This is a genomic window from Caulobacter sp. GW821-FHT10C03, assembly GCF_059415485.1.
This window is the reverse complement of record NZ_JBWKNI010000007.1, coordinates 207,830-265,500: the sequence shown is the minus strand read 5'-3', so window position 1 is coordinate 265,500 and position 57,671 is coordinate 207,830. Positions and strand designations below refer to the sequence as shown.

The window sequence follows — 57,671 nt, the reverse complement described above, 5'->3', positions numbered from 1 at the left end:
GGTGGTCGGCGACCTGCCGATGTTCGCGCCCGACATCTTCGAAGACACGATGGCGCGTATCGCCAAGGCCTCCGGCGCGCCGCCGGAGAACATCCTGCTGGCCGTCACCCACACCCACGACACGGTGCGGATGGACAACAATCCCGTCGGCATCATCCTGCCGGGATCCGAGAAGATCACCCGCATGACCACCGACGCCATCGTCGCGTCGGTGAAGCAGGCGATCGCCAACCGCCAGCCGGCGCGGGCCGGCTACGCCAACGGCGTTTTCAGGCTGGCCGGGCGCAATGAAGGCGGCCCAGGCGCCGAGGGGGCGGCCGAAAGCGGCCGGACCCAGAGCACGGACGCTTCGATCGGCGTGTTCAAGGTCGAAACCCTGCAAGGCGAGCCCATCGCCCTGATGGTCAGCAACGGCCCGGGACCCGGCGTGCCGGGGCTGGGCGGCGGCAAGCGCTCGAAGGTCAGCGCCGACATGGTCGGCATGGTCGAGCGCTACGTCGAGCAGCGCTTCGGCGACAAGGTCGTGGCGATGTACACGGTCGGCGCGCCGATGGGGATCGCCATGAACCCCGGGCGCAAGGGGGCGGGGCTGTCGCCGCCCGAGCCGAACGCGGTCAAGGGCGCGGTGGCGACCGTGCTGGGCGAGGAGGTCGTGGCGACCGCGCTCAGGATCAAGACCTCGGACAAGCTGACGATCTCCGGCTCGCTCGAAGTCCTGATGTGTCCGGGCAAGTCGACGTTCCCGCTCAACAATCCGGGCGCCTGCTCCGATGCGCCGGACTCGAAGCTGCCCCGATGCGTGTTCACCGACACCGACATCGCGCCCGTGCCGCTGCGGTTCGGAACCATTCAGCTCGGCGACTTCACGATCGTCCACAGCGACGCGAACGTGATGCCGCCGCTGTGGGTCAGGGTGAAGCAGGGAGCGCCCCGGCCCGCCAGCACCATGCTCGTGTCGCTGGGCTACGGGCCTGTCCACTACGTCGTGCCCGACGAGGACTATCCCTCCAACAGCTATCCGGTGACGGCGAGCATGGCCAAGCGCGGCTGCGCGGCGGGCGGCTTCGTCGACGGCGCGCTCAAGATGGTCAACGCCTCCAGGGCCAGCGGCGGATGACGACCCCGGAGCGACCTTCAACCCAATCGAGATCGACCATGACAGATGTCCAACCCGGCAAGTTCCATCCCCAGGCCGCGCTGAAGGGCTACGCGCTCAACCGCATGTGCTTCACGCTCAATTCGGCGGAAAGCCGCGCCGCCTTCATCGCCGATCCGGACGGCTACTGCGCGCGGTTCGGCCTCAACGACGAGGAAGTCGCGGCGGTGCGGTCGCGGGACAAGAAGCGGTTGTTCGCGGCGGGAGGGAACATGTACTTCCTGGCCAAGCTCGACAGGGTTCCCAAGCCGCAGGGAGCCCGCTGATGGGCGTCGTCATTGGAGGACTGGGCACCAGCCACGTGCCGATGATCGGCCGGGCGATCGCGGCCAACAAGCAGGCCGAGGTGCCGTTCGCGCCGTTCTTCGCCAGCTTCGGCAGGGTCCATGCGTGGCTGGACGAGGCCAGGCCCGACGTCGTGATCGTCTTCTACAACGATCATGGCCTCAACTTCTTCCTCGACAACATGCCGACCTTCGCGATCGGGGTGGCGCACGACTATCGCAACGCCGACGAGGGGTGGGGCCCTCCCGAGCCGAGGACCTTCCGCGGCGACGCGGAACTCGCCTGGCACATCGTCGGATCGCTGATGGCCGACGAGTTCGATGTCGCCACCTGCCAGGAGATGATCTTCGATCACGCCGGCATCACCGCCCTGGACCTGCTTTTTCCGGCCGACGGCGCGGGGCACGGCGACATCCCCGTCGCCACGATCCCGATCATGATCAACGGCGTCCTGCCGCCGCTGCCGACGCCCGCCCGCTGCTACAAGCTGGGGCAGGCGATCGGTCGGGCCATTCGCTCCTTCCCCGGCGATCGCCGGGTCCTTCTGGTCGGCAGCGGCGGGCTGAGCCACGAGCTCGGCGTCAGCGGCAAGATCAACCAGGACTTCGACCGGCTGACCCTCGAGAAGATCGAGCACGACCCGCAAGCCCTGACCCAATTCACCAATGACGAGATCGTCGATCTGGCCGGCGCCCAGGGGCTGGAGCTGATGACCTGGCTGGCCATGCGCGGCGCGGCCGCGGGCGGCGACATCGTCACCAGCCTCTATCACGCCCCGATCTCGCATACCGGCGGCGCGATGATGCTGATCGACACACGCGAAGGCGAACGCTGATGACCGAGGCCGTTTCCCTGAGCGCGCCGACCGAAAAGGCGCCGCCGCGCGCCAAGCACTGGGGCATCCTGCTGCTGCTCTCGGTCGGCGTGCTGATCGCCTATGCCGACCGGTCGAGCATTTCCGCGGCGCTGGCCAACAAGGACTTCGTCCGTCACTTCGGCATGACGTCCGTCGGCCGGGGCTGGGTCGGGGCTGCGTTCTTCTGGGCCTATGCGGCCGCCCTGATGCCCCTGGGCTGGGTGGTCGACCGCTATGGCGCGAAGATCCCCTACGCCATCTGCTTCGCGCTCTGGTGTCTGGCCACGGCGGCGACCGGCGCCATGCCGGCCTTGCTGGGCATCGTGATCATGCGCTCGCTGGTCGGGGCGGCCGAGGGGGTCGTGATGCCGGCCAGCTACCGCTGGATCCGCCACAACGTGCCTGAGCGCCACACCGGCGCGGCGCTGGGCGTGTTCTCGTTCGGCAACAAGGTCGGAACGGCCATCGGCGCGCCGATGGGCGCCTGGCTGATCACGGCCTCGGACTGGCGGCTGATGTTCGTCATCACCGGGGCGTGCGGCCTCGTGTGGCTCGTTCCCTGGATGATGCGCGTGCAGAACGACTTCCCGCGCAAGGACCAGCGCGCCGAGGCCCGGCGGCGGGCCGCCTCGGTGCCGTTCGGGCGCATCATCACCTCGCCGGTGGTCTGGGGCGGGATCATCGTCAACTTCTGCTACAGCTACTTCGTCTTCTTCTGCATGACCTGGATGCCGTCCTACCTGGTCGAGCAGCGCGGGTTGTCGCTGACCAATTCGGGGCTCTACACCTTCTTCAGCTTCGCCGGCATCGCGATCGTCGCCGTCGTCGCGGGCTGGGCGGCCGACCGCATCATCGACCGGGGCGGAGACCCGGTGGTGACGCGCAAGGTGTTCATCGTCGCCGGCTTCATCGGCGCGACGACAGTCTTGTTCGGCGCCTACGCCCACAGCCTGGGCGCGGCCCTGTTCTGGAACATCTTCTCGCTGTCGTGTCTTGGCCTCGCCAGCGCCAACAACCTCGCGCTCACCAAGGTCACGCTTATTCCACGGCCGGCCATCGGCATGATCGTCGGCGTCCAGCACGTCGCCGCGGGACTGTCCGGCGGCGCGGCGGCGGCCATCTCCGGCTGGCTGCTTCACGTCAGCGGCGGCTATCAGCTGCCGATGCTGGTGATCGTGGTGTTCCTGGTGCTGGGGGCTACGACGTCGGTCGTGCTGCTGCGCCCCAAATGGTCGCCGAAAGTGACGGACGGGGAGGCGTGATCCGTCCGCCGCCAAACGCTTTTGACGCGCCGATCCCAGGTTTCGGAAAATTTCCGGGCGGCGTTCGGGGGGAACTCGCCGCCTGACGCATCTAACCCTCAAACAAACGGGCAAGCGCCCAAGAACGAGGGGAAACGATGAAGCGCTATCCGAGCATTTTCTGTGGGGTCTCGCTGGCGGTCATGCTGGCGGCGACCGGCGCGGCGGCGCAGGAGCGGACGTTCGACGTGCCGGCCGGACCGGCGTCCGACGCCATCCCGCTGTTCGCGCGTCAGGCGGGCGTCCAGATCATCGCCCCCGCCGGCCGCCTGAAGGGCGTCTCGACCCCGGCGGTGAAGGGCCGCCAGGACGCCCGCGCGGCGCTGAAGACCTTCCTGGCCGCCACCAATCTCGAGATCGCCGCCGACAACGGCTCGGTGATCATCCTGCGGGAAGCCGCCCGGCCCGCCGCCGCTCCGGCCCAGCAGACCTCCGCCACCGGTGACGCGGTCGAAGGCGGCGCCGAGCTGGCCGAGGTGATCGTCACCGCCGCCCGCCAGACCCAGAACATGCAGAAGGTCTCGGCCGCCGTGCAGGTGGTGGGCGGCGACGAACTGCGCCGTCAGGCGGCGAGCAACGTCTCGCAGGCCTTCGCCTCGACGCCCAGCGTCCAGGTCACGGCCCAGCCCGGCGGCTTCTCGATCGACATCCGGGGGCAGGGCGGCGACATGCCGTCGGGCACCACCCAGGGCTCGGTCGCCCTGGAGTTCGACGGGGTCTACAGCATCCTGTCGCAGTCCTCGATCGTCGGCTTCTTCGACGTCGACCGTGTGGAGGTGCTGCCGGGGCCGCAGAGCACCCGCTACGGACCCAACGCCGACGGCGGCGTGGTCAATGTCATCACCAAGGATCCGATCCTGAACGACGCCTCGGGGGCGGCCTCGCTGAGCGTCGGCAACTACGGCCTGGTGCGCGGCGAGGCGGCCCAGAACCTGGCGCTCGGCGACAAGGCCGCCCTGCGGATCTCGGCGGCCGCCATCCATCGCGACGCCTATCTCAAGCCGATCGGCGCCAACGCCGTGGGTCAGTCGGTGCGCCTGAAGTTCCTGGCCGAGCCGACCGACGACCTGACCCTGAAGCTCGCCTACCAGTACGACCACATCGGCGGCACGGGTCCCGGCGTCGAGCCCTATGTGATGTCCAAGGTCGCGCCCTACAGCGGCGACAGCATCAACGACGCCTCCAATCCCTGGGACATGGGCGACAGTTCGACCAACACCACCTCGTCGGACAACAAGGCCGACATCAAGCAGCAGACCCTGACGGCCAATCTGGACTACCGGATCTCCGACTGGGGCGTGTTCGACGTCACCTCGTCCTACACCAAGGTGACCGGCAAGGAGACCGACTGCTACGCCGGCGGTCCGCCCTGGATCACGGGCGGCGACCACACCTGCTACCAGTACTACCAGTTCGCGCCGTTCCATCAGTTCTCGACCGAGGCCCGTTTGCACAACGCGCCGGGGGCCGAGATCCTGTGGAACCTGGGCTACTACCACTTCGACTACCGGCGCGGGACCTACAACAACACCTCGGGCAACGTGCCCTCCGGCATCGTCGGCGGGACCATCGCGGCCACCACCACCAACGCCCTGTTCGGCGAGCTGACCTATCCGGTGAGCGAACGCCTGCGCGTCATCGTCGGCGGCCGCCAGAGCTACGACACCCGTGAGCTGAAGCCGGCCGGGATCGCCACCAACTATTCCCGCGACCTGCACCATTTCGACTATCGGCTGGGCGGCGAGTTCGACGTCTCGCCGACCTCCATGGCCTATCTGACCGTCTCGACCGGCTACCGTCCCGGCGGCCTGACCGGCTACGACACCACCACGACCAAGCCCTACACCTACGAGAGCGAGGTCAACACGGCCTTCGAGCTGGGCTCGAAGAACCGCTTCCTCGACAACCGCCTGCAGGTCAACGCCGACCTCTTCTACTACAAGCAGGACGGCTATCAGAACATCGACACCTACCACGGCTTCGTGCCGTCGACCGGCGGTTCGGCCTGCACGCCCAACGACGCGCGACCGTCCTGCACCGTGCCGACCTTCAACCTCGACGCTCATGCCATTGGCTTGGAGACCCAGGTGCGGTTCAACCTGACGCGGGTCGACACCGTGGGCCTGAACGCCACCTGGCTGAAGGCCAAGTTCGACAAGAGCCAGGGGACCTGCGCGACCGTCGGGGCGCCGACCACGGCCGGTTGCTGGATCGGCTACAACGACCAGGGCACCGACGCCCTGCTGTTCTTCGACGTGGCCGGCGCGGTGCAGCCGCACTCGCCGAACTTCGCCGGTACCCTGACCTATCGCCACAGCTTCGAATTCGCCTCGGGCGCTTCGCTGGCCGTGGGCGGCGAGGTCTTCTACAGCGGCGGCTATTGGGTCCACCCGGTGCAGGACGCCTCGAAGTACGGCTGGCAGCCGGCCTATACGCAGGGCGGGCTGAACGCCAGCTACACCCCGGCCGACGGCCCGTGGAGCCTCAGCGCCTATGTGCGCAACATCAGCAACTACGCCGTCAAGCAGTCGACCCTGCCGGTGACCACGATCGGTGATCCGCGGACCTTCGGCCTGACGCTGAGCACCCGCTGGTGATCGACGACGCCCGGCCGTTCACGCGGCCGGGCGACACATGAAGGCGCTGAACGGAGACGACAGATGGGTGCGAAGACCGGGATGGCCATGGGGGCCGTGATGGCGCTGACGCTGGCGATCGCCGCCGTCGCGTCGCCGGCGATGGCGCAACTGCGGGCCGGCGCCGGCAAGGCCGAGATCGTGCTGGGGGCGGACCTGCTGCCGATGCAGGGCTTCTCGGCGCAGCGCGACCCGCTGGAGGCCCGGGTTCTGGTGGTCGAGGCCGGCGGCCGTCGCGCCGCATTGGCCGTGATCGACCTGACCTCGATCTTCGCCGACGAGGTCGCGGCGATGCAGGGCGTGGTGGCCGATGCGACCGGCGTCGCGCCGACGAACGTCCTGATCGTCGCCAGCCACACCTTTTCGGCGCCGCACATCATGCCCGTCGGTCGGCCGTTCCCCGGGCTGGAGTCCGAGGCCGAGCAGCGCAAGAACGCCCTGTTCAAGGCCGCGGTCGAGGACGCCCTGAAGCAGGCGGCCCTGGCGGCTAGCCACCTCAAGCCCGCCAGGCTGGGCGCGGGCCGGGGCGTCAGCGACATCAACATCAACCGCGACCAGCACACGCCGGAGGGGTTCTGGCTGGGCGTCGACAGCGCCGGCGCGTCCGACAAGACCCTTTCCGTGGTGCGGATCGAGGACGAGGCCCGCCATCCCATCGCGCTGCTGGCCAACTACGCCGTACAGCCGTCGGTCATGGACCAGGCGATCGTCTCCGGCGGCGGCAAGGCCGTCACCAGCGACCTGGCCGGTGCGGCCATGCGACGTGTCGAGGCGCTGTACGGGGAGGGGACGGTCGGCTTCTTTCTGATCGGCGCCGCCGGCGATCAAGCCCCGATCCTCAAGGCCGTCCGCGCGGTTCCCGACAAGGACGGCCGGCTCAAGACCGTCGATATCGGCGAGCGCGGCTATCTGCTGGTCGATCTTCTGGGCGAGCGCCTGGCGCAGGACGTGGTGCGCACCAGCGAGCGCATGGCGCCGCCCGCCGACGTGGCGCTTGTCGACGTCGCCGGCGGCGCGGTCGATCTCACCGCCCAGGCGCGGCCCAAGGCGCTGGCGGACCTCAAGCCCAGCAAGGCCTACGCCTTCACGCCGGCGGGCGCCACGAGCGCGCCGTTCACCGTCCTGCGTCTGGGTCCGGTGGTCATCGCCGGGGTCCAGGTCGAGCTTTCCAGCGAGACGGGGCGGCAGATCCGGTCCCAGTCGCCGTTCGCCGACACGCTGGTGACGACCATGGTCAATGGCGCGGCCAAATACATGCCCGATGCGGCCGCCTATGACAAAATCACCTACGAGGCCATGAATTCGTCCTTCGCGCGCGGCTCGGCCGAAACGCTCGCGGCCGAGGTCGTCGGCCGGTTGCGGGAGCTCGGCGCGGGCCAGTCCAGCAAGTGATCACGGGACCTCCCGCTGGTCCGGGAGCCCACCAAAGTTCTCCCGCCGGACGGCGCGAGGATCGAGAATGAGAAGGGTTTGAGGAATGGGACGCATGAAAGGCCTGTCGCGGCGCAATTTGGTATCGATGGGCGCGGCCCTGGTGTCGGCTGGCGGGCTGGGCGTGCGCAAAAGCCGCGCCCAGGCCGACGGCTTCACGGCAGCGACCTCGGCGGCGAGCGGTCCTGGCAAGCGCAAGAGCGCCGGCCCAGGTCTGCAGGCCATTCAGGCGCTGTGCGAGATCACCGGCGGTGGTCAGAAGGTCTACGGGATCGCGGTCGAGTACGACGTGGCGATCGACCCCGCGAGCCTGGCCCTGGACACCTACGGCGCGGCGGTCTTTCCGGCGGCCAAGGGCTTCTTCGCGGGCATGCCCCAGTCGGTCGACAAGAACGCCACGACGGCGCAGGCCGCGGCGCGAAACCCCGTGGCCGTCTACACCAACGCCGCGCCGGCCCTGCGTTCCGATCGCGCCAGCGTGGCCGGTCCCTATGTCATCGTGGAGTTCGCGCGCGACCCCGACCTCAGCCTCCCGACGGGCGACAGTGACAAGGCGGCCCTGACGCAGGACAAGGATGTCAGGACGGCGGCCGGCGCCGTCTATCCCGCCAGCAAGACCGTCTGGAGCAATGCCGGGGCTCGCGGCAACAGCGTCGTCATTCGCGGCGTCGACGCCTGGGAGCAGAACCACTGGTGGTGGGACGACACGCGCTCGGCCTGGCTGGAATACAGCATCTACCTGCCCAAGTCGTTCCTGGAGAAGGGCGGCGAGAACAAGGCCTATCCGCTGGTCCTGGCCGTCACCCACTCGGGAACCAGCTATGACGGAACCTGCGCCCAGACCCTGACCGAACAGTGCATCGCCAGCATCTGGAGCCTGCCCGAGGAGCAGGCGCGGAACGAATGCGTGGTCATCACGCCGCGCTACGAGCGCACGACGATGAACGACTATTGGGAGCATACCGCCGACGTCGAGAACACCTACAGGCTGGTGCAGTCGCTGCTGAGCAACAGCTGGAACTTCGGTAATCCCAACCTCGACGACCGCAGGGACAAGGTGCTGAAGATCGATCCCAAGCGGGTCTACTGCACCGGCTGGTCCATGGGGGCCATGACCTCCCTGTGGCTGATGGCCAAGCATCCCCAGACCTTCGCGGCGGGCCTGATCATCGCCGGCCAGCAGCGGCCCGGCGACGTCGTCGCCCTGGCCAAGCAGAACGTGCTGATCATCACCGGGACGGAGGACGGCAAGGCCACGCCCTGGAACGAGCAGTGCGTTCCGATCTGGGAGCACGCGGGAGGCAAGGTGACCCGGCCGGCCGAACGCCTGGACCCCGCCCTGATCTTCCCGGTCGAGAAGCAGCAGGCGCTGACCTCCCAGATCGACGGTTATCTGGGCAAGGGCGGCAACATCACCTTCCTGACGTTCGAGGGCGTCGACCACATGGCTTCGGCGCGCAAGTTCTTCCACATCCAGGCGGCTCGCGACTGGTTGTTCAGGCAGAGGAAAACCTAGAGGCGGTCGAGCCGCCGACGTCCTGTTCTACCTCCCGAATTTGCCCGGCGCTTGCGCCGGGTTTTCTTTGTTCGGAAGTACAGGATGCGCTATCGGCAAATAGAAATGCGAACCTGGTGATAGGTTTTGCGCGCGCCATAAATCATCGATCGCTGCTCGTGTTACCGTCCTGAAAAGATCGTGCTTCGGGAGATCAGGGTGTGAACGAGCAAGTTTCCTTCGAGCGCTATTCGCGGGTGGCCGTGTTTCTGCATTGGGCGATGGCAGCGCTCATCCTGGTCAATCTGATCCTTGCGGTCGTTTCGGCCAATTCCGAGGGTGATACGCACCGGTTCGTGCTGAACCTGCACAAGTCGATCGGCTTCAGCGTGCTGCTGCTCAGCCTGGCCCGGCTGACCTGGCGGCTCTATCGCCCGCCGCCGCCGATGCTCGCGGGCAAGGCGGCCTGGGAGCGTCCCGTCGCGGGGATCGTGCACACGGCCTTCTACTTCATGATGGTGCTGATCCCGTTCCTGGGCTGGTGGGTCAGCTCGGCCGCGCCCAAGCGCCATGCGATCAATGTCCTGGGCTGGGAGGCGCCGTTCCTGCCGGTCATGCAGGGCAAGGCCTTCGCCGGCGCGGCGATGGCCGGCCACAAGGTGCTGGGCTTCACCATGGCCGCGCTGCTGGTGCTGCACATCGGCGCGGCGCTCAAGCACCACTTCATCGATCGCGACAAGGTCCTGAGCCGCATGACCTTTCCGCCCCTTCGGCCGCGCGTCTGACGCCTGAAAGCCGCTTCGCGACCGCGCCGGAATCAATGCACGCCGTCGTCGATTGAATGATCGCCGCGGCCTGGCTTTGGTCATGCTGGCGGTCACGATGCGGCCTCGCGCCGCGTCGTCGGGCCGCCGTTTCGGCGTCGGCCCCAACGACTTGGGAGGACGGCGCCCGTGAAGAGGCCCGCAGAAGACCTGGCGCCTGAAGCCCGCGCCTATTTCGACCCGGAGCGCGCGCTCTGGCTGTCGCGCAACATCCTGCCTCACGAACCGGCGCTGCGCCGATGGCTGCTCAAGCGTCGCCAGCCGCCGGCCGACATCGACGATCTGATCCAGGAGAGCTACGCCAAGATCTCCGGGCTCAAGTCGGTGGCCCACATCGATCACCCGAAGGCCTATTTCTTCCAGACCGCCCAGTCGCTGATCCTGCGCCAGGCCCGGCGGGCCAAGGTCATTCCCATCGGCGCGATGGAAAGCCTGGATATTCCGAGCCTTACCGACGAACTCTCGCCCGAGCGCCAGGTCGCCGGCCGGGAAGAGTTGCGCCTGATCAACGAGGCGCTGGAGACCTTTCCGAGCAAGCGCCGCGAGGCCTTCCGCATGCGCAAGGTCGAGGGGCTGTCGCAGAAGGAAGTCGCCGCGCGGCTAGGGCTGACGGAGAAAGCGGTGGAGAAGCACGTGGCCCGTGCGGCCGCCCTGCTGATAAATCTTTACAGCCGTGGCGGGAAAATCGGTTCTCGCGCATCTATCATGGAGACCATCCGCTCCCGGTTCAGGCGTGACCAGACGAGACACTAGCCAGGAAATCGACGAGGCCGCCGCCGCCTGGGTGGCGCGCCTCGATCGTGGCCCTTTGACCGACGACGAGCGCGGGGCGCTCGACGCCTGGCTGGACGGTGATGTCCGCCGCCAGGGCGCCTTCGCGCGCGCCAACGCCGTCATGGCCCGTCTGGACTCCGCCTATCCCACGCTCGAGGCCGCCTACAGCCTGCGCGGCTCGGCCATGTTGCGTCGGCGCCTGATCGGCGGCGGGCTGGCGGCCGGGTTCGCCGGCGTCGTCCTGGTCGGCGCGCGGTCCTGGAGCGCGCCTCTGGTCCTGAAGTCGTCCAAGGGCGAGGTGCGGCGCGTGCCGCTTCCCGACGGCTCGAACGTGACCCTCAACACCGCCTCGCTGGTCAAGGTGCGCTACACGTCCAGGAGCCGCGACGTTCAGCTGCTGTCGGGCGAGGCCCTGTTCAATGTCGCGCCGGACCCGCAGCGGCCCTTCCTGGTCCGGGCCGGAGAGGTGAGCCTCGCCGGGCAGTCGGGCAGCTTCGTGGTGCGCAAGGACGAGCAGGGGCCCGTCCGCGTCCTTGTCCAGGGCGGACATGTCGAGATGACCTGCAAGGGCGCGCCCGCGCCGCGCCTGGTCGCCGCCAATACGGCGGCCGTCGTGCCCAGCGGCGATCTTGGCGGTCGCGAGGCGCCGCACCCCGTCAGGCTGGACGCCGACGAGGTCTCCCGCCGTCTCAGCTGGCAGGACGGCCTGCTATCCTTCAACGGCGAAACCCTGGCCCAGGCGGCCAGCGAGTTCGCGCGCTATTCCTCGACGCGGATCATCATCGACGATCCGGCCTTGGCGGCCGAAACCCTGACCGGCCTCTATGCTTCAAGCGACCCGGGCGGCTTCGCCCGCGACGTCGCGGTGTCGTTCGGCGCGCGCACGGTCAGCACGGCGGACGGCGTCCACATCCTCCGTTAGTGTTGCGGGCTTGAAAAAATATTGCGGCAGGGGAGGGGGAAATCCTCTCTCGGCGCATCTTTTCCCAAAACAACGGGCGATAGCCCACGCAGGGGGAAACGATGACCACCACTTCACGCATGTTCTGCGGCGCGTCCTTGGCGGTACTGCTTTGCGCGACCAGCGCCATGGCCCAGGACCGCACCTTCGACGTTCCGGCCGGTCCCGCGGCCAACGCCATTCCCATCTTCGCCCGCCAGGCCGGTCTTCAGATCGTCGCGCCGGCCGGCCGCCTGAAGGGGATCTCGACCCCGGCCGTGAAGGGCCGTCAGGACGCCCGCGCCGCCCTCAAGGCCCTGCTGGCCGGCGCCAACCTGGAGATCGCCAGCGACAACGGCTCGACGATCATCCTGCGCGAGGCCGGGAGCGCCGCCGGCCCCCAGGCCGACCGGGCGGCCGAGTCCGCCCAGGCCGCCGGATCCACGATTGAAGAGGCTTCGGCCGTCACCGAGGTGGTGGTCACCGGTTCGCGCGTGATCCGCAACGGCAATAACAGCCCGACCCCGATCACCGTCGTTCCGGCCGAGGACATCCAGCGCGTCCAGCCGACCACGATCGCCGACGGCCTGAACCAGCTGCCGGTCTTCTCCAGCCCGCGTAACCAGTACGGCAACCCCAACGCCGGCGTCGGCGGCGGGGCGGGCGGTAATGCGGCCGCCAACCAGCTGAACCTGCGCAACCTCGGCTCGGTGCGCAATCTGATCCTGCTCGACGGCCACCGCGTGCCGCCGACCTCGGTCAACGGCATCGTCGACGTCGACATGATCCCGCAGATGCTGTTGCAGCGGGTCGACACGGTCACCGGCGGCGTCTCGGCCGTCTATGGCTCGGACGCGGTAACCGGCGTCGTCAACTTCGTCACCGACACCAAGTTCAACGGCCTGAAGCTGGCCGCCCAGGCGGGCGTCTCCAAATACGGCGACGACGAACAGCAGAGCTTCGGCGTCGCCTACGGCCGCAAGATCCTCGACGACCGCGGTCATTTCGAAGCCAGCTACGAGTACCGCAACGACGAGGGCGTGCTGCGACGCTCGGACCGTCCCTGGTTCCGCCAGCAGAGCATCAGCGGCGCCGGCACGACGGCCGCGCCCTACCAGCTTTACAGCGACGTGCGCCTGCTGAACTTCCCGTTCGGCGGCAAGATCACCAACGGCGTCCTGGCCAACCAGTATTTCGCCACCGACGGCGTGCTCAGCCCCTTTGTCAACGGAACCGCGATCACGGGGTCCAGCTGCTGCCAGGTGGGCGGGGCGGGAGGCTACTATGACTCCTCGCTGAAGGCGCCGCTGCGCAGCCATCAGGCCTATGCGCGCTTCGACTACGACCTGACCGACGACGTCCACGCCTATGCGGCCGTCAGCTTCAACGACAAGCGCAACGAACAGTATCTGACCCCGCCGCTGCTCAGCAACGTCACCATGAGCAGCACGAACGCCTTCCTGGCCTCGGCCTACCAGACCCAACTGGCGACCGCAGGCCAGTCGACCTTCACCTTCAACCGCATGTTCGCCCAGGCGCCGCGGCTGAACCCGGTCGCCGAGGAGCGCCAGACGACGGTCAACATCGGGCTGGACGGCAAGCTCGGCGACTACAGCTGGGGCCTGAACTACACCCACGGCGGCGCGCGCCTGAAGACGACGCTCAACAACAACCCCAACAACCAGCGCCTGGCCGCGGCCCTCGACGCGGTGATCAGCCCCACGACCGGCCAGCCGGTCTGCTACGCCTCGCTGACCAACAGCGCCTACGCCAACTGCGCGCCGCTGAACGTCTTCGGTCCCACATCGGCCAGCCAGGCGGCGATGGACTACATCATGGGCAGCACGCACATGGTCGCCGACACGGGCCTGGACGCCTTCTCGGCCGAGATCGGCGGCGCGCCGTTCTCGACCTGGGCGGGGCCGGTGAACATGGCCCTGTCGGCCGAGTGGCGGCGGCTGGAATACCAGTCGTCCAGCGACGCCCTGCCCACCGACCGGGCCAACTGCGCGGGCCTGCGCTACAACTGCACGAGCTCGACGGTGCTCTACCAGAACACCTTCGCCGCCCGCTCGCCGGTCAGCGACGAGGTCAAGGAGGTCGCCGCCGAGATCGACGTGCCGCTGCTCGACGGCTTCGTCCTCGCCAAGTCGCTGAACCTCAACGGCGCGGCCCGCTTCACCAGCTACGCCAGCAGCGGGAACTACTGGACCTGGAAGCTGGGTCTGGACTGGCACCTGACCGACGACCTGCGGGTGCGGGCCACCCGCTCGCGCGACATCCGCGCGCCGACCCTCGACGACCTCTACGCCCCGGCCTCGGTCAACGTCCTGACCAACAAGGACGAACTGACCGGCCTGACCCCGGGCCTGACCGCCGGCACCTCGCCGGTGCCGGGTCTCTCGGCCGGCAACCCCGACCTGAAGGCCGAGATCGGCCACACCAGCACGGTCGGCGTCGTCTGGCAGGCCCTGCCGCGCCTCAGCTTCGCGCTGGACGCCTATTGGATCCGGATCAGCGACGCGATCACCAATATCCAGGGCTTCAACCCGACCATCCAGAAGGCCTGCTACGACAGCGGCGGCTCCTCGCCCTACTGCGCCCTGCAGGCCCGCCCGCTGGGCTACACCAACACCACGGCGGCCAACCTGGTCACCCAGTGGATCTCGACGGTGATCAACATCGCCGAGATCGAGAGCAAGGGCGTCGACTTCGAGGCCAACTACGGGACCGAACTCTTCGGTCGCTCGCTGTCGCTGCGGGGCCTGGCCAGCTACCAGCCGCATATCTACTACCGCACGCCCGCCCTGGTGACGATCGACGCCGCCGGCAGCGCCTTCGGCACCAACGGCCTGCAGGCCAGCCCCAAGCTGCGCCTGACCGGCTTCCTGCGCTACGCCATCACCGACACCCTGACCATCGACGTCATGGAGCGGTGGCGCAGCGAGCTGAAGCACAGCGCCGATCCCACCCAGGTCTGGACCGACAACCACGTCGACGCCTTCGCCACCACCAACGTCAACCTGCTGTTCCGACCCAAGGACGCGTTCGGCGACGCCGAATACTTCCTCAACGTCCAGAACCTGTTCAACGCCACCCCGCCGGCCACCGCCTTCTTCGGCGCGGCCACCATCCCGGGACAGTTCGGCGGCTTCGCCATCGGCGATGATCCGACCGGCCGCTACGTCACGGTCGGCGCGCGGATGAAGTTCTAGCGTCCCCCCCTGGGTGTTCCTTCATCCCCAGGGATCCTGCGCCGAGGCGGCGGCCTTCTTCTCCACGCCGCCGTCTCGGTTCTTTTCGGCCTCACCCCGCCCGGGCGCGGCCGAATAGTGTGAGAACGACATGATGCACGGCTTTCGCGGCGTCGCGGCTTTGATGGCCCTCCTGCTTCTGGCCCCGGTCGCGGCCGGGGCGCAGACAGCGCCCGCGCCCTCGATCGGTCACGCGCCGACCCTGCTGACGGCGGCTGTCCCAACGCCGACGGGCGCGCGCCTGATCGTTTCTTCGCCGGCCTTCGCCGATGGCGGCGACCTGCCGATCGACAACACCCAGTACGGCGCCAACCGCTTTCCGGGACTGGCCTGGTCGGCGGGGCCGGCCGGAACGCGGTCCTATGTCGTGGTCCTGCAGGGGCAGGGCGGCAAGGCGACCTCCATCCATCTGACCTTGTTCAACATCCCCGCCGATACGACGAGCCTAGCCCCCGGCCTGACGGATCCGCCGTCGGGCGCGATCTACGGCGTCAACGTCCATGGCGCGAACCAGCCCTATGTCGGTCCCCACACCCACGGCGCGGCCAAGGTGGCCTATCCCTTCCAGGTGTTCGCCCTGGACCGGACGCTGCCGGCCGATCCGAACCTGAGCTTTGAGGCGCTGACCGACGCCATGAGGGGCCACGTGCTGGCCAGCGGAACCCTGACCGCGATGTCGGCCCGCCCGCCTGGGGCCGGTGAGGAGACCGCGCGCTCGCCCCTACGGATCGAGACTGGCCTGCTGGCCGGCGTGCCTGGCCGCGATCCGGCGATCACCGTCTACAAGGGCGTGCCCTATGCCGCCGCGCCCGTGGGGCCGCTGCGCTTTCGTCCACCGGCCGCGCCGGCGGCCTGGGAGGGCGTTCGCCAGGCCGACCGCTTCGGCGCGCTCTGTCCTCAGCCGCAAGGCGGCGGGCCGCCGCCGGCCGGCCCGATGGACGAGGACTGCCTGACCGCCAATGTCTGGACCGCCGCAGCGGCCGGCGAGAAGCGGCCGGTGCTGGTGTGGATCTATGGCGGCGGCTTCCTGACCGGAACGGGCGCCAGCCCCGAGTTCGATGGCGAGGGGCTGGCCCGCAAGGGCGTCGTCGTCGTCACCTTCAACTACCGGCTGGGCGCGCTGGGCTTCCTGGCCACGCCCGCGCTCAGCGCCGAGGCCGAGCACGGCGTCTCGGGCAACTACGGCCTGCTCGACGACATCGCGCTGCTCAAGTGGGTCAGGCGCAACATCGCCGCCTTCGGCGGCGATCCCGACCAGGTGACCATCGCCGGCCAGTCGGCGGGCGCCGGTTCGGTCGGCTTCCTCAGCATGTCGCCCCTGGCCAAGGGGCTCTTCAAGCGCGCCATCGCCCAGAGCCATTCGCGCTATCCCCGCGACCCCGATCTGCGTTTCCTGTCGGTGTCCTATCGCTCCCGTCCCGCGGCCGAGCAGGCCGGACAGGCCTACGCCCAGGCCCATGGCGCGACCACCGTCGAGGCCCTTCGCGCCGTGCCCTGGCGCGAGCTGATCGAGGGCAGCGACGCGGTCGAGGCCGCCGTCGAGACCGGCTCGACAGGCAAGCCGCCGCTGTTCCGGCCGGTGCTCGACGGCTGGGTGATCCCGTCCACCTACGAGGCCGCTCTGGCCAAGGGCGCGTTCAACGACGTGGTCGTGGTGACCGGCAACAATCGCGACGAGACCGGCGCGGTCCCGGTCACGGCCTTCACGTCCCTGCGCGCCCGGTCGGGGCCGCCCAGGGCCGGGGCGCCGCAGGTCAGCGTCACCCTGGCGGCCTACGTCCAGGCCGCGCGCGCCAAGTACGGGGCGATGGCCGATGCGTTCCTTCGGCTCTACCCGGCGACCACCGACGACGAGGCGGCCCTGGCCAGCAACGCCGCCGCCTACGACAACAACCGGGTCTCCACCTATCTCTGGGCGGCCGAGCGCGCCAAGGGGACCTCGCGGCCGATCTTCACCTACTGGTGGACCCACGCGCCGCCCGGCGCCGGCCACGACCTGCGCGGCGCCTATCACGGATCGGAGATCAACTACGCCTTCGGCAATCTCGACGCCAACGACCGTCCCTGGACGGCCGAGGACCGGGCCATCGCCGAGCGGATGTCGTCCTATTGGGCCAACATCATCAAGACCGGTGATCCGAACGGGGAGGGACTTCCGACCTGGGCGCCGTTCGACGTCAAGGCCGGCTCGGTGATGATGCTCGGCGACCAGTGGGGCGCGACGCCCGTCGCGGCGAGCCCGGAGAAACTCGATTTCTGGCGGCGCTTCTACGCGACCCAGGCCGCGTGGTGAGCACGACCATGCGCCTGGCCGCGCGGGCTCTTTCGGCGGCGATGCTTCTCGTGGCGAGCGGAGCTATCGCCGCGCCACGGAACCAGATCCCCTATATCGACGCTCATTCGCACCTGCTGACGGTGATTTCGCCGGACGAGGAGATCGCCCTGTTCCGAAAGGCGGGGCTGGCGGGCGTGGTGATCATGTATCCCGACATTGAGGCGCTGCAGCGCGTCGCGGCCCGCAATCGCGGCTATGTGATCCCGTCGGCCAGCGTGGCGCGCACCGCCGAGGCCGCCGGCCTGCGTCTTGGCCCCGACACGGCGACCGTCCTTGGGCGGTTGCAAGGGCAGGGCGCGATCTGCGGGTTCGGCGAGCTGCCCACCCGCTTCGCGCCCAATCCCTATCCCAGCGACGCGGCCTCGCTCACCGCCCCCGAGCGTCGGGCGATCTACGCCCTGGCCGCCGCGCGAGGCGTTCCTGTGTCGGCCCATGTCAGTCTGGAGTCGCCCGAGACCATCGCCGCCGTCGAGACCATGGCCACGGCCTATCCCGCCATGCCGCTGATCCTCGCCCACGCCGGATGGGGCGCCGACGCCGATCTGATCGGACGGCTGATGGCGGCGCACCCCAATCTCTACGCCGACCTTTCGATCCGGCTCGATCCGGCGCGCGCCGACAATCCCAATCTGGCGCTCTCGATCCTGACGCCGGAAGGCGCGCTCAAGCCCGCGTGGCGGGCCGTGATCGAGCGCTTTCCCGGCCGCTTCCTGTTCGCCATGGACATCACCGAAACCCAGCGCCACGGCCGTATGTCCGAACTGCTGGCCGCCGGCCGCACGGCCTTGGCGCCGCTCGCCCCGGAGGTCGAAGCCGCCGTGGCCCACGGCAATATCCAGCGCCTGATGCGCGGGTGTCCGGCGGACTGACACGCACGTCCATCATACGGAGATTTTCATGTTGAACGGGTTCTCGCTGGCCGGTCCGCTGGCCGTGGTCTCCCTGCTGGTCTCGACGGCGGGGCATGCGCAGCCCGTCGAACATCCGATCGGCCGCGCCGGCGCCCTGGTGAGCTATTCGGACGCCGACGTCACCCTGCGGGACAAGGAAGGCAAGGACGTCGTGGTGGCGATGACCCCGGGGTGGACGGTGGTCACCGCGCGCAAGGTCGCGCCGGATACGATCAAGGCCGGCGATTTCGTCGCCACCATCAACACCGACCTCGGACCCGACGCGGGCCGGGCGACGGAGCTGCGCCTGTTCGAACCCGGCTACCGCCCTGAACTGGGCACCCACGCCATGCCGCAGCCGGCGACGTCCATCACCCACGGGACGGTGAAGGTCGTCCGCAAGACCGAGGCCGGGCTGGAGCTGGAGGTCGGTTATCCTGGCGGCGCCCGCCGCATCGAGGTGCCGGCGGCGATCCAGCCGATCGCCTACGAGGTCCACGACCGCCTGTTTGCTCAGCCCGGAATGCAGGCGACGGCGGTCACCCGACGAGACGCCGACGGCGTATGGCGCGCGGGCCGCATCATGCTCCAGCCTTAGGGGGGGCGAAAGCGCCGGGCGTCCCTGGAAATTTTGATCGTCACGCCGGCTTCCGGCCACTCGACTGTTCCGCGACCGGCGAAACCTTCGCGACCCTTTATCCTGCATTCGCACTCGCCGCCCAATCACAGCAGGCGGGAGGATCCATAGGCGTAGTCCGCACGGATTTTGTCGAAGTGAGGATTCCACTCGCACACACCAAAATGCCCCTGCACAGCCTCCTCAATCGCTGCCGGCGACGACACGCTGCGGTATCTCAGCATCTCGGCTTCAGACAGGGATGCCGGCCGGCTCATCGAGCGATCCCGGGCTTCGATATGTACGATGCCTGATTGCCGCACCTTGAAGGCCGGTTGCGGCAGGCCCGAAAGGTTTTCCTGCACGTTCCCAATAATCGGCCATTCCCCGTGGAATAGCTTGGCGTCCAGGGTCAAAGCCAGAAGAGCTGGCTCTAGGCCAATGACGCTGCGAGGTTCCACTTGCCGCGTTTCGAACTTCTGGCCAAATATCGCCACGTACAATTCCTCGTTCCATGCGCTGACAAGCTGGCCGAGCGCCCAGCTCTTACCGTCCAGAGGAACGAGGAATACGTCGCCGATATTCACTTGAATGCCCATAATTTCTCGCTCTTACTTTGGCTCAGGAAGTCCGAAGAGATGCGATCGACGAGGTCCGGCGCCTTTAACAGCGCGAGGGCCTCATCCCGGTCGCCTTCCGACAGGATCGCTCTCTCGACCTTCTGCAAGGCGTGCACGATCTCGCTGTCCTTTAGGGCTTCGACCTTCAGCAGCACCCTGGCGAGGTCGTGCTTGATCGGCTCTTCGGCCTCGCCGATCTCGATGCCTGCCTGCCTGCCTGCCTGCCTGCCTGCCTGCCTGCCTGCCTGCCTGCCTGCCTGCCTGCTTGACGAAGCTGGCGCGCGCCTTCGCGCGGTACAGGTCGAGGGTGTCCACGTGGAACCGCTCGCCGCGCTGGACCAGCAGATTGATCTTCAGCGACTCCGGGTTCAACGGCTTCTTCCAGCCACGGATGCGATAGCGGCGATCGCCAAACAGCATGACGATCTCGTGCTCGGACGGTTGACCTAACGGTTCAGCACGGTCTTCCAGCGGGCTGCCGACATCGTCATCTGACCCGGCCGTGGTCGGCGCCGCCGTCCGTCCTTGCCCCAGCCACGTCGCCTTCCGGATCAGTCGGCCGAGGATTTCGGCGGCCAGGCCAACCTTCAGGGCGTAGGTGTTGGCGCCCATGCCCTTCGGGAACTCGATGCGGTAGCAGGCGAAGCCCTCGGCCATCAGCCGCTCGGCCACCGCATCCGCCGACGACTGGCCCTCGTCATCGCGGGCGAAGGCGATCAGCACGCGCTTGATCCGAGCCGCGTGGAAGGCGGACACGATGTCATCGGTCAGACCGTCTGGCCCGAAGGCGGCAGTGACGTTGCGAAAGCCAGCGCACCAGAAGGTCATGGCGTCGAGCAACGACCCCGCCAAAACAACTTCGCCCTGGCCACCGGCCAGGGCTTCTCTGTTCCAGACGCCGCGCATCGGGCCGGACAGGAAGAGGTCGGTTGGCGTTCCCGGCCGCAGATCGTCCCTGATCTTCCGGCCGTGAACCTGCACGACCTCGCCCTGCTCGCCGAAGATCGGGACGATCAAGCTGCCGTTGAAGTGCTCGTGGCCGGAGGAGCGGTAGAGGCCAATCCGTTCCAGTTGCCCCCGGATCGCGGCGCCCGCCTTGCGGGTCTTCTCGGGCAGTCGCAGGCCGAGCGTGCGGTTGGCGTAGCCGAGCCGGAAGCGGTCGATCAGTTCGCCGTGGACCAGACCCTTGGCCTGAAGGAACTCGATGCCTTCCGGCGTCTGCTTGAGAGCGTCGGTGTAGAAGTCGAGCACACGCTCAAGCAGAGAACGGTCGTCGATCTCCGACGCGAAAGATGGATGCAACGCTTAGCCCCGATATATTCCCAAGATGCGCTTTGCGAAATCGCACAGTATCGGCGAATTTTCACAAAATCACTTCTGATATAGCGAGAATTCACGGGCATATCCATCAGATCAATCGCACCGACCGAACATCCGACTCTCAGTCCACGCACCCAGGTTCTCTAATGACATAGCGGCACGATACCAATCGCGCAGCCTTACGTAGAAATCTTTTCCTTAAGCAGTTGAAGCGTGTGAAAGCTACTAACCTCATCACCCAATTCAAGCTCACCCTTGGCTTTCTCAACGAGTTCCCGCAATGCGTGCGTCGACGCTGCCCCACCAAGCTCGACTTCAAGCAATGACAATGCCGAAGACACCTCCTCAAAAGCCCTCCCCATATCCATGCCTCGCTCAGGCGGAAAGTGATCAGGGCCATAAACTATAACAAACGCCAAGAATTCATTTAACTGGCTTTTAGTTCTACACCAATCAGACATCGAAACCTCACGGGAAAATACTGTTCGAGCCGCCGAGTGAGCCGGGGCGAACAATTGTTACATTGGAGCCACCACTAAAAGCTTTGAAATCCACAACTTGAGGGGTGCTAAAGGTTTTCACCCCAAGAGTGGCATCGAAAATATGGCTGCCGACCTGAAGGTCCGGAATACGATATTTCACACCAGCGGGATCATACAGCCTTCGATTGATCTGAACTAACCGCCCAGCCCCCTCCGGCAGCCCTTCTTGCTGTGCCCAGTACCTCAATCCATCCCGGGCGGCCTCGTCCACCAATGTGCCCTTGTAGGTGTTCATAGGTACCCCACTCGGCGGCTTTAGCCTCCCCGTCGCAACCAAAGTATCAACGCGCGCGGATGCGTCATCCACAAGGGTTTGATACTTAACAAAAGCTGCATCTGACAGCTCTGCACTCGTTCGATAGCCAGACTTCCCAATCAACGGACCAACGAACTCGTCACCGCTGGTGGCGAGCTTGGGCTCGAAGGCCGCCAACTCGTCAACCGCAGTCATCCCTCGCCCAACGGCCGCGGGCCGGGCACCACCCGCCGGGCCACCAACCAAGAATCCGCCAATCGTGAGCGCGCTGTCGCCAGCGAACGTGGTCGGCAACCTCATGTCATAGTCGAGGCCACCAATCGAGCCGTGAGGTGCGCTCGCCGTGGCTTGATTGAGCGTGCTGCCGATGGTGGCGTCAAACGTGCCGGTCCATGGACTGGCGACCAGAGCAACCGCTCCGCCTCCAAGCTTCAGCAGTGACGAGCCGGTGTGGATGAGCGAATCGACTCCGCCCCCATCGATCATGGGACCGCGAGACGGCTGGAAGGCGTCCGCGATTTGCCTTTGAGCATCAATCCTTCGGTTGCTCATATAGGTGATGTAGCGACCGGTGTAGGTGGACTGGGCCTCCGGGTCCCGTCGCGTATTCGCGGTGACGATGACTTCTGAAACCATGTCACCGACATTTGACAGGTCGGCCTTCAACGATTGTGTTGATTGCTTCGTGTAGTCGATCGCGTCGCGAATTTTACCGACCCAGGTCGAGGGATGGGTCAGGGTCTCCCAAGTGGACTTCAACGATCCCTTGATGTTGCTCCACGACCACCAATGCGACTTGGCCGTTGGCGCGCCGCTATACTCGTTCCCCAACGCCGCGACTTCGTAGCTTCCGGGGTTTCCGGCAGCGTATCGTTCATTTGCACGGTCCATACCGCGCAGCATGGCGTCCAGCCTTGCTGACCGTTCATCCGTTCCTTGGCTCGACAGTTGTGATGAGAGTTTGGCGCCGATCGCGTTCCCAATCGTGCTGCCGATCACGTCGGGCAAGGCGGCGATGACGTTGTCGCCGAAGTCGGTGCCGTCGATCAGCGAGCGGGTCGCGGCCCCCGCCACGGCGCCGGCGGCGCCGGATATGGCGCTGTTGAGCAGGCCGTCGGACGTCCAGGCCTTGCCTTGCGGCATCCAGGAGGCGTTGCTGAGGCTGGCCGACACCCCGCCGACCACGGCGCCGACGGCGACGCCGGTCCAGTCGAAGCGGCTCTGCAGGCCGGTGGCGGTCGCGACGCCCTGGGTGATGACGTTGGTCGCCGCGCCTCGCGCCGCGCCCTGCAGCAGCGGGCTGGAAATGCCGTCGAACAGGTTGAAGGCCTTGAAGCCGCCGCCGACCGCGCCGCTGATCGCGGCGAGCGCCACGCCCTTCCAGTTGAACTTGTCCTGGATGCCGGTGGCCACACCGAAGGCCTGGCTGGCGATGCTGCCCGCCGCGGCGGCGATGGCGCTGCCGGCGATGGTGGCTGCTGCCGTAATGCTCGCGGTGCCGGCCGTCACTGCTGCGGCCGTAACTGTCGCGCTGCTTGCGGCCGCCGTTACATTCGCGACTGCGGCTATTGCATACGGGGCGACAATCGCGGTGACCGCCACGGCGATGACCACCATGATGATCGCGCCGACCCCGCCGCAGCCCTTGACCTTGCCCTGCGGCTTGACCTGGGCGAGCGCCGTCGGGCTGGTGTCGCCGATCGCCTTGTTGGGGTCGTAGACCCGGAAGGTGTCGGCGTTGTGCTTGGCGTTGAGAATGTTGGCCGGGACCACCAGGGTCTGGCCTGCCGCCACGCTGTCGTTGACCGACAACCCGTTGGCCTCGGCCAGCTTCCACCACAGCGAAGCGTCGCCCCACAGGCTTTCGGCGATCGAGGCCAGGGTGTCGCCCGCGCGCACGGTGACGCTGGTGTCTGCCCGGCCGCCGTTGTTGGTGTCGGGATTGATCGGGACGTAGTTCTGCGAGAAGTCGCCGGACTTAACCGCCGCGCCGGTGCGGAACGGCGAGGTCTTGGCCGAGGCGCGCAGGGCCACGGTCTCGGCCCAGTTGAGATCGGAGGCGCCGTCGTTGCCGTACTCCCCGATCCGGTGGTCCTCCATGAAGTAGCTGTAGGTATAGGGATCGGCCAGGGCGCTGTTGCCGTCGGCCTCGCGGCGCGACAGAACCATGCCCCCGGCGTCCATCACGTAGCTCACCGTGCGCGTCCGGCCGTCGTTGATGGTGACCGACTGCAGCTTCCCGGCGGGGTCGTAGACGAAGAAGGAGTGGTTGCTAGCGGCGTTGTTGATATTGGCCTGGTAGTAGATTTGGCTCTGCCGCGCGGTGTCCCACCAGTCGTACGAGGTGGTGGTGCGGGAGGTGACGCCGGCCGCGGTCGTCGTGGTGGAGATGACGACGCCCTGGTAGACGCCCCATGCGTCCACATAGCTGTTGACGCTCTCGGCCGAGGTGGTCGTGGTCTGACTGCCGCTGGTCACCTGGCGCCAGGTGGCCTCCCCGACGACGTTCGAGGCCAGATCGTAGGTCAGCGTCTGTTCGTAGGTCTTGAAGTAGTTGGTGTATTCGATGTGCTTGGTCAGCCGGCCCATGGCGTCGCGGGTGTCTTCCCACGTCATCACCGTCTGGTCGGGCTCGGTCTCGCCGATGTCGCCGACCACTTCCTTCCCGGACATCGCCGAGAGCAGGTAGCCGTCGGCCGTATAGGTGTAGTTCTCGACGTTGTAGATTACGTAGGTGCGCGTATTGCCCGGCGCGCTGGCGTCCGGGATCGTCTGGGTGGTCGTACGGGTCGCTTCCACCCGCTGGCCGGCGGCGTCGTAGAGCACATCCGTGCCCTGCATGCCGCGGACGATGCTGCTGACTCCGTTGACGGTCTGCAGCACGCCCTTGTCGGTGACCACGCGGTCCATGGAGTCGTAGCGGAACCACTGGTCCTGGGCGAGATAGGTGGCCGAGCCGGAGACGCCGTAGGTGGCGACGATGTTCCGCACGTTGCCGGACTTGTCGTACTTCCAGGCGACATTGACCGGCCAGGTCCCGTTCTCGCCGCCGTCGGTGTACGAGATCATCCGGCCCAGGGCGTCATAGGTGGCGCGGGCCGAGCGATAGACGACCAGGGTGTTGTACTCGACCGGGATCAGGTTTTCCTCGGGCTCCTGGTATTCGGTCTGCCAGGGCGGCGGAGTGCTCTCGGCGGGGACGTAGGTCACGCCCTGGTGGCGGATCGAATAGTCCTCGGCCACGCGGTTGCCGGTCAGGTCGTAGGCATAGGTGGTCGTGCCGGTCATCAGGTCGTCGCCCGACTGCACCACCTCCAGGATCTGTCCCACCAGCCCCGAGTTCAGGTAGCTGATGATCTTGGTCTCGATCAGTTCGTTGCCGAGGGGGCTGTAGGTCTTCTGCTCGATCGAGCGACCCGCCTGGTCGTAGGTCTGGACCGAAGAGCGGCCGCCCAGGTCGACGTGGGAGAGCCGCCGCCCGAAGACGTCGATGCTGTCGGTGCTGGTCCGGCCGCTGACCGTGGTGGTGGTCTGGACCCAGCCGCCGGCGACGTAGCCGGCGCTGGCGAGGCCGGCGTCGAAAGCGTAGCTGTAGGTCGTGGCGTGGCCGGCGAAGTCGGTCTGGCTGATGACGCGGCCCTGCAGGTCGTAGGTCGTGACCTCCGATACGCCGGCGCCGAGCTGGCTGTTCCAGTGCTTCAGGCGCTGGCCCAGCCCGTCATAGGAATAGTATTCGGTCAGTTGCACGCCATCGGCGCGCATGGGCAGGCCCATGGCCAAGACGCGGCCCATCTTGTCGTAGTCGCGCACGATGGTCTTGTTCAGCGCGTTGATCTCGACGCGCAGGTCGCCGAACACGTCGTAGTTCCGGCGAACGAGGCCGCCGTCGGCGTGCATCTCGATGACGCTCAAGGCCTCGACGCCGTCATAGCCGGTGCCCTGGGCCAGCTGGCGCAGGGTGCGGTTCCCGTTGGCGTCCTCGGTCGCGACTAGGCGGCCGAGCCGGTCGTACCAGTAGCGCTCCGTCGGCCGGGCCTGGGCGGTGACGCCCGCCTCGTTGGTCCAGGAGATGCTGGGCGACTCCCGCTTCGTCAGCTTGCCCAGGGTGTTGTAGGTGTAGTCGGTGGCGTAGTTGCGGGAGTCGATTTCCTGCACCACCTCGCCGAAGGCGTTGTAGACGCGCCGTTCGATCAGGGCGGAAAGCTGGGTCGGGCTCGAGCCGCTGGTCTGGCGATAGGGCCTGCGGGTGGCCGCGACCTGGCCGCGCCGGTCGAACACGGTGACCGTCACAACGACGTCGGACGAGGCGCTCATGCCGGTGAAGGCGCTCTGGCCGATATCGGCGATGGCGGCTTCGAGGCTGGCGTAGGCGGCGAGGTTCTTGGCGCCGGAGGACTCGATCGTCAGCGTCGCGCCGCCGGCCCCGTCGTACATGTAGAGCCGCACCACGCCGTCGGCGCCCCGCGACCGCCACAGGCGGCCGCCGGCGTCGTACTCATATGTTTCCTGATAGGTCGCCGAGGCGGTTCCCGCGGTCAGGCCCTTGCCGGTGACCTCGCCATAGGCGTTGTAGCGAAGGTGGGTCTTGTCGCCGCGAACGATCACGTTGCCGTTGAACGAAGCGGAGGACTGGGTCTTCAGCCGGCCCAGCGCGTCATAGTCATAGAGCGTGCCTTCGATGGAAGTGGTCCCGTCCGCCTTGGCGCGCACGTAGTTTTCGCGGACGGTGCGCCCGGCGATATCCTGGGCGAAATAGCGGATGAAGCCCGAGGCGTCGGTCGTGGCGGCCAGCATGCCGCCCTTGCCGTAGTGGTACTTGGTGATCCGATCCCGGGTCGCGTCGACCTCGGTCCGTCCCTCGCTGGTGCGCACCAGGTTATTGAGGCCGTCGTACTGATTGGATAGCCGGTGGCGGGTCGCCGCGCCGTCGTAGTCGGTGGTCGCTGGGCCGAGGGTCTGGGTCAGCCGTCCCATGAGGTCATAGCTGTAGTCGGTCCGCTGCAGGTCGCTCTGGATCTTGGCGGTGACCTGGCCCAGGCCGTTGTAGGCGTAGGTGATGGTGGCCCCGGCGACGCCTTCGGCGAGAGACCCGCCGACGATGGCGCCGTTCTGCACGTTGAAGACCGACTGACCGTAGGCCACGTTGAGGCGGGTCTGGGTCAGGCGGCGGCCGTTGCGATCGTAGGTGAAGCTCGTCTGGCGATCGTCGGCGCCGACCGCGACGCCGGCCTTGAGCTGGGCCAGGGTCGTGCCCACGCCCGCCTGGATCGACAGTTTGGCCGCGAAGCGGGTCTCCAGCAGGACGTTGCCGGCCGCATCGCTGTCGTAGACGGTCAGGTAGGTGTCGTTGTCGACCGTCGCGATCTTGCGCCCGACCTTGTCGTAGTAGCTGAACGACCAGCCGCGCTCGTCGAACTGGGCCACGACGTTGCCCATGGCGTCGTACTGGGTGCGCGCCGTGATCGTGGTGATCTGGGTGGCGAACGTCTCGCCCTGCTGCGAGCCGGTGCGCAGGTTCGCCACGCTGGTGGCGACCAGCCGATTGTTGCGGTCGTATTCGTAGGTGGTCACCCGATAGGAGGCGGGGTTGACCGGCGGGGGACGGGCTCCGCCCGGCTGGGTCGGCAGCGTCAGGGCCTCGCCGTAGATCTTGACCTGTACTGCGTTGCTGGCCGCGTCGTAGGTCCACTCGGTCAGCGTGCCCAGGGCGTCGATCTGGCCGATCTTGCGATCGAGGGCGTCGAAATAATACAGCGTGCGCGCGCCGGCAGGATCGACGCTTTCGATGATGTTGCCGCGCTTGTCGTAGATGATCTTTTGCTTGGGAACGACCGTGGAGAGGGTGATGAGGTCCGCGTTCAGGACGTCCACGGCCTCGCCGATCTGCTCCACCACCCGGTCGAGCTTGTCATAGACGAAACGGGTGATGCGCTGCTCGGCCAGGCCCGACGCCTCGATCTTGCGTTCGAGGTTGCCGCGCGCATCGTATTCGAAGCGGTTGACGATGTTGGTCGCTCTCAGCCCGCCCTCGACGTCGTAGACCGTGACGGGCAGGGTCTCGCTCAGCTTCAGGCCGCGCTTGTCGAACGTGTTGACGACAATGCCGCCCAGCTTGTTGGTGACCTTGACCCGATCGCCGAAGGCGTTGAGTTCGTAGACCTCGCTGAAGTTCTCGGCGTCGGTGATCGAGATCACCCGATCCAGCTTGTCGCGGCCGATAACGGTTACCGCATCGGCGGCGTTGGCGGTCAGGGTCGGGCGCGTGGTGGTCGAGCCGAGGTTCGTGGCCTTCGTCGCATACTGCTTGATGCTCTTGACCTCGCCGGTGACCGTATAGCCGGTCTCGGTGGCGTAGCCTTCGGGATCGATCTGCAGGACCAGTTGGTTGGCGCTGTCATAGTAGAAATAGCCGACCGAGCCGCGGGCGTCGGTCACCTTTACCCGGTTGCCGAAGGCGTCGTACTCGTAGCTCGTGACGGCGTTCGCGCCCGCGTCGAGGGGGACGGTCTCGCTCTTGAGCTGGCCGGCGGCGTCGTAGGCGTAGGTGGTGGTGAAGTTGCGGCCGTTGGTGTGCGTCAGAACTCGCCCGACGCCGTCGTAGCCGTAGCTGGTGGTCGAGGCCTCGGCGAACCCGTAACCGAGGGTCTCGCTCGTCAGCCGGCCGGCGGCGTCATAGACCCGATGGGTGGTGGTCGCGTCGGCGGTTCCGTAGGCCACCGTGCTGTCGGTGACCCGGCCCATGGCGTCGAGCACTCGGTGGGTGACGACGCCGAGCGGGTCGGTGACGTCGGTCAGCCGTCCGGCCGCGTCATAGGTGTAGCGGGTGGTCTTCGCGGAGGCCGGCAGGGCGCCGATCAGGGCCGCCAGGCTGGCCTTGGTGGAGCTGTCGCTCACCGCATAGCGGTCGGCGTAGCGGATCACCTGGGTGACTTGCCCGGCCGCGTTGTACTGGGTTTCTGTGACGTAGCCTTCCGCGTCGACCTGGTAGACGGGGCGTCCGGCGCCGTCATAGAGGGTGCGGCCGATCCGGTCGTCGTCGATCTGGGCGCCCGCCAAGCCTGCAGACCAGGCGGTGATGGCCGCAAGGCTGACATCGGCGGTGTCGGTGTAGAGCGTCTCGTAGAGACGGCTCTTCACCACGTTGCCGGCCCGGTCGTAGGTGTAGGCGGTGACACGCCCCCCCTCGTCGATGCTGAAGGCCAAGCGGTTGGCGGAGTCGTAGATCGAACGGGTGATCCACTTGTCCTGCGCCAGATTGTTCTGGGCGTTGATCTGCGCTTCGACATAGGCGACCGAGTAGCTGGCCGCCGCTGCGATCGTCAGTGAGGAGCGCACGGTGCGGACGAGGTTACCGGCGGCGTCGTAGGCGTACTTCGTGCGGTGCAAGGTCGAGTCTATGACGAAGACCAGGCGGCCGTCGCGGTCGTAGACGTAATTGGTCGTCTGGTCGTTTGAGCCGGACGAAACCAGAGCGCTGGCGGCGGCCGCCGTGAGGGTCTGGGACAGTCCGACTAATGTCGCCGTCGGGACCTGGGCCGCATAGACCAGTTCGGTTACGATCCGGCCTTCGCCGTCATAGGTGGTGCTGGTCACGGTCCCCGTAGGGCCTACCGTCCAGATCACCCGGTTCTCGCCGTCATAGACGTAGCGGGTGACGCCGCCGGCCGCATCGGTCACGGCCACCGCGTTGCCGTTCTTGTCGTAGGCGTACTGGGTGGTGAGGTTCTGGCTGGCGGGATTGACCTGGGTCTTGGTCAGTCGGTCGGCGTTGTCATAGGTGTATTGGGTGACCCGCGCGGCGCCCGTGCCGGCGGCCTCGGTGACGGTGAGAACGCGACCCTTCTTGTCGTAGGCGTACTCCGTGCGCAGGGCCAGGCCGCCGGCGTCGGTCACGATCGCCGTCTGTCGGCCGGCCAGGTCGTAGGTGATCGTCGTGACCCGCAGCGTGGGGTCGGTGACCTTCACCTGCTGTCCCTTGGCGTCGTATTCGTAGCGGGTGACGAGGTTCAGGCCGTCGGCGTCCTCGGTGCGGGTCAGCACGCGGTCGGCGGCGTCGTAGGTGTAGGTGGTCTTCGAGCCGTTCGGATTGGTCACCCGGATGAGATGGCCGGCGGCGTCGTAGTCGGTCTTGACCTGGTTGGCGAGGTCGTCGGTGACGACGATCAGGTCGCCGTCGGCGTTGTACTGGTAGTAGGTCGAGCGATTGGCGCCGTCGGTGACCTGGATGGTCTGGTCCAAGGCGTTGGTGATGGTGGAGACCACGATCCCTTCGGGCGTGGTCATCGTCATCTGACGGTTGAAGGCCGTATAGGCGAAGGACGTGACGGCGCCGGTCCGATCGGTCCAGGTCAGGACATTGCCGCGCCCGTCATAGGTATAGCTGGTCGTCAGTCCGGCGGTGTCCGTCGCGGTCACCACCCGGCCCGCGCGGTCATAGTCGGTCTTGGTCCACCTGTTGTTCGGGTCGGTGACCTGAGTGACCCGCCCGAAGGCGTCGAGGGCGAAGATGGTGATCAACTGCAGGCGGTCGGCGCCGACGTCCCGACGTGCGGTGACGAGCAGGCCGCGCCGGTCATAGGAGCGGTTGTCGACCACCACGGTCGAGCCCTCGGTGGGCGTGCGGACGGCGGTCAGCTGGCCGAAGGAGTTGTAGTCGTAGGTGGTCGTCACGCCCAAGGCGTTGGTCGTCTGGCTGACCGCGCCGTTGAGGTTGTAGTCGGTGTGGGTCTTGCTATCGAGGCTGGCGTTGGCGATCGCGGCGACCGCCGAGGTGAGGGCAGGGGTGATCAGCCCCCCCGTCAGCGTGGCCAGGACGCTGGTTCCGATCCGCGCGCCGTGGATGATGACGTCCGACAGGCGGCCAAGGCCGTCGTAGACCCGCTCTTCCACTTCGCCCAGGGCGTTGACGACGTGCGTCAGGTTTCCGTCACTGTCGTAGTAGTAGAGCGTGCGCTGACCCGCGCCGTCGACGCCGTTGGGCTCGGTCTTGGAAATCAGGCGATCGGCGGCGTCATAGGCGTAGGTCGTGCCATAGATGGCGTAGATCGCATTGACCTGCGCGGCGGTCGGATTTTCGCCCAAGCCCGCCAAGGCCGCGCTGCCCACGCCCGACAGTTCGCCGATCAGGCGCCCGTGCAGATCGTAGCGACGGGTGGTGGCCTGGGACACGCCGGTGGCGCTGATGAGGGTCGTGGTCAAGCGGCCCAGGGCGTCGTAGCCATAACCGATGGTCTCGGTTCCGCCGCTGGCGAGATACTTGATCTTGGCGACCACCTGCCCGTTGGCCCCGCGAGTGTAGGTCGTGGTCTCGAGCGCGCCGACAGCGCTCGCCGCGAGGACATTGGCCAGGGTCGCGGCCACGCCGCTGGCTAGCCGCTGGCCGCGCACCTCCTGGCTGACGTCGCCGGCGGCGGTGTAGCTGTAGCGGGTGATCTCGCCTTCGCCGTTGACGATCGCGCGCAAGCGGTTCTGGCCGTCGTAGACGTTGCGTTCGTGGATGTCCTTGGCGCTCAGGGCGCCGGAAACCACGCTCGCCAGCAATTGCGCGAAGGTGTCGGTTTCGCGGTTGCCGCTCGTCGACGTCGCGAAACGGATGGTTTCGATCAGGCGCCCGGCCTTGTCGTAGACGAGCTGGGTGAGCAAGCCCTCGCCGTCCAGGGTTCCCACCAGTCGATCGGCGCCGTTGTAGAAGTTGCGGGTCACGCGGTCGTAGATCGGAGCCGCGGCCGGCAGCACCTTGGCGGTTGGCGGCGTCGCCTTCAGCGTCGCGATCGTCAGACGGTTGTCGTAGGCTCGCGTCATGACGAGGCGCGATGCGCCGTCGTAGATGAATTCGACGACAGCGCCGCTTGCGTCGATCGTCTCGACCAGGCGGCCGGCCGCGTCGTAGATGCGCCATTCCCATTGATCGACGGCCGCGTCGGCCGCCGGCCGCACGCTGGCCAGTTCGACGCTCGTCGGCTTTCCGGCGCTGTCGGTGAGACTGGCGAGCTGGCTGGCCGACAGCGGGGTCTTGTAGCGGATCGTGCGGATCAGCAGGTTGTCGCCGTTGTAGACGTATTCGATCAGCGACCCGTCATGGGCGATGTCGGCGACCTTCCGGCCAAGGCGGTCGTAGAGATACTGGGTCTTGATCCCGGTAGGATCGGTGCTCGCCCGCAGACGGCCGAGGTTGTCGTAGACGAAGCTGGTGGTCGAGATCCCCTGTCCGGTCGCCGCGGCCGAGCGCGAATAGCTGATCAGTTCGCCCGCCGTATTATAGGTCGACGTCTGGATCAGGCCGTCGGCCAGCGTCACGATGGTCTGGCTGGAGGCGTCGACGAAGGCGATGTCCGTGCGCTTGCCGCGCAGATCGGTCGAGGCGATCAGCCGGCCCAGGCCGTCATAGACGAAGGTCTCGTAGGGCTGGGCGCCCTCCGGATCGCCGTAGCCGTTCGTGGTCATCCGCCGCAGCAGGTTGCCGGCCTGATCGTAGATGAAGGTCGTGACGGTGTTCTGCGAGGGATCGGTCAGGTCGCCCTGTCCGTTGGCCAGCAGCTTGCCGTACCGCGTGACCGTGGCGACGCCGCCGCGATAGTCGTAGGTCGTTTCGGTGCGGATGCCGGTGCTCTTGTCCGTGATCGTGGCCCACCAGTCCGCCATCTGGGTTTCCGGCGGCTGCATATCCGGAGTCCAGGGGGCGATCTCCAGGTAGTTGGCGGGCAGGCTGAGCTCGACGATCCGTTGGCCGGCGGCGTTGTATTCGTAGGCGATCGCCAAGCCGTCCGGATCCATGCGGAAGCGCAGATGGTTCTCGGCGTCGTAGACGAAGCGGGTGGTCAGGGGCGTCGCCGGCTGACCGGCGCCGGCCCCGTCCGGATCAGGGGTCAGGTAGCGCGTTTCGGCCAGCAACTCGTTCCTGGAACCGTAGATGCGGGTGATGGTGACGCCGGCCTGATCGCGTTCGAGCGTGATGTTGCCGTTGGCGTCGTATTGGTAGGTGACCGAACCGGTTCCCGAGGTCACGCTCGTGACGTCGCCATTGGCGTTGTAGGTGAAATCGGTGACCTGGGACGTTCCGCCGGCCACGTCGGGCGGCGTGGTCACCCGCGTCAGCTGGCCGGCGGCGTCATAGACCAGGCTGGTGACCTGACCGGACGGATCGGTGACCGTCGTGGTCCGCGTCGCGGTGTTGTAGGTGAAGCTCGTCGTCCGCTGGACGCCGTTCACCGTCTGGGCCAGCGTGGCGACCCGATAGTCGTTGGCGGACGGCTGCACGTAGGTGATCTGCAGCAGCGAGCCGTCGCTCTGAGCGATCGACGCCACCAGCTTGCTATCGCCGAGGTAGGTATAGGTGGTGACGTAGGTCTTGCCGTCGGTGATCGAATTGTCTTCGGGCGTGAGGTCGACGCTCACCGTGTTGAGGCGGCCCTGGGCGTCGTAGCCGTAGCGCACCCGCGTGAGGGTCGTGACGCCGCCCGATCCCGGCTTGTAGCCGGTGACCACCTGGGTCAGCAGCGCGCCGGAGTAGACGAGATCGGTGTAGTAGCCGTCGGCCGTCGTCACCCGCGACAGCTTGCCGTTGGCGTAGGTGAAGGTCAGCGCATTGCCGTCGGTATCCCTGCTGGAGGTGATCCGGCCGCTGCTGGCGTGATCGTAGAGTTCGACGGTGCGCGTCGAGCCGTCGGTCCAGGTCCAGGTCGAACCGGCGAGGGTCAGGGTGTCGTAGGCGCCGTCGCCGTCCTTGGAGACATAGGCGCCGCGCGCGGTGTCATAGGTGTAGACGGCCTCGGAGCCGTCCCAGTCCACCCGCTTGACCGTGCTGCCGGCGGTGTTGACGCTGCCCTGTAGGCCTATGACCTGCCGATAGGCGCTGATGCGCCAGTTGTCGCCGTTGTCGTCGGAAAGATCGCCCCGGCTGTTGTAGGCGCGGGCGATGACGTCGTCGGGCCCCAGGCCCATCAACATCTCGTCGACCTTCTGGATCACCAGATTGCCGTTGGCCGCGTTGACGTAGACGTTCTCGCCGGCGCGGCCCAGCGAGGCCTGCCCCAACTGGCCACGCGACCCGAGCACGAAGGCCGAGCTTCGCGCCAGGCCGACGCCGTCGCCGCTGATGATCGCAACCATGAAACGCCCCCGAGACCTGGGGCGTCATCGACTTTACTCCGCCCCTATCTAAGGGTCCGGACCTGGAAAAATCCGTTTAGCGATTTCTTCCGGCGATCCGCAGAAAAGCGCCTAGTGCTTGAGGCCGGAGCCGTCGAAGCGCTGGAGCAGAAGCTGCGTCGATGACAGCGGCTCGTCCTGCGCGCCGGCCAGCTGAGTTCGGATCGTCTCGATCAGAAGGCGCATGTCGGCGTTCATCGGCGCGTTTTCGTGATTGAGGGCGATACCCCGCTCCAGGGTGGCGATCCCGGCGTCGATCTCGTCGCGCGCCAGTTGGCCCAGGCCTTGGGCGAACAGCCGCGGAGGCGTGTCGGCCGGCAGGTCCGCCAGCGGCAGCCAGACCCGCTCGGCGGCCTGGGCGTCGCCGGAGGTGTAGTGCAGAAAGCCCAGCTGGAAGCGGGCGGGCACGAAGTCCGGAGCGATCTCCACCGCCTTGCCGATCGCCGCGATCGCGGCTTCGTAGCGCTTCAGCCCGGCCAGGACCGACCCGCGCAGGAAGTGCAGCCGGGCGTCGCCGCCATAGTCGTTCAGCAGGATGTCCAGGCGCTCCAGGCCGAGCTGATCGTCCTGGCCGAGCACCTCCAACAGGCTGCTCAGCAGGGCGGGGGGGCATGTTTGAGAGGTCATGGGTCTTCCTATCGTCTCAGCCTGAAGTCCTGGGAATTCAACATTCGCTTTTTCATCAGCAGCAGCGCCGCCCGGTGCAGCTGGGATATTCGTCCCTTGCTGACCCCCAGCACCGCGGCGATCTGCTCGAAGGTCATGCCGTCGAGATAGTGCCGGGTGATGATGAACTGCTCGCGGGGCGGCAGCAGCGATATCTCGGCCCGCGCCCGTTGCTGGGTCTCTCGCCAGACGAGGCTGTCATAGGCGTTCGGGTGCGGATCGGCTTCCTGATCGGCCACGTAGAGCGAGGTGCCTTCGAGCATGAAGCCCAGGGCCAGGCCCAGCGCGGCGTCGATCAGCTCGTCCATGACCTCGGTCGAGGTCAGGGCGTCGACGTCGCCGCTGACCATCGAACGGGCGCGCTCGTAGCGGACGCGATTGCGGAACGAGATCTGCTCGCGCATCTCGCTCATCTTGGCGATCCCGTCGCGTATGCTGCCGGACACCCGGCGTGAAGCATATCCGGTGAAAGGGGAGCCCCGCTCGGGATCGAAACGGTCGATGGCTTCCAGCAGGCCCGCATAGGCCAGCTGCAGCAGATCGCCGAACTCGATGTCGCCCGTTCTGCGGTCGAGCGCATGGCGTCGGGCCAGCCTGCGCGCGAACGGCGTGTAGGCGGCGAACAGCGCTTCGCGCGCGGCGGTCGATCCGGTGTTTCGAAATTCCGCCCAGAGCGCGGCCTCCTCGCCGTCAGACGGCATGTCCGCGCTTCGGGCTCGCGGCCCCAGGATCACCGAAAGCTTCCAACCACGTTCTCGAGCACGAGCGACCAACCGTCGATCAGCACGAACATCAACACCTTGATCGGCAGGGAGAGCGTGGAAGGCGGCACCATCAGCATGCCCAAGGCCAGCAGGATGCTCGACACCACCAGATCGATCAGCAGGAACGGCAGCAGGATGACGAAGCCGATCTTGAACGAGACGCGCAGCTCATTGAGCATGAAGGCCGAGGTCAGCTCCATCAGTCCGACGTCGGCGGCCCGCTCTGGCAGCGCCTTCTTGCCCATGCGGTAGACCGCGGCGATGTCCTGGTCGTGAACCTGGCGCAGCATGAACTGGCGCATCGGTTCGGCGCCCCGGTCCATCGCCTGCTGCACCGAGATCGAACCGTCCATGAAGGGCTTGAACGCCACGTCGTTCACCGTCGTCAGGGTCGGCATCATCGTGAACGCGGTCAGGAACAGGGCGAGGCTGACCAGAACCTGGTTGGGCGGGGTCTCGGGCATCCCGAAGGCGTGGCGGATCATCGACAGCACGACGACGATGCGCACGAACGGGGTCATGCAGATGACGATCGCCGGGATCAGGGCCGCGACGGTCAGCAGCAGGGCCGTGCGCAGCACTTCGGAGGTGCGGGCCGGCTGGTCGGCCTGGTTGACGGCCTTGGCGCGGGACGACAGGGCGGCCGCGGCCTGGGCGGGGACCGACTGGGCGTGCGCCACGCCGGCGGGGATCGCCAGGCTAGCCGTGAGCGCCAGGACGAGCGCGAGCAGCCACGGCAGGAAGGCGAAACGGGTCATGCCTGCGTCTCCGGCTGGACCGGGGCCGCAACATCGACGGGCTTCGACAGCAGGATCACGCCCTGGGCCGTCGCGGCGATCACGAAGTCGGCGTCGTCGCAGCGCATCAGGCAGATGTCGGTCTGGTGGCTGAGGCGAACGGTTTCGACCAGCTTCAGCCGCCGATCGACGGGCGCGAAGGCCCGCCCCAGGGCTGGGACGCCCGACCCTCGCAGGCGATGGCGCAGGGCGTAGGCGCCGGCCACCGCCAGAACCAGGCACAAGAGCAGGGCGCCCAGCACGCGCCAGATCGACACGTCGCCGGCGCTGGTCGCCTGGCCGAGCTTCTGCGCGATCGCCGGGCCGCTGGCGGTCCACAGGACCACGGTCGTCGAGCCGAGCGACAGAAATCGCCCGAGCTTCATGTGGCCTTCGCGATCTCGGTGATGCGCACGCCGAAATGGTCGTCGACGGCGACGATCTCGCCGCGCGCGACGACCGCCTGGTTGAGCCGCAGTTCGATCAGGTCGTTGAGCTTGGCGTCGAGTTCGAGCACCGCGCCGGGCCGCAGGCCCATCAAGGTGGCGATCGACAGGGTGACCTGGCCGAGCTTGGCTTCCAGGTCGACCTGGACGTCCTTGAAGATGGCCGCGTCCAGCCCCGCCAGGAGCGGACCGTCGGCCCCCGTTTCCGGTTGCGTATCCGCAGGCTTGGATCGGGTTGTCATGACTCAAACACGCTCTTTTACAATGGACTGCAGGGTCAGGGCTCTCCGACCCTCATGTTCGACGAGCCGGGCCCCGGCGACAGCGCCGCTGGGGGCGGTCAACAGGATCTCGCCGGACAGCGGCGTGGCGAGGACGAGGACGTCGCCGGCCGCCAAGCCCCGCACGTCCGCCAGTCCGGCCCGGGCCCGGCCCAGCACCACGTCCAGCGTGACTTCGGCATCGGCCGCGGCGGTCAGGATCGGCGTCAGCGGCGCGCGCGGCGCGGCCGGCGGCCCGGCCAGGGCCTTGCGCAAGGCCACGAAGACCGAGAGCGGCGCCGCCAGCGACAGCAGCTTCAGGCCGTTGGCGTCCGCGAGGTCGAGCGTCAGCCGCTCGCCGTCGCCGCGGGACGGTTCCTGGCCCGAAACGCCCAGGGTCTCCTCCAGCGCGCCGACCAGATCGTCGACGGCCTTGTCGAAGAACGCGTCCAGGACGCGGTGATCCGCGGGGCTGGGCGTGTCCTGCTCGAAGCTGACGTCCAGCGCCCATTCCAGCAGCCGGGTCTTGCCGCGATCGGGGCAATGGGCGGCGACGGCCGTGCGGGGAACACGCCAGTCGCCTTCGGGTGCGGCGCGATCGGCGGCGGGAGACGCGCGCCAGCCGGAAACCACCATGCGGCGCTGGCCGAACCAGCGCGCCGCCCAGCCCTCGACGACCGTCGCCGTCCTGGCGACGATACGCGGGTCCGAAGCGCCGCCGGGCGGCGCCCAGGGGCGAGGCCTTGAGCTCACCCCTGACCTCGGACGCCGAACAGCTGCTGGATCATGTCGTTGGAGATGCTGACCACCTGCGAGGCGGCCTGGAAACCGCGCTGGATCAGGATCAGCTCGCCGAACTCGGCCGACAGGTCGACGTTGGACGCTTCCAACTGCTTGGACACCAGCTTGCCGACTCCGGCCGCGCCGCTGCTGGTGACGTAGGGGATGTTCGATCCGGCGTACTCGAACAGGCCGTCGCCGATCTGCTTCAGCTTGTCCGGGTCACGGAAGTCGACCATGGCGACCGCTCCCAGGAGCTTGGTCTCGCCATTGTCGTAGGACAGCTTGATCTTGCCGTCGGCGTCGACGCCGACGGAGCTCAAGGCGCCCGAGGCCGAGCCGTCCACCGAGTCGGCGCGCAGCGAGGAGGTCGTGCCGGAGGAATACGAGGTCACCCCGACGGAGAAGTCGAGCACCACCGAAAGCGGATCGGCGCCCGCCGGAGTGTCGGTGATCGTCATGGTGGCGCTGGTCGAGTCGACGATGCCGCCGGTGAACGTGATCGTGGAGGTTCCCATCGTCTTGCCGTTCTGGTCGGTCACCGTCGCCGTCCACTGGCCTGTGGCCGAGGTGACCGGCGTCAGCTTCACCTGCCAGACCTGCTTGGCCCCGGCGGAGTCGTAGACGTTGATGCTGGAGACCGTGGCTTCGGTTCCGGTCGACGAGATGTTGCCGGAGAAGGCGATCTTGGTGGTCGCGGCCGGCGGATCGACGCGGTCGCCGTCGATGTCGAGCGGGGCCGGCTTGCCGTCGGCGCCGATCACGGCCAGCCGGCGGTCCGTGCCGGAGAGGGTGATGTAGCCGGAGTCGTCGACCACGAACTGCCCTGTGCGGGTGTAGTAGGTTTGCGAGCCTTCCAGCAGCATCAGGAAGCCGCCGCCATCGATCGCCAGGTCGAGCTCGCCCGTCGAGGTGCGCAGCTCGCCCTGCTTGAAGTCGATCTGCGGCAGGCCGACGTGAACGCCGGTCCCGCTTTGCGCGTAGGCCAGACCGCTGGCCGAGCCCAGCCAGCCGCCGCCGCTGTTGAACGAGTCGGCGAAGCTCGCCTTCGTCGCCTTGAAACCGAGGGTGTTCATGTTGGCGACGTTGTTGCTGATGGTCTGAAGGCCTTTGGAGAAGGCGTTCATGCCGCTCAGTCCGACGTAGATGGATCCAAGCATTTGATGGGCTCCTAACGGACTTGGGTGATGTCGGCGATCGAGATGCTGGAGATGATCGCGCCGTCGGACGTCTTGATCGTCGCCAAGGGCTGACCGTTGCTGAATGAGACCGACTGGACCACGCCCGACTGGGTCGTCACGTCGCTGACGACGTCGACCGTGCGGCCCAGGAGGCTGACCGCCTGGTTGGCCGCCTGGGCGGAGAGCAGGTTGGTGATCTGGTCGTTGAGCGTCTGGCTCTGCTGGAGCTGCGAGAACTGCGCCAGCTGCGAGACGAACTGGAAGTTGTCCACGGGCTTCAGCGGATCTTGATAGGTCAGCTGGGTCAGGATGATCTTCAGAAGGGACTGAAAATCGAGGCCGTAGGCGGCCGACGAGCTCACGGAACTAACGGACTCGGTCGCCATGGACGTCTCCAAGGGCCAGAGGGAAGGAAGGATCGAGGGTCTCGCCGTTCAGCGAGAGCTCCGACAGGGCAAAGCCCAGTTCGGCCGCCAGTTCGGCGATCTTGCGCCGCAGGCGATCCAGCGCTGACGGGGCGAGCGACAGGCCGCCGATGGCCACCCGCAGGCCGTCCGGCTGATCGGCGACCACCACGCTGAGGTTCGAGCCGGCCGGCGGCCGGGCGTCGGGCCTGGCGGGCGGCGTGGCGGTCGCTTCTGGACCTTCGACGGGCTCGGCCAGGGCGGCGGCCGGGAGGACGAGGATCTCGATGGGACCATCGGCATGAGCGACGAGCGCCGAAGGACCAAGCGTCGTCGGGGGCGCGGCTTCCGCGGTTTCCCGCAGGACGATACGGGCCACGCCGGAGGCGAAGCCGTCAGGCGTCGGCGGGGGAGCGGCCTGCCCCCGGGGCGTCGCAGAGACCGCGGTCTCGCCGTCGCTCACGGGGGCGGCCGACTGGTCGGACGGAGCCAGGGGCTCGTCCGCGCGGTCGGCGGTCTCGACGACTTCGGGACGGCGGCCGAACATGCCCAGGTCGTCGAAACCGCGCGGCTGGTCGGCGCCGCGCAGCAAGGCCTCGAACGCGCCCGTCGGCAGGTCGGCGCGCAGTGTCGGCGCGCTTCGGGAAACGAGCAGGGGAGGGGCGGTCGCGGCGATCTTCATCGGCCGACGCTCCTCTGCGTCGTACGGTCGGCGGCGTCGGCCAACTGGGCCTCCTCCCTGGCGCGCCGCGCCCGGCGCGCGGCCGAGCGTTCGACCCGCTGGGCCTGGCGTTCCTTGGCCAGGGCGACGCGCCAGGCCTTCGAGCGGGCGTCGGCGACATCGCCGGCGTCGCAAAGGCGAGTCTCCAGGACGCCCAGTTCGGCGCGCGCGAGGTCGATCGAAGCACTCCAGGCGCCGATCACCTCCAGCGCCATCGACGGGGCGGCCAGGGCGGCCGCCCAGCGGTCCTGTTCATCGGCCAGGCGCTCGTCGCCACGGTCGCGACGCGCGCGGGCCTCGTCGAGGTCGGCGGCGGCGCGGGCGGCGGCGGCTTCGGCGACCTGGCTCTGCAGCGCCCGCACGCGGCCGATCTGGCGCAGTCGCTCGGGCTGATCGCGTCGCGCCATCAGGCCCTCGCTCCGATCAGAGAGACCAGTCGCTCGCAGGCGGTCGAATAGGGCGTGCGCTCGTCCTCGGCCTGTCTCAGATAGTCGAGCAGCGCCGGTCGAAGCTCGAGCGCCCGGTCGATGTCGGCGTTGGCGCCGCGCACGTACATGCCGGTCTCGATCAGGGTGCGCGAGGTCTCGTAGGTGCTGAGCGCCTCGACGGCCCGCGTCGCCGCGGCGCGGGCGGTGGGTTCGGCCACCGCGCCGGCGAGGCGACTGATGCTGCGCGGCACGTCGATCGCCGGATACCGACCTTGCTCGGCCAGGTCGCGCGACAGCAGGATGTGGCCGTCGAGCAGCGACTTCATCATTTCGGCGATCGGGTCGTCGATGTCGTCGGTTTCGCTCAGCACGGTCATGATCGCCGTGATCGAGCCGCCGCCGGCTACCGCGCCGCAACGCTCGACGATCCTGGGAATGGCGGCGAACACGCTGGGCGTATAGGCGCGAATGGTCGGCGGCTCGCCGGCCGCCAACCCGATCTCGCGCAAGGCCATGGCCAGGCGCGTCGCCGAGTCGATGAACAGCAGCACGTCGTGCCCCTGGGCCCGCCAATGCTCCGCCAGGGCCAGGGCGTAGCGGCCGGCGCGGGCGCGCATGGCCGCGCTCTGGTCCGAGGTCGCGGCCACCAGGGTCGAGCGCGCCTTGGCCTGCGCAGGCAGGCCGCGCCAGAACGCCTCGACCTCGCGGCCGCGCTCGCCGACCAGGCAGATGACGCAGCGGTCGACGCCGACCTGCCGCGCGATCTGGGTCATCAGGGTCGTCTTGCCAACGCCGGCGGCGGCGAAGATGCCGACCCGCTGGCCGCGGGCCAGGGTCAGAAGGCCGTCGATGGCGCGCACGCCGGTCTCGAACACCCGCTTGGGCGAGGTCCGCTGCATCGGCGCGGCGACCTCGCCGTCGAGGCGTCCGCGCGCGGTGGCGGCTACGGGGCCACGGCCGTCGATCGGACGGGCGAGGGCGTCGACCGCCCGCCCGAGGAAGGCGTCGCCGACCGGCGCGCCGTCGGACTGGGCCGAAGCGGCCGTCACTCGCGCGCCCGAAAAGGTCGCCGCCGCGTCGTCGAACGGCGCCAGCACGACGCTGTCCTCGTTGACGCCGACCACCTCGGCCAGGCTGACGCGGTTCTTCGCCGTGGTCTCGATCTCGCACAGCCCTCCCATCGGCAGGTTGGGCCCGTCCGCCTCGATGTAGGTGGAGCGAATGCGGCGCACGCGTCCGGTGCGGACCACCAGGTCGACCGCGCGGACCGCGTCCAGGAAGGCGTGCTCGATCATTCGGCGGCGCTCCGCGCGCCGAGATCGGCGAACAGGGCGTTCAGCCGCTCCCATTGGCGATCGACGCCGATCTCCATGGCGCCGAGCTTGAGCCGCAGCTGGCAGTCGCCCGAGGCCAGGTCGGGGGAGGCGACCAGCCGCAGTTCGGAGCGATCGACCCCGCTGGCCAGGCGCGCGAGAGCCTCCGGATCGGCGAAGTCGTCGCGGGAGACCGCCACTTCTATGACCGTTGCGCCGGCGATCGCATCGACATGGTGGCGGATCGTCCGGGCCAGCAGGTCGTGGTGGACCTCGACGTCGCCGATGATCTTGCGCAGGCCCTCGGCGGCCAGGGCCACGGCCAGCTGCTCCATCCGCTCGGTCTCGACGGCGAAGCGGTTCAGGGCGGCGTCGAGGGTCTTGTCCAGGCGTTCGAACCGGCGCGCGCCGTCATCCTCGGCTTCCCGAAGCCCAGCCTCGCGCCCCTCGGCGCGGGCTTGCCGAACGGCTTCGGCCAGCTGCTCGTCCAAGCGTCCGATCCGGGTGTCGCGATCCGCCAGTTCGGCGGCGAGGGCGGCGCCTTGCGCCTGGGCCTGGCTCAGCTCTTCGGCCAGGGCGGCGAGCTTGGGATCGACCGGCGTCGCCGAACGGGGCGCCGATAGCGGGCGCACCGCCCGCGCGGCCTGATCGGACTGCGAGGACTTGATGATGCTCATCGTCGCCCCCGCAGGCGGGCCAGCAGGCCATCGAGGCCGTTGGCGCGACCAGGCGTCGGCGCGCGCGGCCGCGGCGACGGGCGCGCCTCGTCGCCGAGCGCGGGGATGCAGCCGCGCAAGGCGACCGTCGCCGTCGGGGTCATGGAGAAGCCGAGGTTCGGACCTGCGCTCCGGGCCCGAGCCTCCAGCCAGGGGGACAGGCCCGATGGTTTGGCCTGTTCGGCCGTGCGTGGGCGGATGGTTTCCACGGGCGCGCCGTCATAGGCGGCGAGCAGGGCCCGAACCTCATCCCGGTGGGACGGGGCGAGCTGATCCAGTACGCCCCGAACGTCTTCGGGGGCGGCCTGGGCCAGTTCGGCGACGAGCCTGCGGAAGGCCCGGTCAGATACCTGAGGTCGCAACGGCGTCCCTCTCATCCAACAGCGCCGCCAGGCGACGAGCATAGGCTTCCTGTTCGCGCGCGCTCAGACGGCGGCCAGGGCGACGGGCGTGGAGCAGGAAGGCTACGGCCAGCAAGGCGACCAGCAGGACGACCGCATAGACCGTCACGACGCCGCTGAACGGCGTTTCCGACCGCGCCGCCGTCGGGGACGGGGGCGCGACGGCCGGGATGGCGGGGGCGAGGGCCGGCGCCGTCGGCTCGGCCACGACCGGCGCCAGCGGCTGATCAGAGGCCGACACGGTCACCAGGTCGCCCGCCGTGGAATCGGCGCCGATCGCCGCTTCGGCCAGGGCCTTGGCGCGGAGCTGAAGCTCGGGGCTCGCCGGGGCCTCCAGCGTGATGTCGACACGCACGCCCGAGCGGGCGCCGGGCACGGTCTGGGCGTCGGGGACGATGGCCTTGCCCGCCAGGACGACCACCTGGAAGCGGCCGTCGGGCAGCAGGCTCGACAGGGCGCGCCGGACCCGGGCCGAGAGGTCGGTTTCCGCGGCCGTGGAGCCGGTGTCGAGCTGGGCGGAGGGCTCGGCGCTGACGATCTGGCCTTCGCCGTCCAGGACGACGACGTCCGACGCCTTCAGGTCGGTGACGGCGGCGGCGACCAGGCGCTGGACGCCGCGGATCGTCGCCGGCGTCAGGGTCCGGCCGGTTCGCGGCGCGAGGGTCACCGAGGCCTTGGCCGGCTGGCGGTCTCCGCGAAAGATCGTCTGCTCGGCCAGGGAAAGGTGGACGCGCGCGGTCTCGATCCCGTCCAGGGTCATGATCGTGCGCGCCAGCTCGCCCTGCAGGGCCCGCTGATAGTTGATCTTCTGGGCGAACTCGGTCAGCCCCATGTCGGACTTGTTGAACAGCTCGAAGCCGACCATGCCCTTGAGCGGCAGGTCCTGGCTCATCACGTCCAGGCGCGCGCCGTCGACCTGATCCTCGGGCACCAGGATCGTGGCGCCGTGATCGGCCAGCTTGTAGGGGATCTTCTTCTTGTCGAGCTCGCCTACGATGGTGGCGGCGTCCATGTCGCGCAGATTGGTGAACAGCACGCCGTAGGGCTTGCGGAGCACCAGCCAGTAGACGGCGAAGAAGACGGCGCACAGCAGCACGACGCCGGTGGCCACGATGGCCACTTGGCGGGTCGGGGAAGCGGTTCGGAACTGTTCGAGCGGCGTCATGCTAGGACGAAGTCCGGGGAGAGGAGAGGGCGGCGCGCGTCATTGACGTCTAGAGCTGCATCTTCGAGAGGTCCTGGTAGGCCTCGACCAGCCGGGCGCGGACCTGCAGGGCCAGTTCGAACGACAGGCGGGCCTCTTCAAGCGCATAGGTGACCTGGTGCAGCGGCACGCTGTCGTCGAGGGCGAAGGCCGTGGCCATGTCCTCGGCGGCGAGCAGCTTGCGGTTCACCCCATCGACGCCGTCGGCCATCAGCTGGCTGAACGAGGTTTCGGGGGCGCGCGAGACGGCCGGCGCGGGCGTCATCGGCGCCATGGCGCGGGCGAGAACGGGATCGACCGCGGCGGCGTCCAGGGCCTGGATCGGTACGATGCTCATCAGCGGCGTCCCAGTTCCATGGCCTTGGCGTACATCTGCCGCGCCGCGCCCAGCGCGACGAGATTGGCCTCGTAGGCCCTGGAGGTTTTCAGCATCAGGGTCATTTCGCCCGCGTGGTCGTAGCCGGGATAGGAGACGTAGCCGTCGGTGTCGGCCTGCGGATTGGCCGGCTCGTACACGCGCCGAGGCGGGGCGTTGATCGGCTCGACGCCATAGACCATCACGCCGCCCGCGGGGGTCTCGCCGGCCTTGAGCATGTCGGCGAAGCCCTGCCGCGGCCCCGACACCAGACGCATCGCCCGATAGGGCTCGCCCGTCGCCGTGCGGGCGGTGTTGGCGTTGGCCAGGTTCTCGGCGATGATCTCGAGCCGTCGCCATTCGACGTCCAGGCCGGTGCGGCTGATTTCCATGGCCTGCATGGTCAGAGGCTCCCCTTGATCGACAGGGCCCGCAGCTGGGCCTGCCGGTTCAGCACCTCGATCAGCGCCGCGTAGCGCATCTGGGTGGTGCTGGCCGTCGACATTTCCAGGTCCAGCCGGACCTGCGGCTCGACCGAGGCCTCGACCGACGGTTCGACCGCCAGCACGGCCGGCGCGCCGCTACCTGCGGCGCTGGCCAGGGCCTGTTCAAAGCTCACCCGCCGGGGGCGGTAGTTCGCCGTTCCCGCGTTGGCGATGTTCTCGGCGGTGACGACCGCGCGACGGGAAAGCCCGTCCAGGGCCTTCAGCGCGACGATGCTCGAAAGGGAACTCATGGCGCGCTCCTACTGGACCAGGATGTCGGCATGCAGCGCTCCAGCCGCCTTGATGGCCTGGAGGATGGCGATGGTGGACCGCGTATCGACGTGGGCGCGCGTCAGGCCCTGCACGAGGTCGGCGACCGTCGTGTCGGGAAACTGCACGACAGCGTCCTTGGATTCGGCCACTTCGAGCTTGGTGTTGGTGACGATCAGGCTGCGTACGCCGCCCCCTTCGCCGCCGGCGCCGTAGGTGTAGCCGTAGACCGGCTGCGAGGCCTGGTTCTCGGCGGTCACCGAGACGCGCACGTCCCCCTGCGAGATCACCACGCTGGAGATCCGCACGCCGCCGCCGGCCACCACCGTGCCCGAACGCTCGTTGATCACCACGCGCGCCTGGGCGTCTGGATTGACCCGGACGTTTTCGACCCGCGTGATCAGCCGATAGAGGCGGGCGCGGTCGGCCTGGGCCGCGATCGACACGGCGTCGGCGTCGCGCACCGAGGCCACGCCGCTTCCCAGGGCCTGGTTGATCGCGTCGGCCACGCGCTCGGCGGTGGTGAAGTCCGGATCCTTGAGGATGAAGGTGAGGGTCCCATCCGCTCCCAGCAGGTGGGCGTCGACGGCCGCCTCGACCGTGGCGCCGGCCGGCATGATCCCCGAGGTGGGGTAGTTCTTCTGCTGGCGGTTGAGGTCGGAGTCGAAACGGTATCCCCCGACGACCAGCTGTCCCTGGGCCAGGGCGTAGCTCTTCTGGTCGGGACCGACGAGCGGGGTCATCAGCAGGGTGCCGCCCACCAGGCTGCGGGCGTCGCCGATCGAGGAGACGGTGACGTCGATGCGGTCGCCGACATTGGCCGACGGCGGCAAGGTGGCGGTCACCATCACCGCCGCGACGTTGCGGCTCTGCACCTGGTCCGGCGTCACGTTGACGCCCAGGCGTCCCAGCACGTTCTTCAGGGCCTGGCGGGTGACTTCGCTGCGCGGGGAGTCGCCCGAGCCCGACAGGCCGATGACGACGCCGTAGCCGACGAGGGCGTTGTCGCGCCAGCCCTGGAAGCGGCCGATGTCCTTTACGCGCACGTCCTCGGCCCGGGCGGGCGCGGCGGCCGTGGCCAGGGCGAAGACGGCGACGAGGAAGGCGAGCGGACGACGCATCACAGAAGGCCCAGCCAGTTGAAGATCCGCGCGGCCGCGCCGGGCTTGCCGGTGCGGGCCACGAAGCCCGAGCCGTCGTAGTCGATCATCACGTCGGCCAGCCGCGAGGAGACGATCGCATTGTCGCCGGAAATGTCGCCGCGCCGGGCGCGCCCCTTCAGGCGGATGAAGGTGCGGTCGCCATTGATGTTCAGGACCTGTTCGCCGGCGACATGCAGGTCGCCGTTGGGCAGGACCGCATCGACGGTCACGCTGATCTGGGCCAGCAGCTTGCCCGAGCGACCGGTCTGGCCCGAGCCGTCGTATTCGCCGCCGAGGTTCAGGTGCGCGCTCTTGCCGACGCCGCTTCCCGTTCCGGCTTCGCCGGACAGCCGGTGGGTCTTGCGCGCGCCGGTCTGGGCGGTGTTCGAGGCGCTCGAGCTTTCGTAGATCACCACGGTCAGGGTGTCGCCGACCTGCTCGGCGTGACGGTCGGAGGCCATCGCCGACCAGTTGCCGGGCTTGTAGAGGTCGGACGCGACGGCCGCACCGATCGGCGCGATCGCGATGGCCAGGGCCATGACGGCGGCGCGCCTCGCGGCCTGGGCGGGTAGGATCATTGATCTTGCTCCACGGCGGCGACGGCGAAGATCCCGCCGCCGGCCTTGACGAAGAGCGGTCGGCCCGCGCGCGCGGCCTGCACCGCCTGGGCGTCGCGCTCGACCGTGACGGCGCCGATCCGCGCGGTGACGCGGACGGTCTGGCCCGGACGCACGGCGGCCAGCAGGCCGGCGGGCGGGGCGGCGAGGGTGTCGCTGGTCGCCAGGTCGCGATCGGCGCGCAAGGCCTGGGCGGCGCGGTCATAGCGCCAGGCCGTCCGAGGCGCGTCGGCGGCGCAGGCCGCGTCGGTGAAGTCCGCGGCGGTCAGGATCTGGTCGCGATCGATCGCCTGAAGGGGGCGCACGCATGCGGCGGAAGTCTGGAGCGACGGCGCGCCCGTCGTACGGCGCACCACGACCCCGGCGGTTTCGCTGGACCACCAGGCGGCCAGCAGGGGCATCCGCCGCCGTCCGTACGCCTGGATCTGCTCGGCGGTCAGCGTCGCGCTCGCGCCGGGGCGCAGGGCCAGGATCGGCGTCTGCGCGGCGCGCGCGCGAAGGTCGGGCCGCAGGCCGGACAGGTCCGCCACGTCGCCCAGCCGTACGACCGGGCCCTCGATCTCCACCAGGCGCGGCGCGTCGGGCGCGGGCGAGGCGAGGGCTGGCAGGATCGCCGCGGCGAGAAGGCTCCAGGCGAGGGGCACTAGCGTTTCAGGCCGTTGGCGATCGCCATCAACTGGTCCCCGGCCTGCACGACCTGGGCGTTGGCCGCATAGGCCCGCTGGGTCAGCAACAGCGTCACCATCTCGTCGGAGATCTGCACGTTGGAGGCTTCGACCGACCCCTGGACGAGAAGGCCGGCGCCCTCTTCGCCGGGGGCGACCGTGGTCGCCCGACCGCCGTCGGCCAGTTCGTAGACGCCTTCGCCGACGGCCGAGAGGGCCTCGGGATCGCGCACCATCGTCAGGTCGATGCGGCCGATCTCGCTGCGGGTCTGGTCGTCGAGCAGGGCGGTCACCTTGCCGTCCGCGCTGATCAGGAAGTCATGCGCGCCGGTCGGGGCGGCGATCATGCCGCGCAGCGACATGCCGTTCGAGGCGGCGAGAAAGCCGTCCTCGCCGACCTTCAGGGTCCCGCCGCGCCACAGCACGCTGCGGCCGGAGGGCGCCATCAGTTCGATGAAGCCTTCGCCGCGGATCGCCAGGTCCATGGACCCGCCGGTCTCGCGAAGGTCGCCTTGCGTGAAGACGCGCTCGACGCCGCCGGAGGACACGCCCGAGGGAGGAGCGCCTTCCGTCGCCAGCGGATTGGAGGCGACTAGTTCGGAGAACCGCACGGTCGCGCGTTTGAAGCCCGAGGTGTTGAGGTTGGCGATATTGTTGGCGGTGACGTCGAGCGCGCCCTGCTGGGCCCGAAGCCCGGTGGCTGCGATGTAGAATGCCCCGTTCATGCTCTAGACCTGTCCAAAAGTCGTGATCGCGCGGCCCATGAGGTCGTCGTAGACGTTCGCCAGCCGCTGCCCGCTCTCGGCGCGGCGCAACGCTTCCATGACGGCGATCATCTCGTCGCCGCTGTTGACGTTCGAGGCTTCGAGCACGCCCTGGCGCACGACCGGACTTTCGACCTCGGCGAGGACGTCCGCTGGGGCGGAGAACAAGCCGCCTTCGGCGCGGACGAAACGCGAGCGGTCGGCGGCGTCCACGATGGCCAGGCGTCCGACCGGCTGGCCGTCGTCGAGCACCACGCCGTCGGCGCTGACCTTGAACGCGTTGCTGCGGACGATGACGTCGCCGCCGCCCTGAAGCTGCAGGGCGTGGCCCTGGACGGTGAGCAGGCGGCCGTCTTCGGCGCGCTTGAACTGGCCCTGCCGGGTGTAGAGAACCGTGTCGGCGGTCCGCACCGCGAAGAAGCCCTCGGCGCCAAGGCTCAGATCGTAGGGGTTGTCGGTCACGACGGGCTTGCCGACGGAAAAATCGGTGCCGCTGGCCGTCTGGAGGGTTCCGTCAGCTCCCATCAGGGAGGCGAAATCGACGCGCCGCTTGTAGCCGGGCGTCGTCAGATTCGCGAGATTCTGGGCAACGATCTCAGCGCGACGTTGCGACTGCCCTAGAATGCTCGATACGAAATCAATGTACTGCCCCATAAGGCATGGCTAGCAAAAGGCCTCAACCACAGGAAGGCGCAATTGGAAGATTTGTGTCGATATTTTTCAGCAATGTAACGATCGGTAGCGCGTGGGGCGGCGTCAGTCGAGGTTGACGACGTCGAACGACTTCAGGTCGATGGTATGCGGGATTTCGTTGACCGAAACGATCGACAGGCGAGGCACGGCGCGGCGGGTGAATGTGCGCAGGTGGCGGCGGACTTCGTGGCCGCACAGCAGCACCGGCGCCAGATTCTGTTGCATCATCGCATCGACCATCGGGATCAATTTGCGCATCAGCTGCTCGGCCAGGCGAGGGTCGATCACGAAGCCGCTCTTGCCGTCGCTGCGCCGCACGCTTTCGGCGATTTGAGCCTCGACGCGGGGATTGAGGCTGAGCACGGCCAGTTGCTCGTTGGCGCCGCGCAGATCGTGGCAGATGCCGTGGCTGAGTTTCTGCCGCACCAGTTCGGTCAGTTCGGCATGGTCCTTGGTGGTGCGCGCCACGTCGACCAGCGCCTCGGCGATCAGGTCGACGTTGCGGATGGAGACGCTTTCGGCGAGCAGGTTCTGCAAGATCCTCTGGATGTCGGAAACCGTCATCAGGGCGGGGACCAGTTCTTCGACGAGGCCCGGCTGGCGCGTCCGGACGCCTTCCAGGATCTGCACGACGTCGGTTCGCGTCAGCAGCGACGGCGTCTCGACGCGCAGGACCTCCCCGAGGTGGGTCATCATCACCGTCACCGGATCGACCAGGGTGTAGCCGGAGTCCTGGGCGTGGTCGCGCTGGTCGGCGTCGATCCAGACGCCGGGCAGGCCGAAAGCGGGGTCGCGCGCCTCCACGCCCGTCAGGGGCGGCTTGGCCGGCCCCGTGCCGATCGCCAGCGTCTGCTGCGGAAACAGCTTGCCGTGGGCGTGGCGCGAGCCCGACAGCACGATCTCGTAGGCGTAGGGGTCCAGCTGCGCGCCGTCCTGGAAGAGGACGGCGGGGAATGCGAAGCCCGTCGCCTTCTCCTGCTGGCGACGCAGGGTGGTGATCCGGTCGCTGAGCAGGGGCTTCATCGATTGCCAGTGCTGTCCGAGCTCGCGGCCGAGCAATACTTCGATCGGCGCGGGCGCGCGGCTTTCCGCGGCGGCGGCTTCGTCGGCGGGGCTCTCGATGCTGGCGCCCATCAGGTCCTCCGGGCGCTTCTTGCGCGACGCGAACCAAACGGCGCCCAGCACGGCGATCAGGATCAGCAGCGGCCACTTGGGCATGCCCGGCAGGGCCAGGAGCACCAGCAGGGCGCCCAGGACGATCAACGGGATCTTGGGAATCGACGAGAGCTGGTTGAACACCTCGCCGCTCAGTTGGCCGTCGGCCGAAGAGCGCGTGACGATGATGCCCGTGGCCACCGAGATGATCAGGGCCGGCACCTGGGTGACGATGCCGTCGCCGATCGTCAGCAGGGTGAAGGTCTGCAGGGCCTCGGTCCAGCCCATGCCCATCTGGGCGACGCCGATGAACCAGCCGGCGAAGATGTTGATCAGCAGGATGATGACGCCGGCCACCGCGTCGCCCTTGACGAACTTGCTGGCCCCGTCCATCGCCCCGTAGAAGGCGGCTTCCTTTTCCAGTTCCTTGCGGCGGCGCTTGGCCTCGTGCTGGTCGATCAGGCCCATGTTGAGGTCGGCGTCGATGCTCATCTGCTGGCCGGGGACCGAGTCCAGGACGAAGCGCGCGGCGACTTCCGACACCCGCTGGGCGCCGGAGGTGACGACCACGTACTGGACGACTACCAGGATGAAGAACACCACCAGGCCGACGACGTAGCTGCCCTGCACCGCGAAGGCGCCGACCGCGTCGATCACCTGGCCCGCATGGCCCTGGGTCAGGATCAGCCGCGTCGCCGCGACGTTCAGCGCCAGGCGATAGAGCGTGGCCACCAGCAGAAGCGACGGGAAGGTCGAGAACGACACCGGCTTGGCGACGTAGAAGGTCAGCAGCAGGATCGTCAGGCCGAGCGAGAAGTTGGTGATGATGAACAGGTCCAGCAGCACCGCCGGGATGGGCGTGAACAGGATGAGCAGGATCGCCACCACCCCGCCGACCAGGTAGAGGTCCTTGTTCTTGCTGATGATACGCTGGAGCATGGACTATAGTTCTCTGGCGGGTTGCTCACGCTGGCGCTCGCGCAGCGTCATGTAGATCCTGGAGACGGGACCGTAATAGTCGGCCGGCACGGCCTGCCGCAGCTGGCAGCTGCGATAGAGGGCCCGGGCGAGGGGCGGGTCCGGCACGATCGGCACGCCGTAGCTGAAGGCCAGCGCCTTGAGCCGTTGGGCGAACTGGTGGGCGCCCAGCGAGACGACGACCGGCGCTTCCATGCTGCGCGGATCGTATCGCAGCGCCACGGCGAAATGGGTCGGGTTGGTCAGCAGCACATCGGCCCCGCGCAGGTTGCGCAGGCTCTGGCTCATCTTGACGAATTCGCCGTGCAGCTGCCGGCGCCTTTGCTTGATGCGCGGTTCGCCTTCGCGATCGCGGGACTCGCGGCGCAGTTCGCGGCGGCTCATGCGCATCTGCTTGAGGAATTCGCGGCGCACCAGCCACTGGTCGAGGATGGCGAAGACGAGGGCCGCGCCGACGAAGAAGGTCAGCAACCGCAGGCCCATGTGTCCCATCGCCTGGACCAGCCGGGCGGCGTCGGTCGCGGCGGGACCCTCCACCGCCCAGGCGATGCGGAGCACGATGGCGACGAGCGCCGCATAGACGGCCAGCTTCAGCAGGGTCTTGGCCGTCTCGATCAGGGTGCGCACCGAGAACACCCGCTTGAAGCCCTTGGCGGGGCTGAGTTTCGAGAAGTCGGGTTTCAGAGGCTGGGTGGAGAACACGAAGCCGGTCTGCGCCACCTCGAACAGTCCCACGACCAGGAAGGTGGTCGCGCACAGGAAGGCCAGGGGCCGGAACATCGAGGTCAGGACGCCGGCGGTGACGACCATGATCTCGTGGCCGCTGGCCGAAACGTTCGGCGCGGCGACCAGGGCCCGCTCGGCCGCCCGCGAGATCTGAACCCACAGGGTGTCGCCGGCTATCCAGAGATAGGCCAGCAGGGCGAACGAGCCGGTCAGGAAGCTCAGGTCCATGCTCCGCGCGACCGATCCCTTCTCGCGCGCCTTCTTCAGCTTGAAGGGGGTGGGCTTCTCCGAGCGGTTCTGTTCGGTGTTCTCCATCCTAGAGCAGGCCCGGAATGGCTTCGAGCGTCAGGGTCGCCAGGCGGGCGAGCAGGGCCCCCACCGAGCCGATCATGATGGGCAGGACCAGCAGCAGCAGCAGGGTCTTCACCTGCAGCCCCAGGATCAGGACGTTCATCTGCGGCATGGTCCGCGACATCAGGGCGATGGCGAGATCGGCGACGAACAGGGCCAGCACCGCCGTCGCCACGACGCCGAAGCTGGTCATGAACACCACGGACATGAAGGTGGTCAGCGGCCGCAGGCTGTGGGGCGCCTGTCCCGTCCCCAGCGGGACGGCCTCGACGGAGGCCCGCAGCAGGCGCAGCAGTTCGATGTGCCCGTCCATGGCGAAGAACACCGCGCCGGCCGCGTAGGCCAGCAGCGCGCCGACCAGGGGCGTCTGCCCCCGCGTGGTGGGATCGATCAGCATCGCCAGGCCGTAGCCGGCCTGGATGTCGACGGTTCGGCCGGCCAGGTAGAGGCCCGCGAACATCACCTGGAACGCCAGGACGAAGATCGCGCCGAGCAGCAGCTCGCGCGCCCCGGCCGTCAGCAGGTCGCCGGCCCCGAGCGCCGAGGCCCATTGGTCCTGGGGCAGGGACGAGGCCAGGACGCCGGCCAGGCCAAGGCCCAGGAACACGCGAAAGAGCGCCGGGGTCCGCGTGAGGGTGAACGGCGGCGCCATGGCGAACACCGGCCCGATCCGCAGGCCGAGAAGCAGGCTGGTCACCACCCATCGGATCAGGGTTTCGAACGTCATGGCCTAGACGAGCGAGGGGATCATCTGGATCAGGTGGGTGGCGAAGCTGGTGATGCGGCCCATCATCCAGCCGCCCAGCGCCATCAGCACCAGCACCGCGACGATCAGCTTGGGCACGTAGCCCAGCGTGGCCTCCTGCAACTGGGTGGCCACCTGCAGGACGCTGATCAACAGTCCCACCACCAGGGCCGCGATCAGGACCGGCGCCGAGACCACGGCGCTGTTCCAGAACAGCAGCTTCATCAATTCCAGAGCCTGATCGGCGCTCATCGTCACTCACCCGCCCGTCGCCTGACCTCCCACAAGCGGACGTGTGGAACAAGGGGCAACCGCAACGCGTGGGCGAGCTCATGCGGCGCGGGCCGCAACCGGGTCTATCGAATTCCGGATCTCAGGTCCTGGATCGCTCTTTGCAGCAGCACGGCCGAGCGGGGCTCGCCCTCCAGAGTTTCGACCACGCGCTCGACCACCTGCTGGAACTTGGCCTCGTTCAGAAGCTCGCTTCCGAAGCCTTCGGCCAGGACCGCCTCGATCAAGGCGCGGCCCAGCTGTCGATCATCCACGTCGCGCACGGCGGCGAGGGCGTAGACGCCCTCGATCATGGCGGCGTCCCGCGTGGTGGAGCGCGTCGCACGCGCCTTGCCCGCCGTTCCGGCCGCTCGCGCCTGCAGCCGCCGCCGCAGCAGGGCCACGAGGCCGTCGATGTTGGAGATGGGTTCCACGAGCGCTTCGCGTCCAGGGCCTGGGGTGACTGCGCGGCCAGCCTTAGCGGAGTTGCGGCCGGGCGCAAACCCGTCGCCCGGCCCGCCCGGGCGGCAGGGCTCAGCCGGTGCCGTTCAGGCCCGAGCCGAGCTTGGCCATGGCCTGGGAAAGGGTTCGGCCGTCCGGTCCGAGCGGCGTGTTGAGGGCGATGGCGCGGATGCGTTCGGCCGTGGCGGCGTCGCCTTGCCGCGTGGCCATGAGGCTGCGGGCCAGCGCGGCCGAAAGGCAGGCCTTGTCGAGGCGGAAGGCGACCTGGCAGCGGCGGGTGGCGCTGTCGATGCGGTCGTCCATGACATCGAGGACCGCCAGCGCCCCATGGGTCTCGGCGAAGGTGTCGTCCAGCGCCAGGGCCTTTTCGAAAAGGCGGCGGGCGGCGGCCTGGTCGCCTTGCGCGAAGCGGCCCCAGCCGGCGGCGACCCACGAGCCCAGGTGATCGCCGAAGCGCGCGGCCGCGGCCTCGACCAGGGGCGCGCCGGCGGCGGCGTCGCCTTCGGCCAGCAGGGCCAGACCCTTGCCCAGCTGGGCGCGGCCGCTGGTCGGATCGACCGCAAGCGCGCGATCGAACAGGCCCGCGGCTTCCGACACGTGGCCCTGGTCGAGGGCCAGGGCGCCGAGGGTCGAAAGGCCCTCGTGGGTGTCGCCCGCCCGCAGCGCATAGGTCCGGGCCAGGTCCGGCTCCTCGGCGTCGATCGCCGCCACGGCCAAGGCGCTCATCAGGGATTGATCGTCGTGTCCGGCGGCCGCGTAGCCGGCGCCGACCGCGAGCGCCTCGTCCAGCCGATCGAGGCGATGCAGGGCCTGCACCTTGAGCGCCGCGGCGGCCGGCGTGGCCGCGACCACGGCGTCGTCGACCAGATCGACGACGGCTTCGGCGGTCCCCGCCATGGCGCTGGCCCAGGCCAGGTTGAAACGGAGATGCGGATCCTGTGGGGCGGCCGCCAGCAGTGGCTCGAACAGCGCGATCGCGTCGGTGTAGCGGGCCTTGTGCAAGGCCAGCAGGCCGGCGGTGTTGCGCAGGCGGGGGGGCAGCGGTTCGAGAGCGGCGTACCGCGCGACCATGTCCGAGACGTCAGGCCAAAGGCCCTCGGCCAGCGCGGCGTCGGCCGCGTCGGCGATCAATTGCAGGTTCGACGGATCGACGCGCAGATAACCTGACAGGCGCTCGAAGCGGGAGGCCGTAGCCGCGGGTGCTGGTTGGGACATCGGACGCTGCAATCTACCTGTCGGCGCAAGGCACCATGCGCTTCGCGCTCAACCTATAAGCGGAGGAGAGGGGCGGCAAGGCTGGGTGATGCCTGGGACGCGGCGAGGGATGGCGCGCGCTCCGCTCCTTGATGGCGGCTTGATGTAGGGCGCCGGACGGGTCGTCTTCAGGAAAAGTCCGTGGAGCGCGACAGGGTCTCGCCGGCGTCGAACTCTCCAGTCAGGACGCCCAGCTTGGCGCGGGCGAACCTGGGCCTTTGGCCCCGGGGAGCAACGACCAAAGTCTAGGCCGGGGCCTACGTTTGGCCGGATGGGCGGCGCGGAGGCGTCGAGCTATTGCCGACAGGACGCGCCAGGTGCTCCTTCCGAGCGTTGGAACGCGCTTTTCCGCGAGGTTCCGGCATGGCGACACAAATTTCGAAGACGCGCTTGGAAGCGTTTAGCGACGGCGTGATCGCGATCATCATCACCATCATGGTGCTGGAGTTGCAGCCGCCCAAAGGCGGTGACCTGGCCGCGCTGATCCCGCTGCTGCCGACCTTTCTCGGCTACGCGCTGAGCTTCACCTATGTCGGCATCTACTGGAACAACCACCACCACCTCCTGCGGGCCGCGGGCGGCATCAGCGGTTCGGTGATGTGGGCCAACCTGCACCTGCTGTTCTGGCTGTCGATGATCCCCTTCGCCACGGCCTGGATGGAGCAGAGCCACTTCGCCCGCGTGCCGGTGGTGACCTACGGCGTGCTGCTTCTGATCACCGGCGCGGCCTTTCGCCTCCTGGCCTCGCGCCTGGCGCGTCACGAGGGACGGGAGTCGGCCCTGGCCGCTGCATTGGGCGTCGACTGGAAGACGAACCTGTCGATCGCCGGCTACGCGGCCGGGGTGCTGGTCGCCATCATCTCGCCCACGGCCTCGTTGGCCCTCTACGTGGCCGTCGCCGCGTTGTGGCTGCTGCCCGATCGACGCGTCGCCCACCTGGCCGACGGTCGCCACCACGCCGCCGAGAACTGATCGGCGGCGCTTCCAGAAACGAGGATCGAAATGGATTTCGAAGGCGAACATCAGGGCAAGGTCGCCTTGGTGCTGGGCGGGTCGCGCGGTATCGGCGCGGCCATCGTCGAGCGGCTGGCCATGGACGGAGCCAAGGTGGTCTTCACCTACTTCGCCTCGCCGGATCAGGCGCGGAACCTGGCCGCGAGGCTGGGCGGCCAGAGCTGCGAGGTCGTCGCCCTCCAGGCCGACAGCGGCGACGCCGCTCAGGTGGAGGCGACGATCGACGAGACGCTGGCGCGGTTCGGGCGGCTGGACATCCTGGTGGCCAGCACCGGCGTTCTGCACCGTGGTCCCATCGAGCAGATCTCGCTCGAGGACTTCGATCGGGTGATGGCGGTCAATGTTCGGGGGGCCTTCGCGGCCGTGCGCCACGCCGCGCCCCTGATGACCGACGGCGGGCGGATCGTCACCATCGGCAGCAATATCGTCGCCCGTGTCGGCTTCACGGGGGCGACGCTCTACACCATGGCCAAGGCGGCCGTGGCCGCACTGGTCAAGGGCGCGGCGCTGGACCTCGCTTCGCGGGGGATCACGGTCAACAACATCCAGCCCGGGCCGACGACCACCGACATGACCTCGGCCCACGTGGAGATGATCCTGCCGCTGATCCCGTTGGGTCGCATGGGCCGGCCCACGGAAGTGGCGGGCCTGGTCTCGTACCTGGCGCGCGACGAGGCGGGCTTCATCACCGGCGCCAGCCTGACGATCGACGGCGGCGTTTCGGTCTAGCGAACACGAAAGGGACCGGCCGGAGCGATCGCTCCGGCCGGTCCCGCAACTATTCTGAACGATCGGATCAGCGTCCCAGGATCAGGGCGGCCTTGTGAGTATTGCGCGCGGCCCAGAGGGTCGCGACCCAGCCCAGGATCGCCGGCAGGGTGACCGCCGGGAAATCGCGGGGGATCACCGAGACGGAGCAGATCCCGACCGCCACCTCCCAGAAATGGAACAGGGCGTGGCCCGAGAGCCAGAGGGTCGGGGCGCCCCACAGGAACAGGCGCAGGTCGGGCCGTTTCGCACCGCACAGGAAGCTCGCGCCGATCAGCATGAAGACCAGGCCGATGTCGCGGATGAAGTGCTGGTTGTACGACCCGGTCGTGGTCACGCCGGGCACGGCGAAGTACCAGCCCTCGGGCGAGATCAGCATGAACAGGCCGTTGGCGATGGCCGCCACGCCGAGGACGACGGCGAGGCCGACGATGATGGATTTCGTCACGGTGGATCCTCCGAGGAGCAGTGGAAAAGTCACGCCCCGGCGCGCTGGGAGCCGGGGCGTGACGGAGGGCGGCCCGACGTCGCGGGGTAGCAGGGACTGGCCGCCTTCCGGCGTCGAACAAGCGGGGGGGAGAGTTCGACGCGTCCTTTAGGCCGCGGAGGCGGCGGGCTGCACGGCGTGACCGGTGCGCGCGGCCACCTGCAGGCGGTTCCACGAATTGATCTGGCCGATCAGCAGCGACAGCGCGGCGATCTCGGCGTCGCTGAACTGAGCCTTGACCAGGGCGTAGTCGGAATCCGGGGCGCGGGTCGTGGCGATGAAGGTCAGGGACTCGGTCCAGGCCAGGGCGGCGCGCTCACGGTCGGTGTAGAGCGGGGACTCGCGCCAGGCGTCGAGCATCTGGATGCGCAGGTCGGTTTCGCCATGCTGGCGGGCGTCCTGCACGTGCATGTAGATGCAGAAGGCGCAGCCGTTGATCTGCGAGGCGCGCAGACGGACGAGCTCGGCCAGGCTGTGCTCGAGGCTGGTCGCGTTGATGGCGGTCTCGACGGCCAGCATGGCCTTGGTCACTTCGGGGACCAGCTGGAACGGGGCGAAGCGGGGCGTGTTGGTCATCGTCGTTTCCTTTTGTGACGGTGAAGACGACACCACTGTGCTCGGCGACCCGGGATGTGAGCCATCATGCGGGAAGGGCGAAGCCCTACCGCCTTGGTCTAGGGCGGCTGTTCGCTGTCCGGCGGGCGCGGAAGGCGGCAAGCTGTCCGCGGGAGA

At 68.2% G+C, this 57,671-nt stretch carries 49 protein-coding genes (1 of these 49 cut by a window edge); 16 read left to right on the top strand and 33 right to left on the bottom strand.

Going from position 1 to position 57,671, the window contains the following annotated elements; translation table 11 throughout:
- From AC07NG_RS12180 to AC07NG_RS12115, 14 genes are all read left to right on the top strand, one after another.
- Positions 1-1,117: the 3' portion of a hypothetical protein gene (locus AC07NG_RS12180; protein WP_494594270.1), read on the top strand. Its footprint begins 281 nt before the window's first position; the window shows 1,117 of its 1,398 coding nt (coding positions 282-1,398); its start codon lies off the left edge, out of view; it ends in the stop codon at positions 1,115-1,117.
- 38 nt (positions 1,118-1,155) lie between these two features.
- Positions 1,156-1,422 (top strand): hypothetical protein, encoded by a 267-nt coding sequence (locus AC07NG_RS12175; protein WP_494594269.1) that lies wholly within the window; start codon positions 1,156-1,158, stop codon positions 1,420-1,422.
- Positions 1,422-2,276, top strand: a complete 855-nt coding sequence (locus AC07NG_RS12170; RefSeq protein WP_494594268.1) for a class III extradiol dioxygenase family protein — start codon at positions 1,422-1,424, stop codon at positions 2,274-2,276. The genes AC07NG_RS12175 and AC07NG_RS12170 overlap by 1 nt, the downstream gene beginning before the upstream one ends.
- The gene (locus AC07NG_RS12165; protein ID WP_494594267.1) at positions 2,276-3,559 is read left to right on the top strand and encodes an MFS transporter; all 1,284 of its coding nucleotides are present in this window, start codon (positions 2,276-2,278) and stop codon (positions 3,557-3,559) included. Before AC07NG_RS12170 ends, AC07NG_RS12165 begins: the two co-directional genes overlap by 1 nt.
- 137 nt (positions 3,560-3,696) lie before the next feature.
- Positions 3,697-6,195, top strand: a complete 2,499-nt coding sequence (locus AC07NG_RS12160) for a TonB-dependent receptor (protein ID WP_494594266.1) — start codon at positions 3,697-3,699, stop codon at positions 6,193-6,195.
- 63 nt (positions 6,196-6,258) lie between these two features.
- On the top strand, positions 6,259-7,626 hold the full coding sequence (locus tag AC07NG_RS12155) for a hypothetical protein (RefSeq protein ID WP_494594265.1): 1,368 nt from the start codon (positions 6,259-6,261) through the stop codon (positions 7,624-7,626).
- 94 nt (positions 7,627-7,720) lie between these two features.
- The gene (locus AC07NG_RS12150) at positions 7,721-9,181 is read left to right on the top strand and encodes a prolyl oligopeptidase family serine peptidase (protein WP_494594264.1); all 1,461 of its coding nucleotides are present in this window, start codon (positions 7,721-7,723) and stop codon (positions 9,179-9,181) included.
- A gap of 200 nt (positions 9,182-9,381) precedes the next feature.
- Positions 9,382-9,945 (top strand): cytochrome b, encoded by a 564-nt coding sequence (locus AC07NG_RS12145; RefSeq protein ID WP_494594263.1) that lies wholly within the window; start codon positions 9,382-9,384, stop codon positions 9,943-9,945.
- A gap of 168 nt (positions 9,946-10,113) precedes the next feature.
- Positions 10,114-10,737: an RNA polymerase sigma factor gene (locus AC07NG_RS12140; protein WP_110132841.1), complete on the top strand. Its 624-nt coding sequence runs from the start codon at positions 10,114-10,116 to the stop codon at positions 10,735-10,737.
- On the top strand, positions 10,718-11,680 hold the full coding sequence (locus AC07NG_RS12135) for a FecR family protein (RefSeq protein WP_494594262.1): 963 nt from the start codon (positions 10,718-10,720) through the stop codon (positions 11,678-11,680). The genes AC07NG_RS12140 and AC07NG_RS12135 overlap by 20 nt, the downstream gene beginning before the upstream one ends.
- A gap of 101 nt (positions 11,681-11,781) precedes the next feature.
- Positions 11,782-14,913 (top strand): TonB-dependent receptor plug domain-containing protein, encoded by a 3,132-nt coding sequence (locus tag AC07NG_RS12130; protein ID WP_494594261.1) that lies wholly within the window; start codon positions 11,782-11,784, stop codon positions 14,911-14,913.
- A gap of 163 nt (positions 14,914-15,076) precedes the next feature.
- Positions 15,077-17,245, top strand: coding sequence for a carboxylesterase family protein (locus tag AC07NG_RS12125; RefSeq protein WP_494594260.1), 2,169 nt, complete (start codon positions 15,077-15,079; stop codon positions 17,243-17,245).
- The gene (locus tag AC07NG_RS12120) at positions 17,242-18,156 is read left to right on the top strand and encodes an amidohydrolase family protein (RefSeq protein WP_494594259.1); all 915 of its coding nucleotides are present in this window, start codon (positions 17,242-17,244) and stop codon (positions 18,154-18,156) included. The genes AC07NG_RS12125 and AC07NG_RS12120 overlap by 4 nt, the downstream gene beginning before the upstream one ends.
- A 28-nt stretch (positions 18,157-18,184) precedes the next feature.
- Positions 18,185-18,775, top strand: a complete 591-nt coding sequence (locus AC07NG_RS12115) for a hypothetical protein (protein WP_494594258.1) — start codon at positions 18,185-18,187, stop codon at positions 18,773-18,775.
- A gap of 125 nt (positions 18,776-18,900) precedes the next feature.
- Here the strand turns inward: AC07NG_RS12115 and AC07NG_RS12110 are convergent, their stop codons facing one another.
- From AC07NG_RS12110 to AC07NG_RS11960, 31 genes are all read right to left on the bottom strand, one after another.
- A complete protein-coding gene (locus AC07NG_RS12110; RefSeq protein WP_494594257.1) occupies positions 18,901-19,392 on the bottom strand; it encodes an Imm26 family immunity protein in 492 nt (163 codons plus the stop codon).
- A gap of 81 nt (positions 19,393-19,473) precedes the next feature.
- Positions 19,474-20,715: a toprim domain-containing protein gene (locus tag AC07NG_RS12105; RefSeq protein ID WP_494594256.1), complete on the bottom strand. Its 1,242-nt coding sequence runs from the start codon at positions 20,713-20,715 to the stop codon at positions 19,474-19,476.
- A 486-nt stretch (positions 20,716-21,201) separates the two neighbouring features.
- Positions 21,202-33,639 (bottom strand): LysM peptidoglycan-binding domain-containing protein, encoded by a 12,438-nt coding sequence (locus tag AC07NG_RS12100; protein ID WP_494594255.1) that lies wholly within the window; start codon positions 33,637-33,639, stop codon positions 21,202-21,204.
- 111 nt (positions 33,640-33,750) lie between these two features.
- A complete protein-coding gene (locus AC07NG_RS12095) occupies positions 33,751-34,305 on the bottom strand; it encodes a tetratricopeptide repeat protein (protein WP_492857079.1) in 555 nt (184 codons plus the stop codon).
- An 8-nt stretch (positions 34,306-34,313) separates the two neighbouring features.
- A complete protein-coding gene (locus AC07NG_RS12090) occupies positions 34,314-35,045 on the bottom strand; it encodes a sigma-70 family RNA polymerase sigma factor (RefSeq protein ID WP_494594254.1) in 732 nt (243 codons plus the stop codon).
- Positions 35,046-35,074: 29 nt separating this feature from the next.
- Positions 35,075-35,866 (bottom strand): flagellar type III secretion system pore protein FliP, encoded by a 792-nt coding sequence (gene fliP / locus AC07NG_RS12085; protein ID WP_492857081.1) that lies wholly within the window; start codon positions 35,864-35,866, stop codon positions 35,075-35,077.
- Positions 35,863-36,270, bottom strand: a complete 408-nt coding sequence (locus tag AC07NG_RS12080; protein WP_492857082.1) for a flagellar biosynthetic protein FliO — start codon at positions 36,268-36,270, stop codon at positions 35,863-35,865. The genes fliP and AC07NG_RS12080 overlap by 4 nt, the downstream gene beginning before the upstream one ends.
- Entirely contained in the window at positions 36,267-36,572 is a 306-nt protein-coding gene (locus AC07NG_RS12075) for a FliM/FliN family flagellar motor switch protein (RefSeq protein WP_492857083.1), read from the bottom strand. The genes AC07NG_RS12080 and AC07NG_RS12075 overlap by 4 nt, the downstream gene beginning before the upstream one ends.
- A 3-nt stretch (positions 36,573-36,575) precedes the next feature.
- The gene (locus AC07NG_RS12070; RefSeq protein WP_494594253.1) at positions 36,576-37,343 is read right to left on the bottom strand and encodes a FliM/FliN family flagellar motor C-terminal domain-containing protein; all 768 of its coding nucleotides are present in this window, start codon (positions 37,341-37,343) and stop codon (positions 36,576-36,578) included.
- Positions 37,340-38,530, bottom strand: a complete 1,191-nt coding sequence (locus AC07NG_RS12065; protein WP_494594252.1) for a flagellar hook protein FlgE — start codon at positions 38,528-38,530, stop codon at positions 37,340-37,342. Before AC07NG_RS12065 ends, AC07NG_RS12070 begins: the two co-directional genes overlap by 4 nt.
- 11 nt (positions 38,531-38,541) lie before the next feature.
- Positions 38,542-38,937, bottom strand: coding sequence for a flagellar hook capping FlgD N-terminal domain-containing protein (locus tag AC07NG_RS12060; protein ID WP_492857086.1), 396 nt, complete (start codon positions 38,935-38,937; stop codon positions 38,542-38,544).
- Positions 38,918-39,637: a hypothetical protein gene (locus tag AC07NG_RS12055; protein WP_494594251.1), complete on the bottom strand. Its 720-nt coding sequence runs from the start codon at positions 39,635-39,637 to the stop codon at positions 38,918-38,920. The genes AC07NG_RS12060 and AC07NG_RS12055 overlap by 20 nt, the downstream gene beginning before the upstream one ends.
- Positions 39,634-40,083 (bottom strand): hypothetical protein, encoded by a 450-nt coding sequence (locus AC07NG_RS12050; RefSeq protein WP_494594250.1) that lies wholly within the window; start codon positions 40,081-40,083, stop codon positions 39,634-39,636. Before AC07NG_RS12050 ends, AC07NG_RS12055 begins: the two co-directional genes overlap by 4 nt.
- Positions 40,083-41,399: a FliI/YscN family ATPase gene (locus AC07NG_RS12045; protein WP_492857089.1), complete on the bottom strand. Its 1,317-nt coding sequence runs from the start codon at positions 41,397-41,399 to the stop codon at positions 40,083-40,085. The genes AC07NG_RS12050 and AC07NG_RS12045 overlap by 1 nt, the downstream gene beginning before the upstream one ends.
- Complete coding sequence (locus tag AC07NG_RS12040; RefSeq protein WP_492857090.1) at positions 41,396-42,094, bottom strand: FliH/SctL family protein; 699 nt, start codon at positions 42,092-42,094, stop codon at positions 41,396-41,398. Before AC07NG_RS12040 ends, AC07NG_RS12045 begins: the two co-directional genes overlap by 4 nt.
- The gene (locus AC07NG_RS12035) at positions 42,091-42,495 is read right to left on the bottom strand and encodes a hypothetical protein (protein ID WP_494594249.1); all 405 of its coding nucleotides are present in this window, start codon (positions 42,493-42,495) and stop codon (positions 42,091-42,093) included. Before AC07NG_RS12035 ends, AC07NG_RS12040 begins: the two co-directional genes overlap by 4 nt.
- Complete coding sequence (gene fliF, locus AC07NG_RS12030) at positions 42,476-43,699, bottom strand: flagellar basal-body MS-ring/collar protein FliF (RefSeq protein ID WP_494594248.1); 1,224 nt, start codon at positions 43,697-43,699, stop codon at positions 42,476-42,478. Before fliF ends, AC07NG_RS12035 begins: the two co-directional genes overlap by 20 nt.
- 49 nt (positions 43,700-43,748) lie before the next feature.
- Positions 43,749-44,075: a flagellar hook-basal body complex protein FliE gene (fliE, locus tag AC07NG_RS12025; RefSeq protein ID WP_492857093.1), complete on the bottom strand. Its 327-nt coding sequence runs from the start codon at positions 44,073-44,075 to the stop codon at positions 43,749-43,751.
- A complete protein-coding gene (flgC, locus tag AC07NG_RS12020) occupies positions 44,075-44,494 on the bottom strand; it encodes a flagellar basal body rod protein FlgC (protein ID WP_494594247.1) in 420 nt (139 codons plus the stop codon). Before flgC ends, fliE begins: the two co-directional genes overlap by 1 nt.
- Positions 44,495-44,496: 2 nt before the next feature.
- Entirely contained in the window at positions 44,497-44,829 is a 333-nt protein-coding gene (locus AC07NG_RS12015) for a flagellar basal body rod protein FlgB (protein WP_492857095.1), read from the bottom strand.
- 9 nt (positions 44,830-44,838) lie between these two features.
- Entirely contained in the window at positions 44,839-45,969 is a 1,131-nt protein-coding gene (locus tag AC07NG_RS12010; protein WP_494594246.1) for a flagellar basal body P-ring protein FlgI, read from the bottom strand.
- Positions 45,969-46,568, bottom strand: coding sequence for a flagellar basal body L-ring protein FlgH (locus AC07NG_RS12005; RefSeq protein ID WP_494594245.1), 600 nt, complete (start codon positions 46,566-46,568; stop codon positions 45,969-45,971). The genes AC07NG_RS12010 and AC07NG_RS12005 overlap by 1 nt, the downstream gene beginning before the upstream one ends.
- Positions 46,565-47,251, bottom strand: coding sequence for a hypothetical protein (locus AC07NG_RS12000; protein ID WP_494594244.1), 687 nt, complete (start codon positions 47,249-47,251; stop codon positions 46,565-46,567). The genes AC07NG_RS12005 and AC07NG_RS12000 overlap by 4 nt, the downstream gene beginning before the upstream one ends.
- Positions 47,251-47,997, bottom strand: a complete 747-nt coding sequence (locus AC07NG_RS11995; protein WP_492857099.1) for a flagellar hook-basal body protein — start codon at positions 47,995-47,997, stop codon at positions 47,251-47,253. The genes AC07NG_RS12000 and AC07NG_RS11995 overlap by 1 nt, the downstream gene beginning before the upstream one ends.
- Positions 47,998-48,000: 3 nt before the next feature.
- Complete coding sequence (locus AC07NG_RS11990; protein WP_494594243.1) at positions 48,001-48,690, bottom strand: flagellar hook-basal body protein; 690 nt, start codon at positions 48,688-48,690, stop codon at positions 48,001-48,003.
- 102 nt (positions 48,691-48,792) lie between these two features.
- Complete coding sequence (locus AC07NG_RS11985; protein WP_494594242.1) at positions 48,793-50,823, bottom strand: flagellar biosynthesis protein FlhA; 2,031 nt, start codon at positions 50,821-50,823, stop codon at positions 48,793-48,795.
- 3 nt (positions 50,824-50,826) lie between these two features.
- The gene (locus tag AC07NG_RS11980) at positions 50,827-51,903 is read right to left on the bottom strand and encodes an EscU/YscU/HrcU family type III secretion system export apparatus switch protein (RefSeq protein ID WP_494594241.1); all 1,077 of its coding nucleotides are present in this window, start codon (positions 51,901-51,903) and stop codon (positions 50,827-50,829) included.
- 1 nt (position 51,904) lies between these two features.
- A complete protein-coding gene (locus AC07NG_RS11975) occupies positions 51,905-52,666 on the bottom strand; it encodes a flagellar biosynthetic protein FliR (RefSeq protein WP_492857103.1) in 762 nt (253 codons plus the stop codon).
- A gap of 3 nt (positions 52,667-52,669) precedes the next feature.
- Complete coding sequence (gene fliQ, locus AC07NG_RS11970) at positions 52,670-52,936, bottom strand: flagellar biosynthesis protein FliQ (protein ID WP_492857104.1); 267 nt, start codon at positions 52,934-52,936, stop codon at positions 52,670-52,672.
- A gap of 104 nt (positions 52,937-53,040) precedes the next feature.
- On the bottom strand, positions 53,041-53,388 hold the full coding sequence (locus tag AC07NG_RS11965; protein ID WP_492857105.1) for a hypothetical protein: 348 nt from the start codon (positions 53,386-53,388) through the stop codon (positions 53,041-53,043).
- A gap of 100 nt (positions 53,389-53,488) precedes the next feature.
- Positions 53,489-54,631 (bottom strand): tetratricopeptide repeat protein, encoded by a 1,143-nt coding sequence (locus AC07NG_RS11960; RefSeq protein WP_494594240.1) that lies wholly within the window; start codon positions 54,629-54,631, stop codon positions 53,489-53,491.
- A 429-nt stretch (positions 54,632-55,060) separates the two neighbouring features.
- On the opposite strand from AC07NG_RS11960, the gene AC07NG_RS11955 reads away from it, so the two are divergent.
- A complete protein-coding gene (locus AC07NG_RS11955; RefSeq protein ID WP_494594239.1) occupies positions 55,061-55,642 on the top strand; it encodes a TMEM175 family protein in 582 nt (193 codons plus the stop codon).
- 30 nt (positions 55,643-55,672) lie between these two features.
- Positions 55,673-56,413, top strand: a complete 741-nt coding sequence (locus AC07NG_RS11950) for an SDR family oxidoreductase (protein WP_492857108.1) — start codon at positions 55,673-55,675, stop codon at positions 56,411-56,413.
- A gap of 67 nt (positions 56,414-56,480) precedes the next feature.
- On the opposite strand, the gene AC07NG_RS11945 is transcribed toward AC07NG_RS11950, so the two are convergent.
- Both AC07NG_RS11945 and AC07NG_RS11940 read right to left on the bottom strand, forming a co-directional pair.
- Positions 56,481-56,900, bottom strand: coding sequence for a hypothetical protein (locus tag AC07NG_RS11945; RefSeq protein ID WP_494594238.1), 420 nt, complete (start codon positions 56,898-56,900; stop codon positions 56,481-56,483).
- 147 nt (positions 56,901-57,047) lie between these two features.
- Positions 57,048-57,515 carry a carboxymuconolactone decarboxylase family protein gene (locus tag AC07NG_RS11940; RefSeq protein ID WP_492857110.1) on the bottom strand — a complete coding sequence of 156 codons (468 nt, stop codon included), beginning with the start codon at positions 57,513-57,515 and terminating at the stop codon, positions 57,048-57,050.
- Between the last annotated feature and the right edge of the window lie 156 nt (positions 57,516-57,671).

Coding starts and splice junctions, on each gene's coding strand:
- AC07NG_RS12010 (WP_494594246.1), bottom strand. CDS start 45,969: ATGCGTCGTCCGCTCGCCTTCCTCGTCGCCGTCTTCGCCCTGGCCACG.
- AC07NG_RS12125 (WP_494594260.1), top strand. CDS start 15,077: ATGGCCCTCCTGCTTCTGGCCCCGGTCGCGGCCGGGGCGCAGACAGCG.
- AC07NG_RS12090 (WP_494594254.1), bottom strand. CDS start 35,045: ATGCCGTCTGACGGCGAGGAGGCCGCGCTCTGGGCGGAATTTCGAAAC.
- AC07NG_RS12075 (WP_492857083.1), bottom strand. CDS start 36,572: ATGACAACCCGATCCAAGCCTGCGGATACGCAACCGGAAACGGGGGCC.
- AC07NG_RS11960 (WP_494594240.1), bottom strand. CDS start 54,631: ATGTCCCAACCAGCACCCGCGGCTACGGCCTCCCGCTTCGAGCGCCTG.
- AC07NG_RS11990 (WP_494594243.1), bottom strand. CDS start 48,690: ATGGGGCAGTACATTGATTTCGTATCGAGCATTCTAGGGCAGTCGCAA.
- AC07NG_RS12175 (WP_494594269.1), top strand. CDS start 1,156: ATGACAGATGTCCAACCCGGCAAGTTCCATCCCCAGGCCGCGCTGAAG.
- AC07NG_RS12080 (WP_492857082.1), bottom strand. CDS start 36,270: ATGAAGCTCGGGCGATTTCTGTCGCTCGGCTCGACGACCGTGGTCCTG.
- AC07NG_RS11940 (WP_492857110.1), bottom strand. CDS start 57,515: ATGACCAACACGCCCCGCTTCGCCCCGTTCCAGCTGGTCCCCGAAGTG.
- AC07NG_RS12165 (WP_494594267.1), top strand. CDS start 2,276: ATGACCGAGGCCGTTTCCCTGAGCGCGCCGACCGAAAAGGCGCCGCCG.
- AC07NG_RS12155 (WP_494594265.1), top strand. CDS start 6,259: ATGGGTGCGAAGACCGGGATGGCCATGGGGGCCGTGATGGCGCTGACG.
- AC07NG_RS12060 (WP_492857086.1), bottom strand. CDS start 38,937: ATGGCGACCGAGTCCGTTAGTTCCGTGAGCTCGTCGGCCGCCTACGGC.
- AC07NG_RS12015 (WP_492857095.1), bottom strand. CDS start 44,829: ATGAGTTCCCTTTCGAGCATCGTCGCGCTGAAGGCCCTGGACGGGCTT.
- AC07NG_RS12170 (WP_494594268.1), top strand. CDS start 1,422: ATGGGCGTCGTCATTGGAGGACTGGGCACCAGCCACGTGCCGATGATC.
- AC07NG_RS11995 (WP_492857099.1), bottom strand. CDS start 47,997: ATGAACGGGGCATTCTACATCGCAGCCACCGGGCTTCGGGCCCAGCAG.
- fliF (WP_494594248.1), bottom strand. CDS start 43,699: ATGACGCCGCTCGAACAGTTCCGAACCGCTTCCCCGACCCGCCAAGTG.
- flgC (WP_494594247.1), bottom strand. CDS start 44,494: ATGCAGGCCATGGAAATCAGCCGCACCGGCCTGGACGTCGAATGGCGA.
- AC07NG_RS11975 (WP_492857103.1), bottom strand. CDS start 52,666: ATGACGTTCGAAACCCTGATCCGATGGGTGGTGACCAGCCTGCTTCTC.
- AC07NG_RS12005 (WP_494594245.1), bottom strand. CDS start 46,568: ATGATCCTACCCGCCCAGGCCGCGAGGCGCGCCGCCGTCATGGCCCTG.
- AC07NG_RS11985 (WP_494594242.1), bottom strand. CDS start 50,823: ATGCTCCAGCGTATCATCAGCAAGAACAAGGACCTCTACCTGGTCGGC.
- AC07NG_RS12040 (WP_492857090.1), bottom strand. CDS start 42,094: ATGAGCATCATCAAGTCCTCGCAGTCCGATCAGGCCGCGCGGGCGGTG.
- AC07NG_RS12130 (WP_494594261.1), top strand. CDS start 11,782: ATGACCACCACTTCACGCATGTTCTGCGGCGCGTCCTTGGCGGTACTG.
- AC07NG_RS12095 (WP_492857079.1), bottom strand. CDS start 34,305: ATGACCTCTCAAACATGCCCCCCCGCCCTGCTGAGCAGCCTGTTGGAG.
- fliP (WP_492857081.1), bottom strand. CDS start 35,866: ATGACCCGTTTCGCCTTCCTGCCGTGGCTGCTCGCGCTCGTCCTGGCG.
- AC07NG_RS12110 (WP_494594257.1), bottom strand. CDS start 19,392: ATGGGCATTCAAGTGAATATCGGCGACGTATTCCTCGTTCCTCTGGAC.
- AC07NG_RS12055 (WP_494594251.1), bottom strand. CDS start 39,637: ATGAAGATCGCCGCGACCGCCCCTCCCCTGCTCGTTTCCCGAAGCGCG.
- AC07NG_RS12100 (WP_494594255.1), bottom strand. CDS start 33,639: ATGGTTGCGATCATCAGCGGCGACGGCGTCGGCCTGGCGCGAAGCTCG.
- AC07NG_RS12150 (WP_494594264.1), top strand. CDS start 7,721: ATGAAAGGCCTGTCGCGGCGCAATTTGGTATCGATGGGCGCGGCCCTG.
- AC07NG_RS12050 (WP_494594250.1), bottom strand. CDS start 40,083: ATGGCGCGACGCGATCAGCCCGAGCGACTGCGCCAGATCGGCCGCGTG.
- fliQ (WP_492857104.1), bottom strand. CDS start 52,936: ATGAGCGCCGATCAGGCTCTGGAATTGATGAAGCTGCTGTTCTGGAAC.
- AC07NG_RS11950 (WP_492857108.1), top strand. CDS start 55,673: ATGGATTTCGAAGGCGAACATCAGGGCAAGGTCGCCTTGGTGCTGGGC.
- AC07NG_RS12115 (WP_494594258.1), top strand. CDS start 18,185: ATGTTGAACGGGTTCTCGCTGGCCGGTCCGCTGGCCGTGGTCTCCCTG.
- AC07NG_RS12160 (WP_494594266.1), top strand. CDS start 3,697: ATGAAGCGCTATCCGAGCATTTTCTGTGGGGTCTCGCTGGCGGTCATG.
- AC07NG_RS11980 (WP_494594241.1), bottom strand. CDS start 51,903: ATGGAGAACACCGAACAGAACCGCTCGGAGAAGCCCACCCCCTTCAAG.
- AC07NG_RS12065 (WP_494594252.1), bottom strand. CDS start 38,530: ATGCTTGGATCCATCTACGTCGGACTGAGCGGCATGAACGCCTTCTCC.
- fliE (WP_492857093.1), bottom strand. CDS start 44,075: ATGAGCATCGTACCGATCCAGGCCCTGGACGCCGCCGCGGTCGATCCC.
- AC07NG_RS12045 (WP_492857089.1), bottom strand. CDS start 41,399: ATGATCGAGCACGCCTTCCTGGACGCGGTCCGCGCGGTCGACCTGGTG.